Annotated in this window: 41 protein-coding genes (1 of these 41 cut by a window edge); 11 read left to right on the top strand and 30 right to left on the bottom strand. The window is 48.7% G+C overall.

Annotated elements, in window-relative coordinates; genetic code table 11:
- Positions 1-1,191: 1,191 nt before the first annotated feature.
- From ABDZ76_RS14865 to ABDZ76_RS14845, 5 genes are all read left to right on the top strand, one after another.
- Entirely contained in the window at positions 1,192-2,625 is a 1,434-nt protein-coding gene (locus tag ABDZ76_RS14865; protein ID WP_343807054.1) for an amino acid permease, read from the top strand.
- 117 nt (positions 2,626-2,742) lie between these two features.
- On the top strand, positions 2,743-3,261 hold the full coding sequence (locus ABDZ76_RS14860; protein ID WP_343807051.1) for a Csu type fimbrial protein: 519 nt from the start codon (positions 2,743-2,745) through the stop codon (positions 3,259-3,261).
- Between the two features lie 21 nt (positions 3,262-3,282).
- The gene (locus ABDZ76_RS14855) at positions 3,283-4,002 is read left to right on the top strand and encodes a fimbrial biogenesis chaperone (protein WP_343807048.1); all 720 of its coding nucleotides are present in this window, start codon (positions 3,283-3,285) and stop codon (positions 4,000-4,002) included.
- Positions 3,965-6,379, top strand: a complete 2,415-nt coding sequence (locus ABDZ76_RS14850; RefSeq protein ID WP_343807045.1) for a fimbria/pilus outer membrane usher protein — start codon at positions 3,965-3,967, stop codon at positions 6,377-6,379. The genes ABDZ76_RS14855 and ABDZ76_RS14850 overlap by 38 nt, the downstream gene beginning before the upstream one ends.
- 80 nt (positions 6,380-6,459) lie before the next feature.
- Positions 6,460-7,425 (top strand): Csu type fimbrial protein, encoded by a 966-nt coding sequence (locus ABDZ76_RS14845; RefSeq protein WP_343807042.1) that lies wholly within the window; start codon positions 6,460-6,462, stop codon positions 7,423-7,425.
- On the opposite strand, the gene ABDZ76_RS14840 is transcribed toward ABDZ76_RS14845, so the two are convergent.
- The 18 genes from ABDZ76_RS14840 to ABDZ76_RS14755 all read right to left on the bottom strand — a co-directional run bounded on the left by ABDZ76_RS14840 (position 7,415) and on the right by ABDZ76_RS14755 (position 30,248).
- Positions 7,415-8,209 (bottom strand): ABC transporter ATP-binding protein, encoded by a 795-nt coding sequence (locus ABDZ76_RS14840; RefSeq protein ID WP_343807039.1) that lies wholly within the window; start codon positions 8,207-8,209, stop codon positions 7,415-7,417. The genes ABDZ76_RS14845 and ABDZ76_RS14840 overlap by 11 nt on opposite strands.
- Before the next feature lie 6 nt (positions 8,210-8,215).
- A complete protein-coding gene (locus ABDZ76_RS14835) occupies positions 8,216-9,235 on the bottom strand; it encodes a FecCD family ABC transporter permease (RefSeq protein WP_343807036.1) in 1,020 nt (339 codons plus the stop codon).
- Positions 9,232-10,227, bottom strand: coding sequence for a FecCD family ABC transporter permease (locus ABDZ76_RS14830; RefSeq protein ID WP_343807033.1), 996 nt, complete (start codon positions 10,225-10,227; stop codon positions 9,232-9,234). The genes ABDZ76_RS14835 and ABDZ76_RS14830 overlap by 4 nt, the downstream gene beginning before the upstream one ends.
- A gap of 35 nt (positions 10,228-10,262) precedes the next feature.
- Positions 10,263-11,177, bottom strand: a complete 915-nt coding sequence (locus ABDZ76_RS14825) for an ABC transporter substrate-binding protein (protein WP_343807077.1) — start codon at positions 11,175-11,177, stop codon at positions 10,263-10,265.
- A 70-nt stretch (positions 11,178-11,247) separates the two neighbouring features.
- The gene (locus ABDZ76_RS14820; protein WP_343807030.1) at positions 11,248-12,651 is read right to left on the bottom strand and encodes an MATE family efflux transporter; all 1,404 of its coding nucleotides are present in this window, start codon (positions 12,649-12,651) and stop codon (positions 11,248-11,250) included.
- Positions 12,641-13,723: a PLP-dependent cysteine synthase family protein gene (locus tag ABDZ76_RS14815; RefSeq protein WP_343807027.1), complete on the bottom strand. Its 1,083-nt coding sequence runs from the start codon at positions 13,721-13,723 to the stop codon at positions 12,641-12,643. Before ABDZ76_RS14815 ends, ABDZ76_RS14820 begins: the two co-directional genes overlap by 11 nt.
- Positions 13,720-15,054 (bottom strand): type III PLP-dependent enzyme domain-containing protein, encoded by a 1,335-nt coding sequence (locus ABDZ76_RS14810; RefSeq protein WP_343807024.1) that lies wholly within the window; start codon positions 15,052-15,054, stop codon positions 13,720-13,722. The genes ABDZ76_RS14815 and ABDZ76_RS14810 overlap by 4 nt, the downstream gene beginning before the upstream one ends.
- Positions 15,045-16,040 carry an ornithine cyclodeaminase gene (locus tag ABDZ76_RS14805; protein WP_343807021.1) on the bottom strand — a complete coding sequence of 332 codons (996 nt, stop codon included), beginning with the start codon at positions 16,038-16,040 and terminating at the stop codon, positions 15,045-15,047. Before ABDZ76_RS14805 ends, ABDZ76_RS14810 begins: the two co-directional genes overlap by 10 nt.
- Positions 16,041-16,101: 61 nt before the next feature.
- Complete coding sequence (locus tag ABDZ76_RS14800) at positions 16,102-16,503, bottom strand: ParB N-terminal domain-containing protein (protein WP_343807018.1); 402 nt, start codon at positions 16,501-16,503, stop codon at positions 16,102-16,104.
- 197 nt (positions 16,504-16,700) lie between these two features.
- Positions 16,701-17,456, bottom strand: a complete 756-nt coding sequence (locus ABDZ76_RS14795; protein ID WP_343807015.1) for a YrbL family protein — start codon at positions 17,454-17,456, stop codon at positions 16,701-16,703.
- A 272-nt stretch (positions 17,457-17,728) separates the two neighbouring features.
- Positions 17,729-19,246, bottom strand: coding sequence for a thymidine phosphorylase family protein (locus ABDZ76_RS14790; RefSeq protein ID WP_343807012.1), 1,518 nt, complete (start codon positions 19,244-19,246; stop codon positions 17,729-17,731).
- Entirely contained in the window at positions 19,243-20,604 is a 1,362-nt protein-coding gene (locus ABDZ76_RS14785) for an MBL fold metallo-hydrolase RNA specificity domain-containing protein (RefSeq protein WP_425541771.1), read from the bottom strand. The genes ABDZ76_RS14790 and ABDZ76_RS14785 overlap by 4 nt, the downstream gene beginning before the upstream one ends.
- A complete protein-coding gene (locus ABDZ76_RS14780) occupies positions 20,601-21,533 on the bottom strand; it encodes a ribose-phosphate pyrophosphokinase (protein WP_343807009.1) in 933 nt (310 codons plus the stop codon). The genes ABDZ76_RS14785 and ABDZ76_RS14780 overlap by 4 nt, the downstream gene beginning before the upstream one ends.
- A 99-nt stretch (positions 21,534-21,632) precedes the next feature.
- The gene (locus ABDZ76_RS14775; RefSeq protein ID WP_343807006.1) at positions 21,633-24,017 is read right to left on the bottom strand and encodes a phosphoketolase family protein; all 2,385 of its coding nucleotides are present in this window, start codon (positions 24,015-24,017) and stop codon (positions 21,633-21,635) included.
- 16 nt (positions 24,018-24,033) lie between these two features.
- On the bottom strand, positions 24,034-25,218 hold the full coding sequence (locus tag ABDZ76_RS14770) for an acetate/propionate family kinase (RefSeq protein WP_343807003.1): 1,185 nt from the start codon (positions 25,216-25,218) through the stop codon (positions 24,034-24,036).
- A 59-nt stretch (positions 25,219-25,277) separates the two neighbouring features.
- A complete protein-coding gene (locus ABDZ76_RS14765; protein WP_343807000.1) occupies positions 25,278-26,390 on the bottom strand; it encodes an ABC transporter permease in 1,113 nt (370 codons plus the stop codon).
- Position 26,391: 1 nt separating this feature from the next.
- Complete coding sequence (gene rbbA, locus ABDZ76_RS14760) at positions 26,392-29,172, bottom strand: ribosome-associated ATPase/putative transporter RbbA (protein WP_343806997.1); 2,781 nt, start codon at positions 29,170-29,172, stop codon at positions 26,392-26,394.
- The gene (locus ABDZ76_RS14755; protein ID WP_343806993.1) at positions 29,169-30,248 is read right to left on the bottom strand and encodes an HlyD family secretion protein; all 1,080 of its coding nucleotides are present in this window, start codon (positions 30,246-30,248) and stop codon (positions 29,169-29,171) included. Before ABDZ76_RS14755 ends, rbbA begins: the two co-directional genes overlap by 4 nt.
- Before the next feature lie 549 nt (positions 30,249-30,797).
- On the opposite strand from ABDZ76_RS14755, the gene ABDZ76_RS14750 reads away from it, so the two are divergent.
- The gene (locus tag ABDZ76_RS14750; protein ID WP_343806990.1) at positions 30,798-32,279 is read left to right on the top strand and encodes a mannitol dehydrogenase family protein; all 1,482 of its coding nucleotides are present in this window, start codon (positions 30,798-30,800) and stop codon (positions 32,277-32,279) included.
- 36 nt (positions 32,280-32,315) lie between these two features.
- Positions 32,316-33,356: a Gfo/Idh/MocA family protein gene (locus tag ABDZ76_RS14745; protein WP_343806985.1), complete on the top strand. Its 1,041-nt coding sequence runs from the start codon at positions 32,316-32,318 to the stop codon at positions 33,354-33,356.
- Here the strand turns inward: ABDZ76_RS14745 and ABDZ76_RS14740 are convergent, their stop codons facing one another.
- The 7 genes from ABDZ76_RS14740 to ABDZ76_RS14710 form a co-directional block, all read right to left on the bottom strand.
- On the bottom strand, positions 33,357-34,064 hold the full coding sequence (locus tag ABDZ76_RS14740) for a GntR family transcriptional regulator (protein WP_374844715.1): 708 nt from the start codon (positions 34,062-34,064) through the stop codon (positions 33,357-33,359).
- Between the two features lie 200 nt (positions 34,065-34,264).
- Positions 34,265-35,062, bottom strand: coding sequence for an ABC transporter ATP-binding protein (locus ABDZ76_RS14735; RefSeq protein ID WP_343806982.1), 798 nt, complete (start codon positions 35,060-35,062; stop codon positions 34,265-34,267).
- Positions 35,059-36,123 carry a dihydrodipicolinate synthase family protein gene (locus tag ABDZ76_RS14730; RefSeq protein ID WP_343806979.1) on the bottom strand — a complete coding sequence of 355 codons (1,065 nt, stop codon included), beginning with the start codon at positions 36,121-36,123 and terminating at the stop codon, positions 35,059-35,061. Before ABDZ76_RS14730 ends, ABDZ76_RS14735 begins: the two co-directional genes overlap by 4 nt.
- Before the next feature lie 47 nt (positions 36,124-36,170).
- On the bottom strand, positions 36,171-36,995 hold the full coding sequence (locus tag ABDZ76_RS14725) for a GNAT family N-acetyltransferase (RefSeq protein ID WP_343806976.1): 825 nt from the start codon (positions 36,993-36,995) through the stop codon (positions 36,171-36,173).
- A complete protein-coding gene (locus tag ABDZ76_RS14720; protein WP_343806973.1) occupies positions 36,982-38,049 on the bottom strand; it encodes an NAD-dependent epimerase/dehydratase family protein in 1,068 nt (355 codons plus the stop codon). The genes ABDZ76_RS14725 and ABDZ76_RS14720 overlap by 14 nt, the downstream gene beginning before the upstream one ends.
- Positions 38,046-38,816 carry an ABC transporter permease gene (locus tag ABDZ76_RS14715; protein WP_343807068.1) on the bottom strand — a complete coding sequence of 257 codons (771 nt, stop codon included), beginning with the start codon at positions 38,814-38,816 and terminating at the stop codon, positions 38,046-38,048. The genes ABDZ76_RS14720 and ABDZ76_RS14715 overlap by 4 nt, the downstream gene beginning before the upstream one ends.
- Positions 38,817-38,952: 136 nt before the next feature.
- Positions 38,953-39,597, bottom strand: coding sequence for a TetR/AcrR family transcriptional regulator (locus ABDZ76_RS14710; protein WP_343806970.1), 645 nt, complete (start codon positions 39,595-39,597; stop codon positions 38,953-38,955).
- Between the two features lie 189 nt (positions 39,598-39,786).
- Between ABDZ76_RS14710 and ABDZ76_RS14705 the strand changes: the two genes are divergently transcribed.
- Complete coding sequence (locus ABDZ76_RS14705) at positions 39,787-40,782, top strand: ABC transporter substrate-binding protein (protein WP_343806967.1); 996 nt, start codon at positions 39,787-39,789, stop codon at positions 40,780-40,782.
- Between the two features lie 102 nt (positions 40,783-40,884).
- Here ABDZ76_RS14705 and ABDZ76_RS14700 read toward each other — a convergent pair whose 3' ends face one another.
- From ABDZ76_RS14700 to ABDZ76_RS14680, 5 genes are read right to left on the bottom strand one after another with little or no spacing between them, the layout of a single operon-like run.
- Positions 40,885-41,394 carry a GAF domain-containing protein gene (locus ABDZ76_RS14700; RefSeq protein WP_343806964.1) on the bottom strand — a complete coding sequence of 170 codons (510 nt, stop codon included), beginning with the start codon at positions 41,392-41,394 and terminating at the stop codon, positions 40,885-40,887.
- A 13-nt stretch (positions 41,395-41,407) separates the two neighbouring features.
- Positions 41,408-42,151: an ABC transporter ATP-binding protein gene (locus ABDZ76_RS14695; RefSeq protein WP_343806961.1), complete on the bottom strand. Its 744-nt coding sequence runs from the start codon at positions 42,149-42,151 to the stop codon at positions 41,408-41,410.
- Positions 42,148-43,008 carry an ABC transporter ATP-binding protein gene (locus ABDZ76_RS14690; protein ID WP_343806958.1) on the bottom strand — a complete coding sequence of 287 codons (861 nt, stop codon included), beginning with the start codon at positions 43,006-43,008 and terminating at the stop codon, positions 42,148-42,150. The genes ABDZ76_RS14695 and ABDZ76_RS14690 overlap by 4 nt, the downstream gene beginning before the upstream one ends.
- Positions 43,005-43,910: an ABC transporter permease gene (locus ABDZ76_RS14685; RefSeq protein ID WP_343806955.1), complete on the bottom strand. Its 906-nt coding sequence runs from the start codon at positions 43,908-43,910 to the stop codon at positions 43,005-43,007. Before ABDZ76_RS14685 ends, ABDZ76_RS14690 begins: the two co-directional genes overlap by 4 nt.
- A complete protein-coding gene (locus ABDZ76_RS14680) occupies positions 43,907-44,902 on the bottom strand; it encodes an ABC transporter permease (protein WP_343807063.1) in 996 nt (331 codons plus the stop codon). Before ABDZ76_RS14680 ends, ABDZ76_RS14685 begins: the two co-directional genes overlap by 4 nt.
- 318 nt (positions 44,903-45,220) lie before the next feature.
- Here ABDZ76_RS14680 and ABDZ76_RS14675 point away from each other — a divergent pair, with 318 nt between their 5' ends.
- From ABDZ76_RS14675 to ABDZ76_RS14665, 3 genes are all read left to right on the top strand, one after another.
- A complete protein-coding gene (locus ABDZ76_RS14675; protein WP_343806952.1) occupies positions 45,221-45,850 on the top strand; it encodes a helix-turn-helix domain-containing protein in 630 nt (209 codons plus the stop codon).
- Between the two features lie 62 nt (positions 45,851-45,912).
- Positions 45,913-47,499, top strand: a complete 1,587-nt coding sequence (locus tag ABDZ76_RS14670; protein ID WP_343806949.1) for an ABC transporter substrate-binding protein — start codon at positions 45,913-45,915, stop codon at positions 47,497-47,499.
- 61 nt (positions 47,500-47,560) lie between these two features.
- On the top strand, positions 47,561-48,264 hold the 5' portion of the coding sequence (locus tag ABDZ76_RS14665) for a M24 family metallopeptidase (RefSeq protein ID WP_343806946.1). Its footprint extends 397 nt past the window's final position; the window shows 704 of its 1,101 coding nt (coding positions 1-704); the start codon lies at positions 47,561-47,563; its stop codon lies off the right edge, out of view.

Below are 48,264 nucleotides of genomic sequence, written 5' to 3'. Positions count from 1 at the left end.
CAGCTTCCTGCTCTTTAATCATCCCGATTATCTGTTCGTCTGAAAACCGTGAGCGTTTCATTGTCCATCTCCTACCAAGGATTGAACTCTACCAAAATCTGGAGGAGTTTGCGGGGCTCACGTCAATCCAAAAGCTCGAGATTATTAGCTAAAGTGCTTTTGTTAGGGTACAACTTGATCCATTATTTCACTGAATGCGCATGGTGCAGATAATAATGTCATTACCTTAGTATATGGTTTTGCTATTCTGGTGGCGATATTTTCTAAATGGCATTGTTGAGTGTCATTAAACTAGAAAAACTCATTGGCAACGCATTTGTGTATTATGGGTCCCGCCTGCTGCTCTTTAACCATGCTGATTGTCGGTTGTCGTAAAGTCGTGGCGCTTCAGTGATTGTCTACTACTTAGGGTTGGTTATTAGCAAAATATTATGGATTTTACAGGGCCGTGAATTCATTACCTATTTCGGTGGAGGCTTGATGAAGGCATCAGCGCGAATAATTAAGCTTATATATTGAATAATGATCACATGTAGTGACGCTTGTTCGGCACTTAACTGTGCTTAAGAGCTGATTAGTCTAGTCACGTATTGCCTTGCAGGTATAATTAACCTTCTCACGAACCTGAATATTTTAAATTGCGCGTTTTTCCTATAAAGATTGAAATACAGTTCAACTGTTTTTCTATCTTTGGATGCCGAAAATAATAACGGTAGTATACGGCATAAAGTGATTATTACACATGTATAAATTTTACCTGAAACTTCGACTAATTTTAGGTTGAAGGATTGATAATTCAATGTGTACTTTAGTTGTATTTTGATTTACTGCAACAGTGCATTAAATCAATTCGGGGTTATTTAAGAGTTCTAACTGGTAAGGCTACGCTAAAGTGAATGAGTCATCTACACCCACAATATAGATGGTGATCCTTAATGCATAAGGGTTTGATATAAAAAAATAAAATAAGAATTGAGTTGAATTATTTTTCAAATAATAGCTCCTAATATTTAGGGGTTTTTATTTAACATAGATATGCATAAAAGAAGTAGGAATAGATAATGGATAAATTTTTAATCAAATTGATACTGTTTAGCATATTCATTAATAATTATTAATATAAATACTTACTGTATAAATTTTATAATATTGCAAAGCAGTGTCATCAAACCCAGATTTTAGGGAAGCTTGATGGCGAGACAATCTATTAATACTGAAATTTATAAAGAAGAAGATCACGGTTACCATAAGGCGCTAAAACCACGACAAATTCAGATGATTGCCATGGGTGGTGCAATCGGTACAGGATTGTTTCTTGGAGCAGGTGAGCGTTTGGCACAAGCTGGACCTTCATTGGTTTTTATCTATGCCTTATGTGGTTTCTTTGCTTTTTTAGTATTACGGGCGCTAGGCGAGTTAATTATGCATCGCCCGACATCCGGCTCATTTGTGTCATATGCACGGGAATTTTACGGAGAGAAAATGGCTTTTGTCGCTGGCTGGATGTATTGGCTCAATTGGGCAATGACATCTATCGCTGATGTGACCGCTGTTGCGCTCTATATGAATTTCTTCAAACATTATGTGCCATGGCTGCAAGGCATCGACCAATGGATGTTTGCCATGACAGCACTTATTCTCGTTTTGTCGATGAATTTGCTGTCGGTGAAAGTGTTTGGTGAATTGGAATTTTGGCTTAGCCTGATCAAAGTTTTATCACTTGTGATCTTTCTAGCGGTTGGCATTTATTTCGTTGTCACAGGCACGCCGATTGACGGCCATCAGCCAGGTTTTAATCTTATCCATGATGCGGGTGGATTTTTTCCGCATGGCATATTACCCGCACTCGTCGTGATACAAGGGGTGGTTTTTGCTTATGCCTCAATGGAATTGATCGGTACTACTGCTGGTGAAACTGAAGATCCACGTAAAATTATGCCACGAGCTATTCGCACCGTCATCTATCGTTTGGTGATTTTTTATGTAGGGTCAGTTCTGTTGTTGACAATGTTGCTGCCATTTACCAGCTACAGCGCAGGTGAAAGCCCGTTTGTCACCTTTTTTAGCAAAATTGGTGTGCAAGGCGCAGATATCATCATGAATTTGGTGGTTCTAACGGCTGTTTTATCGTCATTGAATGCAGGGCTTTATTCAACCGGCCGGATATTGCACTCCATGGCAGTTTCAGGTTCTGCGCCATCTGTTTTGGCTAAGATGAACAAAAACGGCATTCCTTATGTTGGCATTGCCGTTACAGCTGTTGTGACTGCTATCGGAGTTGTGTTAAATGCGATTGTACCGGCTCAAGCGTTTGAAATTGCGCTTAATCTGGCATCCCTTGGCATCATTACAGCATGGGCTGTGATCATTTTATGTCAGTTGAAACTCTGGATAATGATCCGCAACCGGCAAGTTGCTGCGACCAGCTTTCCGATGTGTGGCGCGCCTTACACCGGGCTTTTAACACTTGTATTTTTGTTTGGCGTTTTGGTTCTAATGGCAGTCGATTATCCGGTTGGTTCATGGACCATCGGCTCATTACTTGCCATTATTCCGGCGCTGATCATTGGCTGGTATTCCATGCGTGCCCGCATTTATCGTTTGAATAAAAACAGGTTATATTGATGATGCCTTTTTAATTATCACTAACAAAAAATAGCTATGTAATAGTTGATATTGAGTATTTTTAATTTTGTTGCCCTAATAATATTACTGATGTTTTATATTTTGGGAGAAGTGAATATGAAATTAAAAAAACTAATTTTCTTTACAACTCTTATTATACCTACATTTAGTTCAGCTTTGATTGCTCATGCAGGACAAGCGAATGGTACCTTACAAGTTAAGGCGCGCATTACCGGTGGATGTACGCTTACAAATACGTCGGATGCTATTCTTGATTTTGGAGTAGTTGAAGAAGTGACCGACCTAACTGAAATCGTTAAATCCGATGATGATGTGAGTATCCAGATTCAATGTTCTAATGGTATTGATTATTCCATTGGTTTGGGAGGAGGGCTCAACCCTGTGGGTGGCACAGATACCCCTCTTATGCGCGCTATGACATTTGAGAATGAAAAACTTCCATATCTTTTGTGGACTAGTCCAACAATGGAAGTAGAATGGAATCTGCGTGACAGAGTATATGGAACAGGAAACGGTAATATTCAAAAGTATCCAGTTTATGGTAATCTTTATCCGAATGGAATACTAAAGCCGGGCGATTATACGGATACTGTAACAATTGAAGTTAAATATTAATTTTTGATACGGAGTATTCGTATGAAAGTTAATTGCTCAATTGTTGTGTTTTGTTTTGCATATTTATTTTTCCCTTATTCATCACAAGCTGCCGCTTTACAAGTTTCGCCCGTATCACTCGACTTAACAGTGCCAGAGCGAGCGGCTTCGGTAAAATTGCGCAATGACAGCTCAGAGCCTACCAACGTGCAGGCACGTGTTTTTATCTGGACGCAGGTCAATGGCGAAGATCAGTTAACCCCTGCCGTTGATGTTATAGCAACGCCGCCGGCGGTGAAAGTCCAACCAGGGAAAACCTATACAATACGAGTGACGCATCTTGAGGGTTCGGCCAAACAACCGGAGGAAAGTTATCGTCTTTTGATCGACGAATTGCCGGACATCAATGTGCGCCGTCGTAATGCCTCGGTTAATATGGTGGCACGTTATTCTTTACCGGTTTTCTTTTCAAAGCGGTCGGCTGCCAGTGACCTGCAATGGAAAGTACGCCAGCATGGTAAAAACGTACAAATTACGGCTACGAATACCGGAACACGCCACGCAAAAATTGCCAACTTAATGGCTGTTGCCGGCAATAAACAAATCAGTTTTGGGCGTGGTCTTAATGGCTATGTTCTGGCCGGTAGCACTGTGCAGTGGGAGGCAAAAGCCGGCAAATTCAAGCAAGGCGATCAGCTGACAATTACAGCCAAAGGGGACGATTATGCGGTTAAAGCAACTGCGGTGGTATCTGGAGGTTAAAGACCAAGCCTTTCCCTTGTTTGGGTGTCTGCTTGTTGCAGGCACCCAGATTGCTCAGGCACAAGAACAAACGACCACCATACCTTTAATACACGACCTCATTCTTGAGGTTGTGATGAATGAACATCCAACTGGTATTTTAGCTGCTTTTAAACGTGAGCCAAACGGAAAAATACAAGCAAAACCTGCTGAACTGCAATTAGCGGGTCTTAAGCCGGATAATCGGCTGACGAATAAAGACGGATTTATTAATCTCGACAATTTGTCAGGTGTTTCCTGGCGCTATGATGAAGAAGGGCAGCGGATATTATTTCAAGCTGTTGATGCTGCCCGTATCCCTAATAAGATTGAAATTGGACTGAGGCGAGAAAAACCTGATTTTTCCAATTTACATGTTAGTCCGGCATTTATTTTAAACTATACAATCCATGGGGCCACCGGATGGGGCACGTCATCGCATAAAAATTTTAGCGGTAGTTTTGATGCGCGTTTTGTTTCTTCACTTGGTGTGTTGTCGACAACGGCTTTAGGGCGGTTTAATCCTGATGTTCATGAAAAAAATACGCTTGGGCGCGATATAACCCGATTGGATAGTGCATGGCGATATACAGATCCGGAGCACGCAATTATTTACCAATTAGGCGATGGCGTTTCAGGTGGTTTGGGCTGGACATCATCCTGGCGCTTTGGTGGGGTGCAGATCAGGCGCAATTTTAGTCTTAGACAGGATTTAGTTACAGCACCTGTACCAAGTCTGGCAGGAACAGCTTCCGTGCCATCGACGCTTGACCTCTATCTCAATAATATCAAAGTTTATTCTGGCGATGTGCCAGCTGGGCCTTTTGATTTTAGCGGTCTTCCCTTCATGAATAAAGGCGATGCCAGCATTGTTTTACGCGATGCCTTGGGTCGTGAAATCAGAACCCAACACCGTTATTTTTATAATTCCGATATGCTGAGCAAAGGCGTTTTGGATTTCTCTGCTGAGCTTGGTTTTCCGCGCTTACGCTATGGTGACAGTTCATTTGATTATGCCAATGATCCGGCAGGTTCATTCAGCTTGCGCTATGGTTTAAGCAATCAATTAACCCTTGAGGGGCATGCGGAGGCCATTCGTGGTTTATGGAATGGCGGAATCGGATTGGCCACCAGTCTTGGTGGTTTTGGAGCTGTAAGTGCGGCTTTTGCTGGCAGCCATTATAGTCAGCATGGGAAGGTCGAAAATGGCGGGCGTTTATCGCTCGATTATTCCACGGCCTATAAGAATGTTTCTTTTTATGCCAATTATAGCCAAAGCTTTGGCCAATATAACACGATCGGACTGGTGGTTGACCGTGAACAAGGGGATAAAGCCCCTTTGTCAGCACGCGCAAACAGCGTTTTGAGTGTTGGTGTTGCGTTTCCGCTTGTGTTTGATCCGTCTTATCTCAACATCAATTATTCCCGTGTGCGTGGCGAAACAGAGGCTGATAATGCAAGCTTGCTTAATCTTGGCTGGTCGCGGACAATTTTTGACCGGATATCGCTTTATGTCAGTGGCTATGCGGATTTACAAAAACATCATAATTTTGGTGTTTTTGCCGGTGTGAGTATACCTATGGGCAAAAGCAATATGAATGCTTCGGTCAGTGCTTCAAAAGACAATATCGACACCGTATTATCGAAATCTGCATATTGGGGTGAGGCTCCGCTAAGCTGGACATTAAGGGATCGCGAAAGTTTCAACGGACAGTCCAGTCGTTCAGCAGCTATCAATTATCGCAGCCATGTTGGTTCTTTATCGGCATCGGTTGATCAGGCCGGCGGAGAGGGGCGGGTGACCGCAACCATGGACGGCGCTTTGATTATAGCGGGCGGCGGTATCTTTTTCGTCAATCGCGTAAGCGATGCTTTTGCTATTGTCAAAGGTGGCGGTGCGGATATGCCGGTTTTATTGAATGGTCGTCAGGTGGCGACGACTAATCAATCCGGCCATGCCTTTGTGCCTGATTTGCAATCTTATCAGAATAATACGCTGACGATTGACCCGACTAATTTAGCTGCCGACTTACAGCCGGAAGAAACACAAGCCATTGTTATGCCTGCTTATAGTTCCGGCGTGACGGTTGATTTCGGAGCGCATAAAATCAATGGCGCAACTGTTATATTGCATGATGCGGCTGGAAACGTTTTGCCGCTTGGCTCGGAAGTCATACAGGATGATAGTCAAAAAACATCGGTTATGGGGTATGACGGGCGTGTTTGGCTGACGGATTTGAACAGTCAAAACTCTCTTACAATTACCATGCCGGATGGCTTGGGAAGTTGCCACGCGAATTTTAGCTATCAGGAGAAATCGGGTGGATTACCGGAGATAGACGGTGTCACATGTTTATAAATAAAATGCATAATCTCTTCACATCCGTGAGAAATGCCGTTAAGCGCCTGTTGCTTGTGATCTTTTCTCTGGCATTGCTGATGACAGTGCCGCAGGCACCAGTTTGGGCGGCAAGTGGTATATGTGCGCTTAAATCTATCACTGATTTCGGCGAAACGCAGATCGATATGGTCGCCGATGAGATCGCCTCTGCCAGCGCAACAGTGGAATATAGCTGCAGTTCGCCGCAAAAATACGATACGATCCGTTTTTGCAACTATATCCAGCCTTTGCAGGCAGATTTGAGCAAGAAATATAGCGGGCGATTTTACCAAACACGACATGACAATGCCCGTTTGGCTTGGAAAATGCAGCTTAAAGATAATGAAACGCGGGTGCTTACAGATTGGCGGGAGGCTGGTCCGACTGCGGGTTGGGTGCATTATGTCAATACTTGGTCGCCGTCTGCTCCGGCAACTGTCGCTTCAAAGCAACTGACACTCAGCTACCTTAATCGTCAGCAACAAGATCATGTGCGTGCCGGACATTATAATACGTCTTATCAACTGGTGACTCGCTATAAATTTGGCCAGCAGCTAAATGGTGATTGCGATAACGGCATAGCGGATGCCGATGGAACAATCATTAGCCATTTTAATGTTAGTGCGACGGTTTTGAAAAACTGTCAGTTGGAAAATTTTCTCGACATTGATTTTGGCAAGCAAGATGCGCTGGCGCTTGGGCTTGGCGATAAATCCATCCGTGCTTATGGTAATATCGGCATTCGCTGCACGGAACAAACGCCCTATACGATCAGCATCAATAAAGGATCTAACGTCCGACAAGATGTAGCTCATATGAAAAGCAACAATGACTTATTGCCATATCGCTTGCTGCAACCGGGCTGTAAATTGAACTGGGATGATAAATCCACGCTTAGCGGAACGGGTAATATGGTCAATATGATTGATAATTATCAGGTCTGTGCCGAGTTGTTTGCCAAGCAAGGACAAATGCCGGCAGCAGGTTCTTATGCAGATACAGTGATTGTCACCGCTACATTTTAAGGGAATGGTTTAGCCAGTCGACATCAAAATGTGGCGGGGCATCAGCTCTGATGGAGACAAATTTTCCTTTGATGCGGAAGGTTTCTTCAATCAATCTGCTTTGTGCCAATCGATATGGTGTTCCGTTAAAAATTTGCTGACCTGCCTTCAGCAAGGTGATGCGGTCACAAATCGCCATCGCCTGATTAATATCATGGATCGACATGATAATGGTCGTGCCGCGCTCGCGGCTTAATTTGTAAACCAGATCAAGCACTTCGGCCTGATAGCCAATGTCGAGAAAACTGGTCGGTTCATCAAGTAGCAAAACCTCTGCTTCTTGTGCGATCGCCGCCGCAATCCATGCGCGTTGGCGTTCGCCGCCTGAAAGCTCGTTTAAAAAACGCTCACCAAAACCAGCCAAACCTGTGCTTTGCAATGCCCATTGAACAGCATCTTCGTCCTTTTGTTGATAAGCCTGCCACAGCCCGACATGAGAAAAACGTCCTTGGCGCACCAGTTGTGCGACTTTCATTTCATCAGGTGCAGCAGGGTTCTGCGGTAAAAAGGCAAGCCTGCGTGCCAGTATCCGGCGCGGCAAAGAATGAAGCGATATAGTGTTTAAATCAACATGGCCTGTATCGGGTTTAATTAATCCGGCGATTGTTTGAAGTGCGGTGCTTTTGCCCGAACCATTGGGGCCGATTAATGTACAGATTTCGCCCTTGTTCAGCTGCAAGTTAAATGCGCTGAGCGCTTTACGGTTTTTATAATGGACAGTCAGATGATGGCAATTTAAGTGCATGATATCTCAACGGGTTTTGCGCAGTAACAGGATAAAAAGCGGCGCGCCGAAAAAGGCGGTCATCACGCCGACGGGAATTTCTTCCGCCTGACCGATCAGGCGCGCTAAAAGATCGCCGGCCGTGACACTGATCATGCCAAGCAGGATGGTAAAGCTGAAGATCATCTGCGGATTCTTGCGCGCTAAAAAGCGGGCAAGATGCGGGACAACCAGACCGACAAAACTGATAGGGCCAACCGTGCCGACAGCACTGGCGGCAAGCAGACATGCAAGGCCAAGCGCAAGGGTGAAATGTTTTTGATAGGCTAGGCCGAATGAAGCCGCACTTTCTGCATTGAGTTTTAGCAATTCAAGCGGTCTGTGCAGGAAAAACAATGCTCCGAGACCAATAATTGTATAGGGTAGCAGTGTGCGTACATGCTCCCAGCTGCGGGCATAAAGGCTGCCAGCCAGCCATTCCAACATCACTTCCATGCGGTTTGAACCCCATCCGGCCAGGAGGCCAATGGCAAGTGCATGCAGAACGGCACCCACTGCTATGCCACATAAAGTGAGCCGCAAAGGCGACAGACCGGAACGGATAGCGAGACAATAAATGATAAATCCGGCGAATAATCCGCCAATGAGCGCAACGGATGGCAAATAGTGAAGTGGCATAACCGGTAATGCTGCCGAGCCATGATAATCTTGCGACATGGTCAGCAATAAAAACAAACTGACTGCAAAAGTGGCGCCTTGTGAAATGCCCATAATCGAGGGATCGGCCAGCGGATTGCGGGTGATGTTTTGCAGGATCAATCCGGCTACAGCCAGATGAAGACCGCTTAATGCACCGGTGATGATACGCGGTAGCCTAATATCAAGAATGATGGATTGCGTGTGACCTGAACCGGTGCCGGTGATACTCTTCCAGACATCTGTGAACGGGATATCTGCAACGCCTAAAAACACAGCAATAAACGGTGTTGCCAGCGCAAGAAAAACCCAAAAGCTAAACAGCCATATTTGTTGTTTTGTCTGGTTCATCGGCTATTTTCCGTCGATGAAATTGAGCGTTTTTGCGCCAGATAAATAAAGACGGGGCCGCCGATCAAAGCAGTGATGATACTGACGGGAAGTTCTTGCGGGGCGGCGATGGTACGGGCAATAATATCAGCAAGGCTGACCATAGAACCGCCGAGAAAAATACAGAAAATAAGAGTTTGTGTTTGGTTGTTTTGGCCTAAAAGCCGCGCAATATGCGGGGCTGCCAGCCCGACAAAAGCTACAGGCCCTGCCACTGGCACAATGCCTGCAACGGGCAGAATGGCTAAGATCAGCAGACACGGCTTCCAAAACCGGATGTCTAAACCCATGCTTGCTGCCATTTGCGGATCAAGAGACAATAATTCAAGCACGCGCCGGCAATAAAATGTGCCGCAAATGGCAATGATAACCCAAGGCAGCATGGGGGGGAGTTGTGGCCATGAGCGCCCTTGCAAGCCACCTGTCAGCCAGAATAACAGCGAGGGAACCTGTGCGCCGCTTGCCAGAATGAGATAGGTGGTGAGGGCATTTAAAAAGAGTGAAATACTGATGCCGCCAAGTGCCAGATGTAACGGGTTGTTTTGTCCATGACCGGCAATCAGCAGGGTTATGGCGGAGGCTGTTAATGCGCCAGCCATGCCGATAAACGGATAATAAACAGAGGAAATTGCAGGTAAATAAACAAAGCAAAACACAATAGGCGTGACTGCACCGGCAGTTGCACCGGTGAGCCCGGGGCCTGCGAGCGGATTGCGGGTGAGCATTTGCAACAAATAGCCGGAAACGGCAAGGCCGGCACCGGCGGTAAAAGCTGCAAGACTGCGCGGCAGTCGCAATGTCCAGACCAGAATGGATTCTATTTGCCCATTGGGTGCAGTGAGGATCGGCCATAATTGTTGCAGCTTCAATGAGCGTGTACCCACAAGCAGCCCTGCTAAAATAATGAGAAGGCTGATAAGGCTCAGGATCAAAAGAGTTGCGCATATTTTCATATGCGCAACTCTTTTATGTGGGGAGAGGGCAGGCATCATGATCCGTCTTTGACAGCCATGAATTTTGCAGCTTCCGTCTTCACATCAATGGCCGGAAAAACCTCCGGATAGAGGTAATGAGCGGCTTCCCGCAGAACGATTTCGCGCGCAATCGGCCCATTGGTTTCGACCCAATGATCGCCGACATAATAAACCCGATGGTTTTTAACCGCTGATAATTCATTCCAGATCGGGTTATTTTCATGCGGGCGCTCAGTGCCGCCATCATAGACAAAAATGACTTCCGGATCTTTTTCCAGCATGGTTTCAAGGCTGACTTCTTCACCAAATTTGCCCGTGCTGGTCATGGCACTCATAATATTGTCACCACCCAATGCAGCAACAATGGAGGCGGCGGTGTTTTCGGTATGGAAAGAAAAAGGCGTGTCGCCTGCCCACATGATCTGAAAACGCGGATGCTTATCTTTTGGTGCTTGCGCGGCAAATTCCTGTAAATGGGTTTTAAAGGCAGTGTTTAATTCTTCACCGCGTGCCTGTTTACCAAACAGGGTTGCCAGATCGCTGACCTCTTTATAGCTCTCATCGAGCAATTCCATATTATAAGCGATATAGGGCGCGATCTTTTGAAATGCTTCGGCATTGGCCGCCGTATAACGGCGCATTGCAACGATCACATCCGGCTTGGCTTCAGCAAGCAGTTCCAAATTGGGTTTTGCCCGCTGGCCGATTTGTTGAATCGCAGCTGTTTTGCCCAGCAAATAATCAGGCTCGCGGCCTTTTTCCATATAGGTGGTGGCCACAGGCTGAATGCCGAGCGCAAAAGCAATATCAACACCAAGATAAGAAATGGCAGCGAGGCGTTCCGGCTGCTGGTTAAACTGGATTGTCGCACCGCGATCATCTGTGATGGTGATCGGTTTTTGAATATTGGCCTGTGCCGAGCTGGCCATTAAAACGCCGATAATAGCAGTAACGGCAAAAGGGTTAAGGTGTTTAAATAGCACTTTTTAAAAATCCTGATTAAATAAAAGATGAAACAGTTTTGGGTGATAGATTGAGTGCATGTAATTGACGGGAAAACTGCCTCCATAATAACAAGTTGGTGACTGCGAAACCGAGGCACAGCCCGCCCCAGATGCCGTAAGCCTCAGCATGGGTAAGTTTTGAGCTTAAAAACATGGCAGGGATGCCAACCAGCCAATAACCAATGATGGTGTTGCTTAATCCGGCGCGTGTATTGCCGATGCCGCGTAACAGGCCGATGCAGATATTTTGCGAGCCTTTTAAAAACTGATGTGCAATGGCAAACCACAATAAAATAGCTGCATAGCGATAGACTGCCGGATCCTGACCGGCTTTTAAAAACGGCTGCAGGACAATTTGCGGCATGAATATATAAATCAGAGCAATGAGCGCCATGGCGCTGAAGCTCAGAATGAAACTGCGTCTGGCTATCGCACCAACTTCATCCATATCACTTTTGGCAAATGTCCGGCTGACTAAGATTGAAGAGCCTTGCGACAGTCCGATATTGAATTGATAAACAATATAGGCAAGCTGATTGACGATATTGGAAGCCGCTAAAGCCAATGGCCCGAATGTGCCGATCAGAACCGTTGCAATGGAGGTGATTGCCGCTTCGGAGCCATAAGTTAAGGAAATCGGCAATCCCATTTTGGCAATTTTAAGAAGTGTTTCTCGTTTGGCACGGCACGGATTAAGCGCAAGCAGCGGACGCAATTCCTGATCAGTTTGCACAATACGCAAATAAATCAGAAAGCTTGCAAACTGCACTATAGTTGTCGAAAGGCCGATGCCTGCAAGGCCAAGCTTTGGCATGCCTAACAACCCGAAAATAAAAATGAAATTCAGCAAAGCATTGATAGCGACAGAGATGAGCGTCACCATCATCAATGATCCGGCACGGCGCATACCCACTGCAAATTGGCGCAAAACATTGAGCCACAACATCGGGATTAATCCGGGTGCAAGGGTCAGCATGATCGGTTGGGCGAGGGCGGTAATATCATCTGTTTGCCCGAGAAATCCCAAAACCATGCTCAGGCCGATGAGAAGAAATGCAGCTGCAATAGAAGTCAGGGTTGCGAGCAGCATGGAGCTACGCAACAGATTTTGCACTTCTTCTTTGGTTTCTGTGGCAAGCTCTGTGCTGCCGGATTGTTTTTCACCGCGCCCGATCGTACCCGCAGTCAGATTGCCGACACCTGTTATCATGCCCACGCACATGGTGCGCAATTGATTATATAAAAGTAGTGCCAAACCACCTGCCGCAACATGATGAAGCCCTAAAAAACCCATCATAAACAGATCAGTGCTGGTGAGTGCGACCTGAGAAAATTGAATGCCGATAATCGGTGCTGCCAGATTGAGAATATCGGCATAAGGACGCAATTCAGCACGCATAGATGATGTTCCTTGCGGCTTCAAGGTTTTTTGCAGCGAGTGTGCAGGAGGCTTGATAGCTATCAAACCGCTGATGCAATTGTTGCTCTGTGCGCGGGTTTAGAAGATCGCGTTCGCGTAACCATGCATCATTATAAAAACTGTCGAGATATTTTTCGCCTGCATCGCAAACCAGCACCACCATTGTGCTTGCCTGTTCAACGAGATGCAGTTTTTGCAGAGCAGTATAAACGGCTGCACCGGCAGTGCCGCCAATGAGCAGGCCGGTGCGCCGTGCAACCACCCGCGCGGCAGCAAAAGCATGTTCGTCTGAAACAGTTAAACCGATATCGATAAATCTGTGGTCGACATTACTGCCGACGGTAAAACCATGCGGCGCACCAGCACCGCTTTGCCAATATTTATCCGGTTTGCCGCCGAAAATAATCGAGCCTTTGGGTTCAACACCAATGCTTTTCACATGTGAACCGCATTGGCGCAACTCTTTGATTGTGCCGCATAAAGTGCCGCCTGTACCAACTGCACCGATCAGATAATCAATCTCTGAACCACTATCGCGCAGTAATTCGGCAGCCAGTCCTTTATAGCCTGCATTATTATCGGGATTATAATGTTGATCCGGCCAGAAAGCGCCGGTTTGCGTGGCAATTTCTTGTGCTTTTTGTCGGCGCGCAACTGTGCTTGGGCCCCCATTCGTGCTTTTGACAAAGACAAGTTCAGCCCCTATGGCTTGCATGGCGCGCAATTTATCGGGCGCTGCATGGTCATCAACAATAGCGGTGAATTTATATCCGCGCTCGATGGCAATCAGCGCCAAGCCACTGCCGGTATTACCGGAGGTTGGCTCGACAATATGGCCGCCAGCTTTTAATTTGCCGTCGCGTTCGGCGCCGATAATCATTTCGCGCGCCATACGTACTTTGCACGAGCCGGTCGGATTTGTCTGTTCCAGTTTGAGCAGCAAGCGGCTGCCTGCACCGGTACGGGCAAGCTCCAGCATCGGCGTGTTGCCGATCAGGGCGCTTACCGATGTAACAATGGATGGAAATGGCTGATTATGGAGAAGGCTCATTGATCCATACTCCAATCAAGGCCATTTTCATTCAGCCAGACAATCACTTTTGGCGGCAAGGGAAGCTGATGGAAAGTGCTTTCATTTTTATCCATCTGATAACCGGCCGTGTTGGGATAGATAATCAGATCGCCATAGCGCGGGCGGGCGGGAAAACTGATTTTACGCCAGCTCAGCATGTCATATTCCATGCAACTGGAACCGCCGATGCAGGCAAGTATCGGTTGTTGCTCGCGCTCTTTGCCGCGTTGCACTAAATATGGATCCGGTAAAAATTCGCTGGCCTTCCACTGTTCGGAAAGGCTCATGCTCAATCCTGCCACTGTGATGATGCCATGTGCATCATTTTGCTTGAAGCCTTGCACCGGAAAAACACTCAAACCCGCACCATTGAGCAAAGCGCGGCCGGGTTCCATCAACAGGGTGATATCTGCCTGATTGAGGGCTTGTGCAAAATTTTGTTCGCCCTTTTTGCTTTGTAAAATTGCATCCAGCATTACCGCGCCTGTGGGTGCTTGATGATAGGGATAGAATTTTGTGAATGTTTTACCACCGTGAAACTGGGCAGGGTTCAGGTTTTTCTGGAAATTATCCCAGTGCTCTTTGGTGGTATATGCACAGGCAAAGCCACCGCCGATTGAAATGGAATGCGCAGCCAATCCCATTTTTCGCGCTTCAAGACATTGCTCAATGAGCTGAAAACCAAGTTTTGCGCACGGGAGAACATCATAGCCATCAAGATGGAAAGAAAAACCTTCCATAGTGATGAGATGACTGTTTTCGACGCATTTTTGCAAAGCAATTTGCAAGTCCGCCGGATTCAATCCGAAACGGCTATCGGGAAATTCCGGTGGTAAAACGCGCAATAATATCCGTAAGGGTTGGGTTACATCTGCTGTTTCCAGCGCACGTTGCAATTCGTCCAAAGCATCGATGGCAACAAGCGCATTATGCTGGCACGCAAGCTGAAGCAGATCGTTGCTTTTAGCCGCACCACTCACGCCAATATGCGTTCCTTTAATGCCGCAGGCTAAAGCATGGGCAAATTCCGCTATGCTTGCAACATCGGCAAAACCGTTAAAAAGTGCCGCAACTTTGAGCCAAATAGCGGCTTTATTGGCCTTTTTTGCATAGAAAACATGGCCACTGACCTGATGTTTTTGTAAAATATTTTCAAACTCAGTGAGATTATGGGCAAAACTTTCCGGCTCAAGCAGGTGGAAAGGCCCTTCAACAATACCGAAAATTTGTTCAAGAAATTCAGTGTTTTGAAGGGTTGTTTCCATCCATGGTGCTTGTATCGGCGGAAGGCTTGAATGGTTTATGTCCATAACTCAATCCTTGTGCCACGGCCTGCTGCAATTGCGCGGGTCGCAAGCGCATGGGCAACCGGAATATCGGTGATAATCATGCCGCTGCTGAAGGCAAAAACGCGATCGGTTGCGGCATTGCGGCCAGGTTTGCGGCCACTGATAATGTCAGGCAGTTCCGCATCACTTTTAGCAATACCATCGGCTCCGGCGAGCCTTTTGCCGGTGACACCAAGCTGGCCTTCACTGGTGGCAATGGCATAGTCGGCTTCATCTAATGCACCACTTGCAACGCCTTTGCTTGCAACGGAAATCAGCAAGCCGCCCTGTTTCATCCAGCGGGTTTGAATCTTGGGGTGTGCCGCACGCCCTGATGCAGCAACAACTATATCGGATTGGGCAACCGCTTCCGGCACATCGTCAACAAGCTCAATTTCGCGGTCGGGAAAATATCGCGCAAAGGTTTTAAGAGTTAGAGCAATTCCGTCGGGATGGGTGCCGAAAAGGCGCAAATATTTTAAAGACGGCAAAGCCGTCAACAAATAAGGCAGCGTGTTGATACCTTGGGCGCCGGTGCCAACCATCAGTGCCGATTGCGGATTTTCCACCGCGCAATATTTGGCAATAATCGCTGTGGTTGCCGGTGTTCGTGAGCCGCCGACACGATGGCAATCCATCAGCGCATAGGGCATGCCGGTTGTGTCATCGTAAAGACTGATAGTGGTGTAATATTTATCGGCATTATCATTGCCCTGCCGATAAGAGGTTTTAAAGCCCAGTTGCTGTAAGTCACCGTCATAACCAAGCATGGAATAAGAGACAGAGTCCCGCTCAATATTCGGCAATGGCATCATCAGTTTGGTCGGGCAGCGGGATTGGCCTTGCGCATAAGAATGATAGGCGTTTTCGACTAATTGAATAACGTCTGCCGGTGCCAGTTCAATATCAGCTAAGTCTTTTCTGGATAAAATATGAAGTGCAGGCGTGAATAAATATTGCTTGGACATCGACATGTCTTTCAGATCAATAAAGTGAAATAAATTAGGTCTTAGAAATAAAAAAATCAGGTTATTCTTGTTGCAATTCGTGCAAAGGAATATCGCAGGCCGGTAGCGGTTCTTTAAAAATATGGCGGGTGGTTTTATAAGGAAATTTGTTGCCGCTTTTTGCCATTTCGATGATTTGATGCGGCGTGATGATTTCTCCGGCACGCCATGCACAGACATCAACTTGGGTATAATCCAGCAATACAACAGGCATGCGCTCGAGTTTGAGCCTTTTTGCAATGCTGAGCCGATGATGACCATCCATCACAAATAAGCTGTGTTTATGGACACAGACAGGGATGATCCAGCGACCGCAGGCTTTTATAGCTTGCTCCAGTTTCAGGGCGCGATGTTCGTTAATTTCTTCCGTTGGTGTTAATTTGTCGGGTGCTACAAGAATATAATTATCATTACATAGCCTCATACGTTTCTCCGTAAGGCAATGATTTTAAAAATGAATTTTACGTAATAAACTTTAAATTAGGATAGACTAATATGATGGAGAGTCAATAATAATATGATATAAAAAATCAAGTTATTATTGCTCCCAATTAGATGCCAATAAAAAAGCCGGAATATACTATACTCCGGCTATCACATTCTTTTGTGTGCTAAATTATACTAGCCATCAAACAACGTGCCATCAGAAATATCGATACCAAAGGCAGTGCCTGCAAAAACCAACAGGCAGATAAGCGCTTTCTTCTTGAGATTGGCTTCCAGAAAATGGATTGAAACTTGGCGATAAATATTGCTGGCAATTTGCTTTTTGTTCATCCGGTTCAGTTTTGAGAACCATGCCCGCAGCGGGATGAATGTTTTGTCGCCGATACCATCGATCAAAACCATAGTGCGGGACTTTTCATCAAACACGATATTGTCGAGATGCACATCGGCCGCAACAATTTTGCTGTTTACAAACCAGTTTAAAAAATCATTCAACGCAGCATGGCTTTTATTGTCATAATGGCCATGCGTAATCATTTCGCGCAGGGTCATCGCTAATTCACCATTTTCACGGCAAACCGCTTCAACCACAATGCCGTTGCCTTGTTCGGTTTTGGCGACGCTGATAAAATTTTGCAAATGCTGAGTTGTGCTGTCACCTTCATTGGCGACGCGCTGATATTCACGCACTTCACGCAATAGTGGAATGGTCTGCTTATAATAGCTTCTCATACGCACCAGCAATTTCCATTTGCGGAAAAAACGGCGTGGAGACGGTGCTTTTTTCTGAACTTTAAGCAGCAATTGCGGTTCATGCGAAATTGCATAAACATTGCGGGAGCGACCGGCGGCAATCGGTTGCTTTGAAATTGTGATATTACCCAGACTATTTGAGGACTGGGATATTTTAGAAATTGGTAACAACAACATTTGATTGCCGGACTTTGGGAAGTTTGAAAAGCCGCTTTGAGGCTTCAAGTGATGAATTTATTCTGGCAACGTTTAAAAACGTCTGGTGCAGAGCATCAGTCTATAGTTGCATTCGAATGTCATGTTTTCAAGAAATATAATAAAATATCACATTTATGTGATGCTTAACTTGGCGCTAATCCACTGAAAATATTGATTAGAGCGGATTATCTGACCATTGTTGCTGTTTTTGAAAACCTGCCGGTAAAAGTTTCACCGGCGGGTTCATTTTATTATACAGGCTGAATATCAACCAGTGTTTCTGCTTGTTCGGAAAATTCGACAGCATAAGCCAGTTCGCCCGGTGCTCCGGCATAAACCTTGAACAAAGATTGTCCTTTTTTCACCGGATCACCAAGTCTTACATCCATATAGATGCCTGCACCTGTTGAGCGTGGCGCACCGGCAAGCTTGGCGACACGCGCCAGATTGCGATTATCGATATTGCTGACCACACCATCAAATGGCGCTGTCACCGTATAGACATGGTCGCCCACTTCAGGGATATTCAAACCGCCTTGCGCAATGCAGATATCGCGAAATTTTTCCCATGCACGGCCATTGGCAATGGTTTGAAGCGCGAGAGCCGTGCCTTCGCCTTTTGCCGCCACGCCGCCGATTTCCAGTGCAAGACCGGCCAGAACAGCTGCGCGCTCTCGTAAATCCTGCGGTGCATTTTCTTCATTGCGCAACACGGCCAGCACATCAAGGGCTTCAAGTGCGGGACCGATGCCTTTACCCACCGGCTGAGTGCCGTCGGTATAAACGCAAGCAACCGTCAGGCCAAACTCTTTACCAACAGTTGTAAGCAATTCGCTGAGCTGGTCTGCCGCTTCGATGCTTCTAACCTTGGCTGTCGGGCCGATTGGGATATCGATCACGACATGGGTGGAACCGGCCGCGACTTTTTTCGACAATACGGAAGCGACAAGCTGGCCTTCGGTATCAATATCAAGATCGCGCTCGATACGGATAAAGACATCATCGGCAGGGCTGAGCTGCACTGCGCCACCCCATGCCATGCAGCCGCCTTGTTCGCGCACCACTTTTTTCAGTTTATCGAGTTCCAGATCAACCGGTGTCATGGTTTCCATCGTGTCTGCAGTTCCGGCAGGGGAAGTGATGGCGCGTGAGGATGTCTTGGGCATAGTGAGCCCGTGCGCGGTGACAATGGCAACAACAAGCGGTGTGGTGCGGTTGCCCGGCAAACCGCCGACACAATGCTTGTCGAGAACAATGTCTTTGTTCCAGTCCAAGCGCTCACCGGCACCAATCATGGCTTTGGTCAGATAGATGGTTTCTTGTGTATCAAGCGGCGGTGTGGCGCTGGCAGTCAGGAAGGCGGCCAGATGCACATCCGTGTAACGGCGTGCCACCACATCATCGATAATCGCGCTGATGCCTTCATAATCGAAGCGGTTGCCATAAATACGGCTGCGAATATGGGAAAGTGAAGTGAGCGCCGGCGGGTGGCTCACTTCCACTTCGTCACCTTCTTCAACGCCTAATAAATCCCATGCCGTTTGCGACATGCCGATGGTATCAAGTTCTAGCAATTCACTGTCGATTTGCAAAAGCTCTGCATAGATGGAGCGGTCACCGGCATAAACCTGCACATGCGAGCGAGAAGAAAGCCCCGCCGAATGACAGGCGGGACAATCCGTGCGCATGATCACTACCGCCTGATCATGGGTAAAAAGCCCGAGGCGTCTGGCTTTCAGCGGCGGGTGATCGCAATGAACGCGGCTCATAGTTTGAATTCCTGATCCTGACGCGGAACAACACTCTCCCAGCCAAGTTCACGGCCGATAAGAACGCGCAAGGCTTCTGAAGCATCCGGTTCACCATGCACGATGAAGGTTTTCTTCGGCGGAATACGGAAGCCGGAAAGCCAGCGGATCAGCTCTTTGGCATCGGCATGGCCTGAAAGTGTATCAATTTGCGCCACTTCCGCATTAACCGGCACCCACATGCCATGGATTTTCAGTTCTTTTGCACCTTCGCGTAACGCACGCCCGCGTGTGCCTGCTGCCTGAAAACCAGCCAGCAAAATAGTGTTTTTGATGTCAGGCGCATAGTTCTTCAAATGGTGCAGAATACGGCCGCCGGTTGCCATGCCGGAAGCAGAAATAATCACTTTCGGATATGGATTATTATTGATGGCTTTTGAATCTTCCACATCCTCGGTGTAACGCGCGATCTTGTAAGCTTCGCGGGCTTCATCCGGTGTCAGCTTATGATCATCCATGTGACGGCTCATCATAGTGGTTGCATCAATGGCCATCGGACTATCGAGGAAAATCGGCACAGCACTTAAACGGCCAGCTTGTTTCAGCTTCCAGAAATAATAAAGCAGTTCCTGCGCACGGCCAACCGCAAAGGAAGGGATTACCAATGTGCCGCCACGCTGAACAGTTTTTTCGGTGATGGCACCAAGTGCTTCCGCCGGATCGGTATGATCATGCAGTCGGTTGCCATAGGTGGATTCCACCACCACATAATCTGCTTCTTCCGGGGTGATCGGATCGGGCATCAAGGGATGATTGTAACGTCCGATATCACCAGAGAAAACAACGCGCTTGCCTGCCCAATCGATCTGCACATTGGCAGCCCCTAAAATGTGACCGGCATAGCGGAAACGGAATTGCAGATCATCGAGAATAGTGATGGTCTGATCAAATTCCACACGGGAGAAATGCCCTAATGCATTTTCGGCGTCACGCGCATCATAAAGCGGCAATGCCGGAGCGTGCTTGGTCAGTTTATGGCGGTTGAGGAAGTCGGCGTCTTTTTCCTGCAAATGGCCGCTATCTTTGAGGATCAGCTCCGCCACATCGCGGGTGGCGGAGGTGGAGTAAATCTTGCCGCGAAAACCCTGCTTGACCAGACGGGGCAGATAGCCGCTGTGATCGAGATGGGCATGGGTTAAAATTACCGCATCAATATCGCGCGCGGCAATGCTTAAATTTTCCCAGTTCAGCTCGCGTAGGTTTTTGAAACCTTGAAACAAGCCGCAATCAATCAGCACATTGTGCTTGCCATTGGAAAGCAGATGTTTGGAACCGGTCACGGTGCCCGCAGCACCTAATGGTTTGAGTGTCAGCATCATGCGCTCTTTTCTGCCTTTGGGGTTTGGGTTGCGGCAAATTCATTGATGCCTTCCACCAGCAATTCGGCAACAGAAATGCCGTTACTGATATGTGGCACGCAATCGGTGGAGACGACTTTTTCTGCAATCGCGCTTAAGCGCTGATAGGCATCATCGGCAAACAGCCCGTGAACGACAACACAAACAGGCTTGGCAAGACCTTGGGCTTGCAGCTGTTTGGCAGCTTCCACCATTGTGCGGCCGGAAGAGGCAATATCATCCACTAAAACCGGTGTCCGGCCTTTCCATTGCGAGAGATCGCCCATGTGAATTTCCACATTGCGGTCGCCGTAACGGGTTTTGCGTAAAACTGTGAAAGGCGCACCGGAGAGTTCGCCGATCTGGCTTACCCATTGTTCGCTTTCTTCGTCGGGGCCAATCAGCAAAGGCTTTTCAATGTTCTGGCTGATCCATTTGGCCAATACCGGTGCAGAGGCCAGATGCGTGGCGGGGATGGTGTAAATTTCCGACAAAGAATGATAGCGGTGCAGATGCGGGTCGATTGTCAGCAAACTGTCAAATGATGAGGAAACAAGGCGTGCAAATGTGCGCGATGTAATGGCTTCACCTGCTTTGAAACGAATATCCTGACGCATATAGGCCAGATATGGCGTTACCAGATTGACGGAGCGGGCGTTGAATTCACGCGCGGCATCAGCTGCAAAAACAACAGCCAGAAAATTGTCGTTCGGATGTGCCAGTGTGCAGATCAGATCAACATGACGTCCCTCGACATCATCCAGAAAACGCACATAGCTTTCACCATCGGGAAAGTGGCGGGTTTCCAATGCACCAAGCTGGAAATTACCGGCAGCAGCAATAGCGGCTGCGAGTTCTTCATTGCCGGGCAAAGGAATAATCAGACGTTTCTCAACAGAGTTAGAAGCCATGTTAGCTCATCCGTTTATTGTTGATTTTTAAATAACGAGAATGAAATAAGCAAAACAGGAGCGGGCAATAATGCCCGCTCCTTTTGTCGGCAATTAAGCTTATGTGTCGCGCTTATGCGGCCATTTCCAATCGCGCACTTCCGGCATGTCTTCGCCATGTTCACGCACATAGACATGGTGCTTTTGCAGCTTCTCATTGAGCGAAGCGATCAGCGGCTCGGCAATATCAGCGGCCAAAGGCAGACGCTTGAGCGCCTCAATTGCCAAGTGATAGCGGTCAAGCTCGTTCATCACTGCCATATCGAACGGCGTTGTGGTGGTGCCTTTTTCGATAAAGCCGCGAACGTGGAAGTTCGGATGGTTGGTGCGCTTATAAACCAGACGATGGATGAGATATGGATAGCCGTGATAGGCAAAAATCACCGGACGGTCTGTGGTGAAAAGCGCATCGAATTCACTGTCGTCAACACCATGCGGATGATGCTGCGGTGATTGCAGCGCCATCAGATCAACAATATTGACAACGCGAATGCGCAAATGTGGCAATGCTTCACGCAGCATGGCTGTGGCGGCCAATGTTTCCATGGTCGGCACATCACCGGCGCAAGCCATCACCAAATCCGGCTCCATGCCGTCTTCGCTACCAGCCCAATCCCATTTACCAAGACCGGCTTCGCAATGTTTTACTGCTTCATCCATGGTGAGCCATTGTGGTGATGGCTGCTTGCCGGCCACAATCACATTCACGCGGTTCCATGTTTTGAGGCAGTGATCGCCCACCCAAAGCAGCGTATTGGCATCCGGCGGAAAATAAACGCGCACAATATCGGCGCTCTTATTGGCAACCAGATCAACAAAGCCGGGATCCTGATGGGAGAAACCATTGTGATCCTGACGCCAGACATGGGAGGTCAGCAGATAGTTGAGCGAGGCCACCGGCTTGCGCCATGGCAGTTCGCGTGCCACCTGCAACCATTTGGCGTGCTGGTTGAACATGGAATCCACAATATGGATAAAGGCTTCATAGCAGGAGAAGAAGCCGTGGCGTCCGGTGAGTAAATAGCCTTCCAGCCAGCCCTGACACAGATGCTCACTCAAAACTTCCATCACGCGGCCATCCGCGGCCAGATGGTCGTCACTATCTAAAGTTTCAGCCATCCAGACACGGTCCGTTGCTTCAAAAACACTGCCCAAACGGTTGGAGGCGGTTTCATCAGGCCCGAAAACGCGGAAGTTTTTTTCTTCATCATTGAGGCGGATGACATCCCGCAGATAGTCGCCGAGGATTTTGGTGGTTTGTTCTTGCACCGCACCCGGTTCGGTGACATTGACCGCATATTTGCGGATATCCGGTGTGTTTAGCTCTTTACGCAACAAGCCGCCATTGGAATGCGGAATGGCGCTCATGCGCTTTTCGCCATCCGGTGCCATTGTGCGCAGCTCCGGTTTCAGCTTGCCGCTTGCGTCAAACAGATCTTCCGGATCATAGCTGCGCATCCAGTCTTCGAGGATTTGGCGATGCGCATCATCGGCGCGGCAATTGGCGACCGGCACCTGATGGGAGCGCCAATGGTCTTCCACCATTTTACCGTCAACCACTTTTGGCCCTGTCCAGCCTTTCGGGCTGCGCAGAATAATCATCGGCCAGCGCGGACGCTCCGGTGATTTGATATCGGCTTGATTTTTAATCGCTTTGATGCGGTCAAAAGCCTTGTCGAAAGTCGAGGCCATTTGCTGGTGCATGGCTTCCGGCTCATGGCCTTCTACGAAAAACGGCTCATAGCCATAACCGGTGAAAAGGCTGTGCAGATCTTCATCTGACATACGTGCAAGCAATGTCGGATTGGCAATTTTATAGCCGTTGAGATGCAGGATCGGCAGCACCGCGCCGTCACGCTTCGGGTTGAGAAATTTGTTGGAATGCCATGCGGCAGCCAATGGGCCGGTTTCGGCTTCACCATCACCCACAACACAGGCAACCACCAGATCAGGATTGTCAAAAGCTGCGCCAAAGGCATGCACAAGCGCGTAGCCAAGCTCGCCGCCTTCATGAATGGAGCCCGGTGTTTCCGGTGCCACATGGCTTGGAATACCGCCGGGGAACGAGAATTGGCGGAAAAGCTTTTGCATGCCTTCCACATCTTCGGTGATGTCGGGATAGGTTTCGGTATAAGTGCCTTCCAGATAGGTATTCGCCACCATGCCGGGGCCACCATGACCGGGGCCGCAAACATAAAGCACATCTTCATTGCGCTCTTTAATGATGCGGTTGAGATGCACATAGATGAAGTTCAAACCCGGGGTGGTGCCCCAATGGCCAAGCAGACGCGGCTTGACATGTTCAGGCTTTAACGGCTCACGCAGCATCGGATTTTGCATCAGATAAATCTGGCCGACAGAAAGATAATTGGCAGCGCGCCAATAGCGGTCGGTGAGTTTTAGCTGTTCAGGGGAAAGGGGCTGGGCGCCAGTCTGATTATTCATTCCGGAATTCCTTAACCTATTGGGAGGATTGGTTTAAAACAGTGAGGGTTTCGGTAGCGATGACACGCTCTTCATCGGTAGTGAGCATGAAAGCCACGATTTTGCTTGTCTCTTGAGTGATGCAAAAAGCATTTTTTTTGTTGGCTGCATTGTCCAGTTCAAGGCCTAGCCACTGTAACTTGCGCGCGATGCGGGCGCGGATTTCCGGCTGATGTTCGCCAATGCCGGCGGTGAAAATAACGGCATCCATCCCGCCAAGGCTTGTCGCCTGACGGGTGATCTCGCCAGCAATACGGGTGGTGAAAAGTTCAATCGCTTGGTGCGCTTCGGGAGTATCGCTTACCAGCAATTCACGGCAATCGCCGCTGATGGCTGAAACACCGAGCAGGCCGGAGCGATGATAAAGCAGATCGGTCAGTGCATCGGTGCTCATCTTCTGCTGGCTCAGCAAATGTAGCAGCACACCAGCATCAATATTACCGCAGCGTGTTGCCATCGGAATACCGTCCAGTGTTGAAAAGCTCATGCTGGTATCGACGCTCTTGCCGTTCTCAAGCGCGCAAATACTGGCACCGCTGCCAAGATGCGCAACAATGAGCTTTTTTCGGCCTAAGTCGGGCTTGAGCTCGTTAAATTGTTGCGCGATGGATTGGTAAGAAAGGCCGTGAAATCCATAGCGCTTGATGCCCTGATCGTGCATTGCACGCGGAATAGCAAAGCGGCGGATCACATCCGGCATGGTGCGATGGAATGCAGTGTCAAAGGAGGCTGTTTGCAAAATATCAGGGAAAAGCTGACGGATTGCTTTAATCAGTGCCAGACATTTAGGCTGATGCAGTGGCGCATAGGCTGACAGATCATCAATTGCCTGAATGCTTTTTTCATCAATCAGCACGGGACCGGCAAAAATATCGCCGCCATGCACAACACGGTGCCCGATTGCTTTGACGCGGGCAAGGTCGATATGGGTTGAAAGTTTGTCAAAAACTTCGCTTAAGACAGCAACAATATCGGCGGAATCTTGTGCTTGCAGCTTGATATCCAGCCGTTCCTTGCCGCGCTCCATATGAAAATTCAACGGAGACGCGGCAAAGTCGATGCCTGCTTTTGCCGATTTTTTTAAAGACGAGCCATCACATTCAAAACTGCCGATTTTAACGGTAGATGATCCTGTATTGAATGTGAGGATTAAATCATTCATTCCAAGTCCTAACATAAAGACAGTATTGCAATCAGCGTGCGGCAGTTTTTATCGGCGGATCACCTCAGGAAGTTGCGGAAGCGTTTCAGTGCAAAGAAGAACAGCACCGAACCGATCACTATAAGTGCAAGGAATTGCGGCCAGATCACACTCAAACCTGCACCACGGAAAAGAACCGATTGGGCAAGAATGACGAAGTGCGTGTTTGGTGCCGCAAGCATGATATATTGAATGATTTCCGGCATACTTTCACGCGGTGTCATGCCACCGGACAAGACCTGCAACGGCAACAGAATAAGGATGATCAAGAGCCCGAATTGCGGCATGGAACCGGCAATGGTTGCCAGATAAATGCCAAGGCTCGTGGTGGCGAAAAGTTGAAGCGCAACGCCGATCAAAAACAGTATCAGTGAGCCATTGACCGGCACGGCCAATATGCCTTCCACCACAAAAAGCAACGACAAGGCTGTTGCCACAAGCACAACCAGCCCCATCGACCAGACCTTACTGATCATGATTTCGATCGGGGTGACCGGCATCACCAGAAGATGCTCGATCGTACCATGTTCGCGCTCACGGATGAGTGCGGCACCGGTCAGAATGATCGACAGCATGGTGACCGAAGCAATCACATTGGTGACCGCGCCAAACCAGCCTTTATTCAACTCTTCATTGAAGCGGGCGCGCATATTCTGTTCGACCGGCATTTTGGTGCCGCCGCGATAGCGGTTCAGGAACTCGCTCACTTCGTTGGTGACAATTGTCTGGACATAACGTCCACCACTGAAGGCCTGACTCATGCGGGTTGCGTCAATATTAAGCTGGATGGTCGGATTGCGACCGGCCAGCAGATCACGCTGAAAACTTGGCGGAATATTAAGCGCAAATGTATCAAGGCCGGAGTCCATGCGCTTGTCCATTTCGTGCGTTGAGATAAGTTTCGGCGGCACGAAATAAGGCGGATAAAACGCAGTGGTGATACGGCTGGATATCGGCGACTGATCTTCATCAACAATCGCAATGGCTGCATTGTTGAGGTTTTCCGGCATCGCTTTTGAAGCCGTATAAATGGCCAGCGAAAACGCGTAAACAATCAGGATAATCAGCATCGGATCGCGGGCAAGCCCGCGCAATTCCTTGATGCCGAGACGGAATATATTGGCAATCCTCATCTCAGCGCGCCTGTTTCTTGAGTAGAATGATACCCAGCACCATCAGCACCGGAATGGTAATCAGCAGCATCAGGAAAGGCAGACCCAGATCGGAGAAACTGAGGGCTTTCGAGAAAGTGCCGCGTGAAATGATGGTGAAATAGGTGGTCGGATAAAGCTGGCCGATAATGGCACCCGCACCTTGCAGCGACGACACCGGATCAATAATGCCGGAATACTGGACAGCCGGAATGAGGGTCATCAAAGCTGTACCAAAAATAGCGGCGATCTGGCTGTTCATGAAGGTGGAAATCACCAAGCCCATGCCCGTTGTGATGATCACATAAAGCAGAGCAGCCGTTGCATAGGTCAGGAAACTGCCGGTAAAGCGGACTTGAAAAATGAAGACCGCAAAGGCTGTCAGCATCAGGAAGTTGAAGAAGGCGAGTCCGATATAAGGCAATTGCTTGCCGATCAGAAACTCGAACTTTGTCACAGGTGTCACGTAGAAATTGATGATGGAACCAAGTTCTTTTTCGCGCACCACACTCAACACGGATAACATCGACGGAATGACAAGCAGCAGCAGCGGAATAACTGCGGGAACCATAGCCACCAGACTTTGTACATCCGGATTATAGCGATAGCGGATTTCCATGTTGAAGCTGGTCAGCGCAGTTGTGTTGCCATAAAGCTCACGGGCTTTTTGCGACAGCCAGTTCAAATGTGTGCCTTGCACATAGCCTTGAATGGTTTCTGCACGCACAGGCATTGCACCATCAATCCATGCACCCACTTCGACAGGGCGGCCATGCTCAATATTGCGGCCGAAATTCGGAGGAATTTCAAGCGCCAGACTGATCTCGCCATTACGCATGCGCTTGTCCAGCTCATCATAATCGAGGATCGGATCTTTTTCGATGAAATAGCGGGAGCCTGAGAACTGGCGTATATAGTCACGGCTGATCGTGGTGTCATCGCGGTCAATCACCGCGAAGCTGAGGTTGTTTACGTCCAGATTGATACCGTAACCAATCACGAACATCAAAATGACACTACCGAGCATGGCAAGCGTTGCACGGATCGGATCACGACGAAGCTCCAGCGTTTCACGGCGCGTATAAGCAAGCAAACGCCGCAAATCCGGCATCCAGCTGGTTGAAGGCGCCGGAAGCTCTCTTACCGGTTCACTGTTCATCTTTTCATCTGCCACATGCACCGGTTGCGGGACAGGGGCAGTTTCGCCGATGGCATCTTCCAAATAACCGATAAAGGCTTCTTCCAATGTTTCAGCATTGCGGCTGGCGGTGATTGCCGCCGGTGTATCGCTGATCAGCACTTTACCGGCATGCATCAGCGATATGCGATCACACAATTCCGCTTCATTCATGAAGTGGGTGGAGACGAAAATTGTTACATTATCTTTACGCGAAAGATCAGCCAGAATTTGCCAGAAAGCATCGCGCGCCACCGGATCAACGCCGGAGGTCGGTTCGTCAAGGATCAAAACATCAGGCTGATGGATAAGCGCAACCGCCAAAGACAGACGCTGGCGAATACCAAGCGGCATATCATCAGGATAGACATCCATCATGTCGCCCAAATCAAAACGTGCAGCGAGCTCGACAATACGCTCTTTGGTGCGTGCTTCCTCCATACCAAAAAGCTTGGCATGAAGTTCCAGATTTTGATGAACGGTTAATTCAGAATAAAGCGAAAATGCTTGTGACATATAGCCGACGCGGCGACGCACATCGATGTTTTTCGTGTCAACTTCACGGCCAAAAAGACGCGCAATACCCTCACTTGCCGGCAGCAAGCCGGTCAGCACTTTCATGGTGGTGGATTTACCGCAACCATTGGAGCCAAGAAAACCGAAAATTTCGCCGCGCGGAATGCGGAAACTGACATCGCTGACCGCGGTAAATTTACCAAAGCGCACGGTGACATGCTCGGCTTCAATCGCAATATCGGTGATCGATTCATCGCGTGGCGGGATGATCACTTTATGGTGATCGCGGCGTAATTCTTCCGGCAGCAGCGCAATAAAGGCCGTATCCACATCCGGCGTGCCTGTTTGCGCCATAAGTTCTTGTGGTGTGCCACTGGCGAGAATCTGTCCGTCATTCATCGCAACCAGCCAGTCGAAGCGCTCGGCCTCTTCCATATAGGCGGTCGCAACGATCACGCTCATACCGGGGCGATCTTTGCGGATATCGTCAATCAGCTCCCAGAACTGCCGACGAGAGAGCGGATCAACACCGGTGGTTGGTTCATCCAGAATAAGCAGATCAGGATCGTGAATGAGCGAACAGCACAAACTCGTCTTCTGCTTCATACCACCGGAAAGCTTGCCAGCAGGACGGTCGGCAAAAGGCGACATGCCGGTGCGTGCCAGAAGATCGGCAATGCGGCGTTCGCGTTCATGTTTGTTATGACCGAATAATCTGCCGAAAAACTCAATATTTTCAAAGACCGACAGGGTCGGGTAAAGGTTTTTACCCAAACCTTGCGGCATATAGGCAATACGCGGAAAAGCCTGTTGGCGATGGCGTTTGTCGGCAATGTCGCCGTCGAGCACCTCAATGAAGCCGTCCTGCATGATGCGCGCACCAGCAATCAGCGACAACAGGCTGGATTTTCCCACACCGTCGGGGCCGATCAGGCCGATCATGCGACCGGCCGGAATGTCGAGTGTCAGGTCACGCAAAGCCTGCTTGTCACCATAAGACAGGCTGACATTTTGAATGCGGACGACTGGTTTGTCGTCCGCTGCAATACCGCTCGCCAATGGGCTGTTCATTTTACTGGTTCCGCAAGGTTGTCTGGCCATTGAGCATCAGATTTCAACTTGACATAAACACTGCCCGGCAGGCCTGTTTTTACCATCTGAATGTGCTTTTTAAGCAGTTCTTGCGGGATTTTTGCCTTTACACGGAATACCAGTTTCTGGCGTTCTTCTTCGGTTTCAACCGATTTCGGGGTGAACTGCGCAACATCGGCCACAAAGCTGATGCTTGCCGGAATAACAAGTTGCGGGGCTGCATCGAGTACGATGCGTGCTTCTGCACCGATTGCAACCTGACCTGCCTGCGCAGTCGGCAGGAAGAAGGTCATGTAAACATCGCTCAAGTCAACCAGATTGAGCACGCGGCCACCGGCAGAAATAACCTCACCCGGCTGGGCTACACGATATTGAACGCGACCAGGCTTTGGCGCTTTGAGCGTTGCATCATCAATTTCAATTGTGATGCTGGCAATGGCAGCTTTAGCTGCATCCACGGCTGCTTCCGCATCAATCACTTGTGCTTTAGCGGCATTAATGCCGGCATCGGTTGCAGCAAGTTGCGCTTTGGCGGCGCTTACAGCTGCCTCGACGCCACGTGCATTGGCGCGGTCATCATCAAGGATTTGCTGTGAAACAGTGCGGCTTTCGCTGAGCTGTTGTGAGCGGGTTAAGCGGCGGGTGGCTGCATCAAGTTGTGCTTCGCGCTGTGCGACAACGGCTTCTGCGGCCTTCTTCTCGGCTTCGCGCTGTGCAACGAGGCTGTGAGCGGTTTCAATGCCAATTTCGGCACGGCGCAATTGTGCCTCTGCCTGACGACGCTGGCTTTCGACCTGATCGGTATCCATGCGGGCGAGGATATCGCCTTCATTTACGAAATCACCTTCATCGGCCATGATCTCGCGAATGCGGCCTGGGCTTTTGGTGGAAATGTCGATTTCTACGGCTTCAATTCGGCCGTTGCCGGAAGCGATACCAGCGGGCAGGCCGCTGTTGTTGAGTTTTTGCCAGGCATAATAACCGCCGGCTGCGACGAGGGCCAAGATTATAACAAGAGTATATTTATTATACTTGCCTGATTCTTTTTTTGACATTGACTGCGCCTGACTAATCGGAAATTTTCTTAACTGACTGAGATATTAATCAAACTCGGTCATTGATTTTAGTCAATGCTAAATATTTCTTTTGGTAAATTAGGTAATTATTCTTATAAATTGATTCTTTATTTCCTTTTTTCTTTATCACAAAATTGTGATCTGTGTTTTTCGGATAAAAAAGTATCGTCCATTTCAATTTTAAAAGTATTTACAACTATAGTCGTAGAGTTTTTTGATGGAGAGGATGAGCATTTTCACTGATATTGCTTTTTAGATTTTACTGAGAATGATTGCGCTTGCCGTACTTAAGGATATTTAAAAACACGTTATTTTACGGTTTTATGTCATAGGTTTTGTTGACATATTGATATATTAATATTTAAAATTAAGGTCGTAGAGTTGAGGGGGGCGTATCGTTTAGCTAATATCTTGCAATCAATATTGGTAGATGGTCCGGCAAGATCGGTAAGCGGATTGAAAGATGTTTAGTCGGCTCTGATTGAGATAATTAAAAGCTGCATAAAAATTTGGGCGGATTAGCATAAAATGAGTGAGACACATCCACGTTTATCAATGCAAGTTCTTGAGCAGTTACCGCAAGACGTTTTACGCCCGACTTATGATCGAAAAAAGCTAAAAGCAGGTATCGTTCATCTTGGTATTGGCGCCTTTCATCGTGCGCATCAAGCTGTTTATACTGATGATATTTTACAGGCCGACGCGCAGGAATGGGGCATAATTGGTGTGTCTTTGCGCAGTCCTGATACGCGTGATGCGCTTGCCCCTCAGGATGGTCTTTATACTATTACGGTGCGTTCTGCGGCCCATGAGCAAGTGCGGGTAATTGGTAGTGTCGTGCAATTATTGGTCGCGCCGGAAAATCCTCAAACTGTGATGGATGCACTTTGTGAGCCTGAAATAAAAATTGTTTCTCTGACCATTACCGAAAAGGGATATTGCTACGCCCCAGCTACCGGCACGCTTGATGAAAGCCATGCTGATGTTGTTCACGATTTACAAGAGCACAATCATCCACGCTCTGCACTTGGCTACATTGTGGAAGCGCTGCGCCGTCGTCGGCAAGCGGGCGTGGCACCATTCACTGTGCTTTCTTGTGATAATCTGCCTTCAAATGGCGAAACACTTAAGCGTGTTGTGACACGTTTTGCAGCTCTGCGTGATCCTGAACTGGCTGAATATATTGCAGCACATGTGGCATTTCCGTCTACGATGGTTGATCGGATTGTGCCGGCCACAACAGAAGCTGACCGTTCCGCTATTGTTGATGCAACCGGAGTGGTTGATGCCTGGCCAATCATGACTGAAGCTTTTAGCCAATGGGTTGTTGAGGATCATTTTACCAATGGACGCCCGAAGTGGGAAATGGCGGGTGTTACTTTTGTGCAGGATGTTTCGGCTTTTGAATTGATGAAGCTTCGGCTGTTAAATGGCAGCCATTCAACAATTGCATATCTTGGCTATTTGGCTGGTCATGAAACTGTTTCTGACGTCATGGCGGCGGAAGGTTTTGCGCGTTTTATACGCGAGATGATGGATGAAGAGATCAGCTCTACTTTGCCGAAACTGCCCGATTTTGATCTCAACCACTATAAAGATCAGCTGATTGAGCGGTTTAGAAATTCGTCACTCAAGCATCGGACATGGCAGATTGCTATGGATGGCAGTCAAAAATTACCGCAACGCTTGTTGGGGACTATTCGCGAACGATTGGCTGATGGGCAGTCTATTGATCGCTTATCGATGGGGGTTGCAGGCTGGATGCGCTATGCGACCGGACTGGATGAAAAAGGCGCAGCTATTGATGTGCGCGATCCGTTGGTTCAGGAAATTCAGGCTCACATTGCAGGGCAGAAAACAGCAGCGGAACTTGTTGCAGCCTATTGCTCGATTGAAGAGATTTTCCCTCGTGATCTGGCTGGAAATCAAATCTTTCGGGCTTGTGTAGAGCACGCGCTGCAAAGCTTGCTGGAAATTGGTGCAGCGCGATCCGTAGCACAGTTTAAGTAAGAATAAGGTTCTTTGTTTGCTCTGGGAGGAGTGGCTGTGGCAGAGATTAAAAAAGCGGTCATCGTTGGTGTCGGCATGGTGGCGCAAACGCATCTGGATGCGATTGCTGCTTCTGATACAGTCAACTTGCATGGGGTTTTAGGCCGCCATTATGAGCGGTCCAAAAGCTTTCATGAAGGGGCGGAAAGGCAACTTGGGGTTCGCCTGCGTCATTATTATGATGTGGAAGAAATCGCGGCTGATCCGGCCGTGGATTTTGTAATTGTTTTGACCCCGCCCAATGTGCGTGAAGAAATTATTGCTCCCTTAGCAAGGGCGGGCAAGCATATTTTGCTGGAAAAACCGGTTGCCAGAAATAGCCATGAAGCAAAGATGATTGTTGATCTTTGTCAGGATCATGATGTTTCGTTAGGTATTGTGTTTCAATTGCGTATGCGAGCTGCTTATCAAAACGCGGTGCAATTGGTGGCTGGCGGCAAGCTTGGCGCTTTAGGAATATGCGAAATTTCAGTGCCGTGGTGGCGGCCGCAAACTTATTATGACGAGCCCGGACGCGGCACTTATGCGCGCGATGGCGGCGGCGTATTGCTGACGCAGGCAATTCATACCATCGATATGGCTTTGAGTTTGACGGGGCCTGCCAAATCGGTTCAGGCAATGGCTGTTACCTCACGTTTTCATCAGATGGAAGCCGAGGATTTTGTTACTGCGGGTATTGAGTTTGCTTCAGGTGCTGTGGGCTCATTCATGGCTTCAACGGCGAGTTATCCGGGCAATACAGAAACAATTTCGCTTTATTATGAGAAGGCAACTTTGCGGCTTTCAGCCGGTAAACTGGAGATTATCTGGCGGGATGGCAGTACTGAAACAATAGCAAGCGAAGAACTCTCAGGCTCCGGTGCGAATCCGATGGCTTTTTCGCATAGTTTGCATCAGGCAATCATTGAAGATTTTGCCGAAGCTTTGATCAGTAAGCGCAAACCAGCCATCAGTGGTGAAGAGGCATTACAGGCACATACTTTGATTGATGCGATGTTGCAATCCGCAAAGTCCGGCAAGAAAGAAGCCGTTTTATAATCAGACAAAAAAATCCGACCGGCTTTTGCGCAACTCGTCAATGTCCGGTAAAACAGCGTTTAAGTGTTGTTTCATGGCTTTGACTGCTTCAGACGTATCTTTTGCGGCTATGGCATCGCGGATGTGTTTATGCTCGCGCACAACCTGATCCATGCGACCAAGTACAGGCACGGTCATGCGTCGCGCACGATCGATCTGAATTTTTACCAGTTTCAAATGTTGCCAGATACCAGGAAAGCCTGATATCTCGGCGATCGCTTCGTGAAACTGATCGTCTGCTTCGTGAAAGAGATCTAATTTACTGCGCTTGGCGTGAAATTCTTGCAATTCAATCAGTTCATCGAGCTTGCTGATTGCTTCTTTTGTTGCGGCATGCGCTGCATATTCAGCCGTTGTGCCTTCTAAGGCTTGCCGTATTACGACGGCTTCAGGTATGCGGTCGACAGGAATTCGGGCTACAAATGTGCCGGATTGCGGGAAAATATCGACCAAACCTTCTTCACTTAAGCGGATAAGAGCCTCACGAACCGGCGTGCGGCTGACCCCGAAATGGTCGATAAAGGTTTTTTCGTTAAGGGCTGTACCGGGCAGAAGTTTCATGGCGATGATATCTGCCTGCAATGCCCTGTAAATAAGCTTGGCGGCAGTTTCACGGACAGCCCGACGCTTTGGTTGCTCTGTTTGACCAAATATCGGTTGCGAGCTCACTGCTGTTTCCTACTGAAATTACTTTGAAAATCTTAGTTTTGAAATATTAGTATATTGTTTTTTGATATTCGCCAAGCATGGAAGAAAAACGCGCTGATGCGCGGCTCAAAAGTAAAGTGCAGGCAGCAAAATAATGAATTCTAAAATAATAGATTGAGGGCTGATGCAATTTCAGTATCAGCCCTTAATCGATGTTGTCGTTAGTTCATGCCTAATTGCTTGTAGACACGCTGGACATATTGGCCGAAAGGCTCGGTCAGTTTGACGTCTAATGTGCGCGGGGCAGGCAGATCGATTTTAAAATAATCTGCCATACGGGCAGGGCCTGCACTCAGCACGGCGCAATGCGAGCCTAAGAAAATAGCTTCCTGAATACCGTGTGTGACGAAAACAAACGTTTTCTTGCTCTCTTGCCATATCCGCAGCATTTCAAGGTTCATTTTTTCCCGCGTTATCGCATCCAATGCACCGAAAGGCTCATCCATCAAAACCAGTTTAGGATCATGAATTAATGAGCGTGCAATGGCTGCGCGCTGCTGCATGCCGCCGGAAAGCTCGTATGGATATTTATCCGTTGCATGACCAAGGCCAACCATATGTAAAAGGTCTTTGGCACGCTCTTTGGCAGCCTTTTTCGGTAAGCCTAAAATCTGTGCAGGCAGAATAACATTTTCGGCAATGGTGCGCCATTTTAACAGCAAAGGCTGCTGAAAAACCATGCCGATATCCGTGCCGTCAAAGTCGGTTTTTGTACCGTCACCAATGGTAACGGTGCCGCCGCTTTCTTTATGCAAACCGGCCAGAATTTTAAGCACAGTGGTTTTCCCACAACCGGACGGGCCGACGACGGACAAGAGATCGCCTTCATTGATCTCAAGTGTCACATCGGAGACTGCAACGGATTCTTTGTTGCCGGTATGGTAGGTTTTGCGCACATTTTGCAAGCGGATCAGCGGTGTCGGCGCAATGGCGCTTTGCTGTGTTGAAAGACTGTTCATGCGAGCCACCTTTCGCGATTAGCTGCAACGAATTCATCATCATTCAGATCAGGATGTGCCTGATAAACGCGGGAGATTTCTTCTGCCTGACCTTTGGAAAGACCTTCCTCAGGATCAAGACACCAGATGCCCTCCAGCAAACCTTGGCGGCGTAAAACCTCATGACAGCCAGCAATACAGCCATGAAAATTATTGGCGACATCAAAAAAGGCTGCATTACAATCGGTTACTTTTGCATCCAGCGCAAGCAGTGACTGGGACACAGGTTTGTGGTCGGCTGTTTCTGCGTGGATGCGTTCAAGCAATTCTACCGCGCGTTTTGTCCAGACTGACCAGTGACCAAGCAGGCCGCCTTTGAAACGGAGCGTGACTGCTTCATCACCGCGTGCAAGGGTAAAAGGCAGTGTCAGATCAGCAACGATATGGTCGTCATTGCCGGTATAAAGTGTGATCTTGTTTTCAGCCTTAGCTTTGACAATGCCGCGCAGCACATCCAGTGTGCGATAGCGATGAAACGGCGCTACTTTAATCGCGATCGCATTGTCGATTTGGGCAAATTCGCACCAGAAATCTTCATCCAGAATAATGCCGCCAACCGAGGTTTGCATGTAAAAACCAATGACAGGAATTTCTTCTGCAATGGTTTTGCAATGCTGGATGAGTTCCGCACTTGTCTGACCTTTCAGCGCACCCATGCTGATAAGAACGGCGTGATAGCCAAGTTCACGAGCGATTTTAGCCTCATTGCGAGCTTGCTCGGTCTGACCTGCAACACCTGCAATCATTGCAAGCGGACGGTCAGTCCATGCGCGGCTGTCTTCAATCGCAGCTTTGAGTACCGGTTCGTATAAGTCATTGTCACGAATGGCAAATTGCGTGGTGTGCACACCAACCGCCAGACCGCCGACACCGGCATCCATATAATAACGTGTCAAAGCGCGTTGACGTTTGCGGTCAAAATTGCGGTTCTCATCAAGTGCCAGCGGATGCGCCGGAATAACCGCGCCGCGGCGAATAATATTGAGAACATTTTCAGGCAGTTGTGTGTAATGTAATCCCATTTTCCTGAACTCCTTACGCCCCTTTGATTTGTTTATAATCAGGCGCTCTACCCAAATTCCGGCCCTGCAATGGCAAGTGTCTGGTATTGTGTTTGTTGCAATTGATGTGAGCCTTTTTGCATCCGCAAAAATGGCCGTTGTTTGGTAAATCCGAGCTGCACCAGACGTTGTGCAATGCTTGCATAATCGTCGAGCAGATCAATGAAGACAGCGCCTGATAATTGTTTGATCAGGGCTTCGATACACTCCAATGCTTCGGCTTCATCGTGGCCGATAACCGGCCCTATCTGCCATGCCAAGCGCCCGTCACGGACAAAGCATGTCGTTGATGCGTTGGCGCTTGTGACAACTGGATAACGCTTGTTAAAGTTTTCCAGCACAAAGCTTCTGTCAGCACCAAAGGCAAGGTTTGCCTGGGTTTTAGCATTGTGAGAGGCGGTCTGGCTTAAGGTTTCTGACGCTAAGCCTTTGCCAGAACCTTGCCAGCGTGTGATTTTGAGCGAAGGCACAAAACCGAGGGCGCGATAGATCGGTTCGCCAGCTGGTGTTGCATCTAAAAAGGCGGTATGGTTTCGTGCTTCAGTCCATTGCAGGCAATGTTTTAACAAACCCGTACCATAGCCACGCCCGCGCCATTCTGCTTTCGTGAGAACCATACTGATCCATGCGATGTCGTCGCCATAGGGGATGACAGCTGCACTGGCGGCCAGTTGTTCCGGCGTTGCAAAAACGCCAAAAACAACCCCGTGCCGGAAAAACAGCTCCCAATCTTGTTCAGTCTGGTTCCAGCCTGCTTGTGTTGAAAGCAAACAGGCTTGATCCATGTCGTTTTCAGACAGCTGAACAATATTGAAAGCGTCAGTAGGTGCCATCGCGTGCCTCGAAATGCGTCGGCTTGTTATGCGACGGCATCTGCGCCATGACCCAGTCTGCTGTCCATTGCATCATCTGGCCGAGGGAAACGACCGGATAACCGAAAAGACGGTTGGAGAGTGTCGCATTGGAAAGCCATACTTTGTCGGCTTCCTCACCGGTGATGACAACTTCCTTACCCATCATGCGGGCAAATTCATTGGCAAGCCAGCGAACGGAAATTGTTTCAGGGCCGGTCACATTAATCGGTGATGTTGGCACTGTGGCCTGAAGCAGGCAGCGCAATGCAATCGCATTGGCATCACCCTGCCAGATGACATTTGCATGTCCCATCGTGACATCCACCGGCAAACCATCGCGGACTTTAACGGCAACGTCATGCAAAACACCATAACGCAGATCAATTGCATAATTCAGGCGATATAGAATGCCCGGTGTTTGATGGGTCTGCGAGAAATGTTCCAGCAAACGTTCGCGGCCGATGCAGGATTGTGCATATTCGCCCGGAGGGTTCAGCGGCGAATTTTCATTGCTGCCCATGCTGTCGGTCGCTACAAATTCATAAACGCAACCGGTGGAAAAAGCGACAATGCGTGACTGGTGGAAGACTTCTGCAACCAGTGCCGGCATCAGCGTATTGGTTGCCCAAGTGGCAGCCTGATCACCGCTCGAACCGAATTTACGCCCTGCCATGAAGATGATGTTTTTGATTTTCGGCAGCTTTGCCAAGGCATCACGAGCCAGCATATCGCAGGCAATTGTTTCAATGCCGTGCATTTCCAGCTGTTCGCGTGCCGCAGGGTCGCTATAACGCGCAACTGCAACGATGCGCTTTTCCGGTGCCGCATTTTTGGCAAGGCGTGCAAGCGATGGTCCCATTTTGCCGGATGCGCCGAGGATCATGATATCGCCGTCCAGTTTGCGCATATCATCAATCAGAGCTTGTGTCGGCAGTGACAAGAATGTTTCGAGTTCATCGATGGAGGCAAAACCAGCAGGGGGGGTGCTTTGATCCAGCATTTTAATGTCGTTTGGTGATGAAGTCATGGTCATGATTTTCTCGCATCTTGTGGGACGATCATATGCTCAAGCAGCAGCACTGCGAGATAAAGCAGCATGCCAATAAGCGTGATAAGGGTGACGGCCATAAACATCGCCGGTGTATCGAGAGAGGCTTGCACCTGGATCATCAGGTAAGCCAGACCGCGGTCGGAAGCGATAAATTCGCCGACCACTGCACCGGCAACTGCCAGAATGGTTGCAACCTTCATACCGGAGAAAATGAAAGGCATGGCACCAGGTAACTGGATATAGATAAATTGCTGCCATTTGGTGCCGCGCAGCGAGTTCACCAAATCAAGAAGGTCAGGTTCAATTTCACGCAAACCCCTGATTGTGGTTAGCAAAATAGGGAAATAGCAGAGTGAGAAAGTAATAAGAATATTGGTGCTGATACCGTAGCTGAACCAGACGATCACCAAAGGGCCAAGTGCCACTTTCGGGATCATGTTGAGGGTGATCAGCAGCGGAAAAGCAAGCGTTGTCAGCCATTTTGACCATGAAAAGAGCAAGGCTGTCGCAATGCCCAATATGATGGCAAGCAGATAGCCGCCCAAAATTTCGCTGGCGGTGACCCAGCTATTGTTGAACCAGTCATATTTGGCCGCTGTAATTGTCGCAATGACATCACTTGGTGCAGGCAAAATATAGCGCGGCACTTCAAACCAACGAACACCAAACTCCCAAAAAAGCAATGCTGCCACATGCACGGCAATGGCAATAGCGCGATTTTTATTGGTTTCGCGGCGTTGCAGCCGCATCAGTTCTTTCTGTTCACTGCCGGAATCAATTGCTTCGGCCATTTGTTACTCCCCCTGAGTTCCCGATTTAAAGTAAACCGCGCTTTTAGAGGAATGTCAACCAACCAGTTGGTTGATTATTTTCTAACGTGTATTTTTAAGGCCGCAAAGCGCTCAATATCAGATCAATGACATGCTGACGTCTGGCATCAATGCTGTCTTTACTTGTCATATCACGCTTGAAAATCACTGAAAGTGTTTTGTGATTGGAGAAGTAAAAGAAGGAGAGACCGGCAATCGAAAGATAGAGATTAATCGGCTCGAATTTATTGTTGAATAATCCGGCCTTGATGCCTCTGGCCAGTGTTTCATCAATCATTTTGACGAGCGGTGAATGCATTTCGGCAATATTGTCGGACGTTTTGAGATGGCATGCATCCATGCGGTTTTCATCATTCAACAGTGCGATGAATTCGGGATGTTCGGCCAGATAATCAAACGAAAAAGAGACGAGGCGCGCCATGGCGTCTTCAGGAGAGAGATCTTCCAGATGCAGCTGCATCTCGCTTTCGCGGATTTCGCGATAAACTTCTTCCAAAGTCAGTTTGTAAAGCTCGGCTTTGCTGCCGAAGTAATGATAAACAAGCTGTTTATTGCAGCCTGCCATTTGGGCAATACGGTCAACACGGCCTCCCTCAAAGCCATATTGGGTAAATTCACTCATGGCCGCCTGCAGCAATGCTTTCGAGGTTGCAACAGGATCACGCTTCTGTACGGCTTCTTGTTTTTTTGGCGTTGTCAAAAATATATCCCTTTAATCAACCAACCAGTTGTTTGGTTATTGCGTTCTTCTAGCATCTGTGCAAATATTTTACCAGATATGAACGCCGCATATCACTCTTCGTCAAGAAGGCTCTTCATCTCTGACAAGCGTTTTTAAATTTAGCAAATTCTTGAACAAATATAACGGACCATGTTGGGAGGCATATCCATGAATACGTTCAGTAAGCTTATTGCAGGTTTTTTAGCTTCATGTGCGATGCTTCCCGCAGTCGCTTCGGCTGAAAATATCAATATTGTTTTAAACTGGGTTCCGACAGCGGATCACATGCCTTATTTTTATGCCAAGCAGATGGGCTTGTATGAAAAAGAAGGCCTGACAGTTAATATTGAAAGCGGCCGCGGATCAGGCGCAGCCGCACAAAAGGTCGGTGCCGGTTTTTCCCAATTTGGCATTGCTGATATGGCGACCGTGTTGCTTGCTAAAGGGCAGGGCGCAGACAGCGTTGCTTTAATGACGGTTTACACCAATTCGCCGCAGGGTTTTTATTGGCTGAAAAGCAAAGGCATCAAGGGGCCTGAAGATTTTCCGGGTCATTCGATCGGCAATCCGCCCGCAGATGCATCGCGCGTGATGTGGCCAATGTTTGCAGAAGCAGTAAAGATTGATCCTGCAGCGGTGAAATTTGTCAATATTTCTCCGCAGGCCAAAGTCGCGTCACTTAAAAGCGGTGCCATTGATATCACCAGTGATTTTTATAACGAACATGACATGAAAGTGCGCGAGTTCGGTGATGATCTGGGCTTTCTGGCATGGCGGGATATTGGCATTAATCCTTATGGCAACTCCATTATTGTCAATGCGGACTATCTGAATAAAAATTCTGAAACTGTGCGTAAATTTATGCAGGTTACGCAAAAAGCCTTTGAAGCTTGCGTGAAGGATAAAGATCCTTGCATTGAGGCATTGCTCAGTCAGGTTTCCGGTTTGGATAAAAGCAATCAGGAAGATCAGTGGAACCGCATTCAGGAATTGATGCGCGATAAAACCACTATGGAAGTCGGGCTTGGCGCTTTTGATGACGAGCGTATGAAGCAGGACTATGAAATGGTTGAGAAATATTTCGATCTGGAAAAGCCGTTTGATATTAAAACAGCTTACAGCAATGAATATCTCGACCTATCGATCAAAATGCCGAAAGAATAAAAATCGGGCTCACGACGCTCGTTTATATGGTTGATGAGTTTATTAAATTTATGCCTCGGAATGGGTTATCCCTTCCGAGGCATATTTATCTTAAATACAGAATTATTCCTGCTGGCTTTTGATGTAGCGGCTGGTAAGCCATGCAGCTTTTGCAGGCATGGAAAGCACAGTATTCGCTAATTCAACACGTTCTTCGGTGTGGTGATTTTCACCATTCAGAATGTTGACAGTGCCAACAAGTGTATCATTCAAAATAATCGGTAGATTGATGACCGACGCACAGCCAAGCTGGCCGATTAGCTCCGCATCAGGAAAAACTTTATCAATATCAGCAAGATTATTAGCGACAAAGGTGCGGCGTTGTTTATGCACTACATCGAACCATGAATTATAGGTAATCGGCTTGCTGCCGGAGACCGGATATTCTTCCGGATGCGATGTGAAAATACGCCCCGAACGCTCGATCTTCATATTGGCTTCCATTAGCGTAAACAGCTTTGCGCCAATGACAGCATCGGTCAAACGCCAAAGTGCTTCAAATGGCTCTTCAGGCTTGGTTGCTTTAGCCAGTGCTTTGTCAAAGGCGATCATTTCTGCTTGAAAACGGGTCATATCTTTCTCTTCCCTATTGGTTGCCGCCGCTGGCGACATATAATTCCTGCGCGTAATCGCTGCTGAAACGGCCTTGTTTCAGTTGAGCGACATCGGCAATTTCGAGCACGCGACCGTGGCGCATAACTGCCATCCGGTCACATAAAAATGAAACAACCGGCAAATTGTGGGTGACCATCAAATAAGTGAGGTTCCGCTCTTTGCGTAAGCGTTTCAAAAGGTTCAGAATTTCCGCCTGTACCGACACGTCTAAAGCTGAGGTCGGTTCATCCAGCAGCAGCACTTTAGGCTCAAGCATCAGGGCGCGGGCAATCGCTACGCGCTGACGCTGACCGCCGGATAATTGGTGCGGATAGCGAAAGCGGAAGCGCTGATCGAGCCCCACCGCATTGAGCATATCTTTTACCTTCTGGTCGCGCCCGCTCAAACCATGAATGGACATGCCTTCGGCCAGACAATCATCAATGGTTTTGCGCGGATGCAGCGACGCATAAGGGTCCTGAAACACCATCTGGCATTGCAATGCCGCCTGTTTGTCGGCGCCATGCAGACGCGATTTTCCGAGAATGGAAATTTCACCGCTCCAATCAGGTGCTAGTCCCATGATTGCTTTCAGAATGGTCGATTTACCTGAGCCGCTTTCACCCACAAGGGCAAAGCTTTCGCCTTGGGCAACCGACACATTCACATCATGCACAACCTGCGTTCTGCCATAGGAAATGCAAAGGTCTTTTAGTTCAATTGCAGTGCCACTCATGTTCGTGCTCCTGCACTCCAGAGGCTGCGGTCAAGCACGGGCAGCTCGTCGCGATCCTCATCAATTTTCGGCATGGCGGCAAGGAGACCCTGTGTATAAGGATGTTTGGCCTGATGCAGGTCTTTGGCCAGACATTCCTCAACAATTTCACCGCTATTCATCACGATGATCCGGTCACAATAGCGCGCTACCAGATTGAGATCATGACTGATCAGCAAAAGTCCCATGCCATTGTCTGAAACAAGCGCATCCATAATATCAAGCACCTGCGCCTGAACGGAGACATCTAATGCCGATGTCGGTTCATCGGCAATCAGCAAATCGGGCTTCGGGATCAGCATCATGGCAATCATCACGCGCTGCCCCATGCCACCAGACACTTCATGCGGATAAAGCTTGGCAACATGCGCCGGATTGTTGATGCGCACCGCTTCCAGCATGGCAATAACGCGGGAATTTAACTCTTTGCGCGAGATTTTTTCGTGCGTCTGCAAGGCTTCGGCAATCTGATCACCAATGGTCATCACAGGATTGAGCGAAAATTTCGGATCCTGCATCACCATGGAAATACGGCTGCCGCGTAAGGCACGCATTTGCCGCTCGGAGGTGCTTAACAAATCAATGCCATCAAAATTCATTTTGTCGGCGGTGATTTTGCCGGGCTTGCGGATGAGTTTGAGAATGGCGCGGCCGGTCATGGATTTGCCGGAGCCACTCTCACCCACAATGCCGAGTTTTTCGCGTCCTAGCTGAAAAGAAATACCTTTGACGACATTAACCGGCCCGCGATTGGTTGGAAAAGTGACAGTGAGGTTTTTGATTTCCAATAGAGCTTGGCTTGTGTCAGCAGCACTCATTGCTTGCCTCCCTGTTTTGGATCAAGCACATCGCGCAGGCCATCGCCAAGCAAACAAAAACCAAGGCTGACGAGGATAATCGCAAAGCCCGGCATGGTTGCCACCCACCATTGGTCGAGAATAAAATTACGACCACTGGCAATCATAGCACCCCATTCCGGCAATGGCGGCTGCGCCCCAAGGCCGAGAAAGCCAAGACCGGCGGCGGTCAGAATGATGCCTGCCATATCAAGGGTAACGCGGACAATAGTGGAGGAAGCGCAAAGCGGCAGTACATGGCGCAGAATAATGCGGGTGTGACCGGCACCTTGAATGCGCACGGCTGCGATAAATTCCGCGTCCCTGAAGGTGATGGTTTCAGCGCGTGCAATACGGGCATAAACCGGCCATGCGGTGAGCGCGATAGCAATAATAGCATTTTCAATGCCGGGCCCGAGAGCGGCCACAAAGGCAAGCGCCATGATCAGCTTTGGCATTGAGAGGAAAATATCGGTGATTGCCATCATCGCACGGTCAACCCAGCCGCCGAAATAGCCGGCAACGGCGCCGATGATGAGGCCAAGAGGGGCGGCAATCACCCCAACCATGGTGACAATCAGCAAGGTGATACGCGCACCATAAACCACGCGTGACCAGATATCGCGGCCAAGCTCGTCGGTGCCCATCCAATGCGCACTGCTTGGTGCCATCAGGCGGGCGGAAAGATTTTGGCTGGTGGGTGAATAGGGTGCAATCATCGGTGCAAAGGCCGCAATCAGCAGCAATGCGAGAATGATGATCAGACCGATCACGGTCAGCGGATTACGCAGCAGGGCGGTAAAGACCTGCCAGAAACGTCCCATCCGCGCCTGAAAACGCGAGGCCGGAGAGTCGTCTAAAAGCCAGTTTCGCAATGTGCTCATCGGCGCGCCCTCGGATCCAGAAACTGATAGAGAAGATCAGACAATTTGTTGATCAGAATGAAGACCGTACCGATCACCAATGTTGCGCCCAAAACGGCATTCATATCGGCGTTAAACAAAGCTGTGGTGAGGTAATTACCAATGCCCGGCCATGAGAACACGGTTTCGATCATCACTGAGCCTTCAAGTAGCGCTGCATAGGAAAGGCCGATAACGGTGACGAGCTGAATGCGGATCGGGTAAAATGCATGGCGCCAGATCACCCGCCATTCCGCCACACCTTTCACGCGTGCAGTGGTGACAAATTCTTGCCCCAGCTGCTCCAGCATGAAAGAGCGCGTCATGCGTGAAATATAGGCAAGGCTGAAGAAGCCAAGAATGAAAGACGGCAAAATCAGATGCGCAAAAGCATTGGCAAAAATTTCCCAATCGCGTGCAATGATGGCATCAATCAGATAGAGGCCGGTAACATGATCAATCATGCCGTCATAGAAAACATCCAGACGACCAGGGCCTGCAACCCAGCCAAGATTGGCATAGAAAAAGGCTAAACCAACAAGGCCAAGCCAAAAGGCCGGAACGGCATAGCCGAGCAGACCAAAAACGCGGATCAGCTGATCCAGCCAGCCGCTTTGATGGGTGGCGGCGTAAACGCCCATAGGCACACCAAAAACTACACCAATGATGATGCCGATCGTTGCCATTTCCAAAGTAGCGGGAAAAACACGCGCCAAATCTTGTGCAACGGAGCGTCCGGTGGAAATAGAATTACCGAGATTGCCGCTGAACACATCGCCGACATAAGAGAAGAATTGCATAATGAGCGGACGATCAAGCCCCATGGCCTGACGCGCTGCTTCATACACTTCCTTGCTGGCACGATCGCCGACAACTGCCAGCACCGGATCAATCGGCACAATGCGACCGATGAAGAAGGTGATCGCCAAAAGCCCGATAAAAGTGCCGAGGATGACGATTAAAAAATAGCTCATATCTTTGAAAGTCTGGCCAAGCCTGCCTGTGGCTTTTTCCAGAGAATTCAAGCTTGTCGAGGTGGACGGATCAACAGCCATTGATGAACCTCCCGCCAGAATCAGCCGCATGCGGCTTTAAAAAAAAGTACATTGAGCCTCCCACAGGCATGCCGTTTAATCCTGCCTAAATATTCAGCTTTTCGGCGCAAATTCGGGTGTTTTCTGATGAAACCCAACCCTTTCGCGCCTCACTCTGTCTGAAGCTTTGTGCAAAATTTCACTTGGATAATAACGAAAAATCTGATTAAATCAAAAAAATTTTTATGAGGGAAAAATTTGAGTAAAAAACTTGGGCGCCCCGCATCAGAACTGGAAACGCAGATCGGACACCTGATCCGTATGCGTCGCAAGCAGCTGGGCATGACCTTGCAGCAGCTTGGTGACGGCGCCAATTTGTCTGTTGGCTATCTCAGTCAGGTGGAGCGCGATTTCGCAACGCCAACACTGGCAGCGCTTGCCGGCATTGCCCGCGCACTGGATGTGAGCCTCGATTATTTTATCTCGGAACCGACATTGGAGGAGGGCTTTACCCAAGCGGCCACCCGCCCGCGTTTTTCCATTGCCGGTTCGCCTTTGCTTTATGAGAAACTGGGCGCGCAATTGCCGGGCAATCAGCTTTCGTCATTCATTTTGAATGCACCGGCCGGTTATGAGGCCGAGGCTGTCAGCCATGAAGGCGATGAACTGATTTACATATTGGAAGGCTCAATCATTCTGTGTCTCGACGGGCAGGAATTTACCATGGTTGAGGGCGACAGCCTGCATTATCGCGGCACTACTCCGCATTCATGGGCAAACCGTACCGACAAGCCAGCGCGCCTTTTATGGGTTGGCTCTCTGGCCGTTTTCAACAATTCCAGCCTGAGCAATGTGGTGGTGCCGGAGACACCGATTATCACTCTATGAAAATGATCAACATGTAACATGCCAGCAATGGCACTCAAAAACCGAAGTGGAGGAGATTTCTTATGAAGCTTTATAAAGCAGCCCTGATGGCCGCGGCCTTGAGCCTGCCATTTGTGCAACCTGTCTGGGCAGCAACACCGGATCATTCTTTGGTCGTTGCGCAAAATATCAATGATATTGTAGCACTTGATCCGGCACAGGCTTACGAATTTTCGTCAGGCGAACTGGTCAGCAATCTTTATGACCGTCTGGTGCAATATGATGCAGAAGACACCACCGTTCTGGCAGCTGGTCTGGCATCGGAATGGGCAGCAGATGAAGCTGCTAAAACCATTCGCTTTACCATGCGTGAAAATGCCAAGTTCAATTCAGGCAATCCGGTGCGTGCGGAAGACGTCGTCTTTTCGCTGTCACGCGTTATCAAGCTGAACCTCACACCGGCTTTCATCCTGACTCAGCTGGGCTGGACACCTGAAAATGTCGATCAGATGATCACTGTCGATAATGGTCAGGTTGTGCTGAAATATGACGGTGATTTCTCGTCTGCTTTTGTGTTGAACGTGCTGGCTGCCCGTCCTGCTTCCATTGTTGATGAAAAAACAGTGATGGCCAACGAAAAAGACGGCGATATGGGTAATGGCTGGCTGAACACCAACAGCGCCGGTTCCGGCCCTTTCACACTCGCAGCCTATAAGCCGGGTGAATTGGTACGTCTTAATGCCAATCCGGATTATTTCAAAGGCGCACCTGCCATGCGCGGTATTGTCATTCGTCATGTGGCAGAATCCGCGACGCAGCAATTATTGCTGACATCGGGCGATGTGGATATGGCGCGCAACATGACGGCAGACCAGATTGCCGGTATTAAAAGCGATGATGTAAAAGTGGAAAGCTTCCCGCAGGCAGCTGTTCACTTCCTCGCCTTTAACCAGAAATCAGAAGCCTTGCAGCCAAAAGCTGTATGGGAGGCTGCGCGTTATCTGGTCGATTATGAAGGCATGTCCAACACCTTCCTTAAAGGCCAGATGGTGCCGCATCAGGCCTTTTGGCCTAAGGGTTTCCCAGGCTCATATGACGAAATGCCATATAGCTACAACCCTGAAAAAGCTAAGCAGATTCTGAAAGATGCCGGTATTAAAACCCCGATCAAGGTGAAGCTTGATGTGATCAATTCGGCACCTTTTGCCGATATGGCGCAGTCTTTGCAGGCAAGTTTTGCTGAAGGTGGCATCAATTTCGACATTCTGCCGGGCACGGGTTCACAGGTCATCACCAAATATCGTGAGCGCAGCCATGATGGCGTGTTGCTTTATTGGGGGCCGGATTTCATGGATCCGCATTCTAATGCCAAAGCCTTTGCTTATAACCGCGATAATTCCGACGAGAATTATCAGGCCACTACGGCATGGCGCAACGCATGGGCAGTGCCTAACGATATCAACGACATGACCGATAAAGCTTTGTCGGAACCGGATGCAGAAAAGCGCACAGAGCTTTATACTGAACTGCAAAAACGTGTTCAGGCAGAGTCACCGATTGTCGTTATGTTTCAGGCGGCCTATCAGGTTCCGATGAACAAAAAAGTAAACGGCTATGTGAATGGCGCGATTGCTGATTTCGTTTATTATCGCCTTGTGACCAAAAACTAAAAATCATGAGTTTCAAGGGCTGCATTGCGGCCCTTGATCTTTTGAGATCAGGAAATTGAAGATGTCTTTTGTCAACGAAAAGCGTATTGCGGCATTGCGTGCGCAAATGCTTGCAACCGGCACCGATCTGGTGGTGCTCGGGCCTTCCACGCACATGGTTTATATGAGCGGTGTTGATCCGCATGGCGATGAACGTGCTGTGATGCTGCTGATTTCGCAAAAACATGCGGGCTTTTTGATGCCTGCACTGAATGCGGATAGTGCACGCAACAAAACCGATCTGCCATTTGTCACATGGGTGGATGCTGACGGGCCGATTGCAGCGTTCAACACTTTGATTGCTACTTGCGAGCTGCCGGCCAATCCGGTGATTGCGCTTGATGAAACCATGCGTGCGGATTTTGCATTGCTGGTTCTGGACAATGTTGCGCATTCAGCGCGCAAATTTACCAATGACACGGTTGGTCACTTGCGGGCGCATAAAGATGAGCAGGAATATGATCTGCTCAAAGCCAGCGCATTGCTGAATGATGCTGCCATGCAGGCTGGTTATGATGCTTTGAAAACTGGCATTACAGAGCTGGAAGTGGCAACGGTTATCCGTAATCACTTTAAAGCCAATGGCGCGCAGCCGATTTTTGTCAGCGTTTGCTTTGGTGAAAACGGTGCCTATCCGCACCACCATACCGGTGCAACCAAATTGCAAAACGGCGATGCGGTGATGATCGATATTGGTGCGCGTTTGAACGGTTATCCGTCTGATAT

The organism is Paenochrobactrum glaciei (assembly GCF_039522165.1).
GTDB lineage: Bacteria > Pseudomonadota > Alphaproteobacteria > Rhizobiales > Rhizobiaceae > Paenochrobactrum > Paenochrobactrum glaciei.
The sequence above is the reverse complement of the archived record's forward strand: the minus strand, read 5'-3'. Positions and strand labels throughout refer to the sequence as shown.

Coding starts and splice junctions, on each gene's coding strand:
- ABDZ76_RS14785 (WP_425541771.1), bottom strand. CDS start 20,604: ATGATGCTGACACTCAAACCATTAGGTGCTGCGGGCACCGTGACCGGT.
- ABDZ76_RS14825 (WP_343807077.1), bottom strand. CDS start 11,177: ATGGCCAGCTCGGCACAGGCCAATATTCAAAAACCGATCACCATCACA.
- ABDZ76_RS14715 (WP_343807068.1), bottom strand. CDS start 38,816: ATGCGGCTGCAACGCCGCGAAACCAATAAAAATCGCGCTATTGCCATT.
- ABDZ76_RS14820 (WP_343807030.1), bottom strand. CDS start 12,651: ATGCGTGCTGAATTGCGTCCTTATGCCGATATTCTCAATCTGGCAGCA.
- ABDZ76_RS14850 (WP_343807045.1), top strand. CDS start 3,965: ATGCGGTTAAAGCAACTGCGGTGGTATCTGGAGGTTAAAGACCAAGCC.
- ABDZ76_RS14730 (WP_343806979.1), bottom strand. CDS start 36,123: ATGGGATTACATTACACACAACTGCCTGAAAATGTTCTCAATATTATT.
- ABDZ76_RS14755 (WP_343806993.1), bottom strand. CDS start 30,248: ATGTCAAAAAAAGAATCAGGCAAGTATAATAAATATACTCTTGTTATA.
- ABDZ76_RS14705 (WP_343806967.1), top strand. CDS start 39,787: ATGAATACGTTCAGTAAGCTTATTGCAGGTTTTTTAGCTTCATGTGCG.
- ABDZ76_RS14855 (WP_343807048.1), top strand. CDS start 3,283: ATGAAAGTTAATTGCTCAATTGTTGTGTTTTGTTTTGCATATTTATTT.
- ABDZ76_RS14865 (WP_343807054.1), top strand. CDS start 1,192: ATGGCGAGACAATCTATTAATACTGAAATTTATAAAGAAGAAGATCAC.
- ABDZ76_RS14735 (WP_343806982.1), bottom strand. CDS start 35,062: ATGAACAGTCTTTCAACACAGCAAAGCGCCATTGCGCCGACACCGCTG.
- ABDZ76_RS14690 (WP_343806958.1), bottom strand. CDS start 43,008: ATGAGTGCTGCTGACACAAGCCAAGCTCTATTGGAAATCAAAAACCTC.
- ABDZ76_RS14750 (WP_343806990.1), top strand. CDS start 30,798: ATGAGTGAGACACATCCACGTTTATCAATGCAAGTTCTTGAGCAGTTA.
- ABDZ76_RS14790 (WP_343807012.1), bottom strand. CDS start 19,246: ATGAGCCGCGTTCATTGCGATCACCCGCCGCTGAAAGCCAGACGCCTC.
- ABDZ76_RS14780 (WP_343807009.1), bottom strand. CDS start 21,533: ATGGCTTCTAACTCTGTTGAGAAACGTCTGATTATTCCTTTGCCCGGC.
- ABDZ76_RS14835 (WP_343807036.1), bottom strand. CDS start 9,235: ATGAACCAGACAAAACAACAAATATGGCTGTTTAGCTTTTGGGTTTTT.
- ABDZ76_RS14810 (WP_343807024.1), bottom strand. CDS start 15,054: ATGGACATAAACCATTCAAGCCTTCCGCCGATACAAGCACCATGGATG.
- rbbA (WP_343806997.1), bottom strand. CDS start 29,172: ATGAACAGCCCATTGGCGAGCGGTATTGCAGCGGACGACAAACCAGTC.
- ABDZ76_RS14860 (WP_343807051.1), top strand. CDS start 2,743: ATGAAATTAAAAAAACTAATTTTCTTTACAACTCTTATTATACCTACA.
- ABDZ76_RS14725 (WP_343806976.1), bottom strand. CDS start 36,995: ATGGCACCTACTGACGCTTTCAATATTGTTCAGCTGTCTGAAAACGAC.
- ABDZ76_RS14720 (WP_343806973.1), bottom strand. CDS start 38,049: ATGACCATGACTTCATCACCAAACGACATTAAAATGCTGGATCAAAGC.
- ABDZ76_RS14805 (WP_343807021.1), bottom strand. CDS start 16,040: ATGTCCAAGCAATATTTATTCACGCCTGCACTTCATATTTTATCCAGA.
- ABDZ76_RS14795 (WP_343807015.1), bottom strand. CDS start 17,456: ATGTTGTTGTTACCAATTTCTAAAATATCCCAGTCCTCAAATAGTCTG.
- ABDZ76_RS14765 (WP_343807000.1), bottom strand. CDS start 26,390: ATGAGGATTGCCAATATATTCCGTCTCGGCATCAAGGAATTGCGCGGG.
- ABDZ76_RS14830 (WP_343807033.1), bottom strand. CDS start 10,227: ATGAAAATATGCGCAACTCTTTTGATCCTGAGCCTTATCAGCCTTCTC.
- ABDZ76_RS14840 (WP_343807039.1), bottom strand. CDS start 8,209: ATGCACTTAAATTGCCATCATCTGACTGTCCATTATAAAAACCGTAAA.
- ABDZ76_RS14845 (WP_343807042.1), top strand. CDS start 6,460: ATGACAGTGCCGCAGGCACCAGTTTGGGCGGCAAGTGGTATATGTGCG.
- ABDZ76_RS14775 (WP_343807006.1), bottom strand. CDS start 24,017: ATGAATAATCAGACTGGCGCCCAGCCCCTTTCCCCTGAACAGCTAAAA.
- ABDZ76_RS14770 (WP_343807003.1), bottom strand. CDS start 25,218: ATGAATGATTTAATCCTCACATTCAATACAGGATCATCTACCGTTAAA.
- ABDZ76_RS14680 (WP_343807063.1), bottom strand. CDS start 44,902: ATGAGCTATTTTTTAATCGTCATCCTCGGCACTTTTATCGGGCTTTTG.
- ABDZ76_RS14695 (WP_343806961.1), bottom strand. CDS start 42,151: ATGAGTGGCACTGCAATTGAACTAAAAGACCTTTGCATTTCCTATGGC.
- ABDZ76_RS14800 (WP_343807018.1), bottom strand. CDS start 16,503: ATGAGGCTATGTAATGATAATTATATTCTTGTAGCACCCGACAAATTA.
- ABDZ76_RS14670 (WP_343806949.1), top strand. CDS start 45,913: ATGAAGCTTTATAAAGCAGCCCTGATGGCCGCGGCCTTGAGCCTGCCA.
- ABDZ76_RS14685 (WP_343806955.1), bottom strand. CDS start 43,910: ATGAGCACATTGCGAAACTGGCTTTTAGACGACTCTCCGGCCTCGCGT.
- ABDZ76_RS14700 (WP_343806964.1), bottom strand. CDS start 41,394: ATGACCCGTTTTCAAGCAGAAATGATCGCCTTTGACAAAGCACTGGCT.
- ABDZ76_RS14815 (WP_343807027.1), bottom strand. CDS start 13,723: ATGAGCCTTCTCCATAATCAGCCATTTCCATCCATTGTTACATCGGTA.